At 70.4% G+C, this 57,134-nt stretch carries 52 protein-coding genes (1 of these 52 cut by a window edge); 28 read left to right on the top strand and 24 right to left on the bottom strand.

Translation table 11 applies throughout. The features are described 5' to 3' along the window. Positions 1–1,588 carry the 5' portion of an ABC transporter permease subunit gene (locus AB0I15_RS03000; RefSeq protein WP_358089190.1) on the bottom strand. 326 nt of this gene lie to the left of the window's left edge, so 1,588 of the gene's 1,914 nt are visible here — the first part of the coding sequence; the start codon lies at positions 1,586–1,588; its stop codon lies off the left edge, out of view. Further along, positions 1,585–2,655, bottom strand: a complete 1,071-nt coding sequence (locus AB0I15_RS02995; RefSeq protein ID WP_358089840.1) for a glycine betaine/L-proline ABC transporter ATP-binding protein — start codon at positions 2,653–2,655, stop codon at positions 1,585–1,587. The genes AB0I15_RS03000 and AB0I15_RS02995 overlap by 4 nt, the downstream gene beginning before the upstream one ends. A gap of 323 nt (positions 2,656–2,978) precedes the next feature. Here AB0I15_RS02995 and AB0I15_RS02990 point away from each other — a divergent pair, with 323 nt between their 5' ends. The 4 genes from AB0I15_RS02990 (at position 2,979) to AB0I15_RS02975 (ending at position 6,944) form a co-directional block, all read left to right on the top strand. Continuing rightward, positions 2,979–5,597 carry a nitrate- and nitrite sensing domain-containing protein gene (locus AB0I15_RS02990; protein WP_358089187.1) on the top strand — a complete coding sequence of 873 codons (2,619 nt, stop codon included), beginning with the start codon at positions 2,979–2,981 and terminating at the stop codon, positions 5,595–5,597. Next, positions 5,594–6,016: a roadblock/LC7 domain-containing protein gene (locus AB0I15_RS02985; RefSeq protein ID WP_358089184.1), complete on the top strand. Its 423-nt coding sequence runs from the start codon at positions 5,594–5,596 to the stop codon at positions 6,014–6,016. The genes AB0I15_RS02990 and AB0I15_RS02985 overlap by 4 nt, the downstream gene beginning before the upstream one ends. Before the next feature lie 66 nt (positions 6,017–6,082). Beyond that, positions 6,083–6,397, top strand: a complete 315-nt coding sequence (locus tag AB0I15_RS02980; protein ID WP_358089837.1) for a DUF742 domain-containing protein — start codon at positions 6,083–6,085, stop codon at positions 6,395–6,397. Then, positions 6,378–6,944 (top strand): ATP/GTP-binding protein, encoded by a 567-nt coding sequence (locus tag AB0I15_RS02975; protein ID WP_358089180.1) that lies wholly within the window; start codon positions 6,378–6,380, stop codon positions 6,942–6,944. The genes AB0I15_RS02980 and AB0I15_RS02975 overlap by 20 nt, the downstream gene beginning before the upstream one ends. 3 nt (positions 6,945–6,947) lie before the next feature. Here AB0I15_RS02975 and AB0I15_RS02970 read toward each other — a convergent pair whose 3' ends face one another. Both AB0I15_RS02970 and AB0I15_RS02965 read right to left on the bottom strand, forming a co-directional pair. Further along, positions 6,948–7,907, bottom strand: a complete 960-nt coding sequence (locus tag AB0I15_RS02970) for an SIS domain-containing protein (RefSeq protein WP_358089177.1) — start codon at positions 7,905–7,907, stop codon at positions 6,948–6,950. Further along, the gene (locus tag AB0I15_RS02965; RefSeq protein WP_358089174.1) at positions 7,904–8,995 is read right to left on the bottom strand and encodes a hypothetical protein; all 1,092 of its coding nucleotides are present in this window, start codon (positions 8,993–8,995) and stop codon (positions 7,904–7,906) included. The genes AB0I15_RS02970 and AB0I15_RS02965 overlap by 4 nt, the downstream gene beginning before the upstream one ends. A 232-nt stretch (positions 8,996–9,227) precedes the next feature. On the opposite strand from AB0I15_RS02965, the gene AB0I15_RS02960 reads away from it, so the two are divergent. From AB0I15_RS02960 to AB0I15_RS02945, 4 genes are read left to right on the top strand one after another with little or no spacing between them, the layout of a single operon-like run. After that, a complete protein-coding gene (locus tag AB0I15_RS02960; protein ID WP_358089171.1) occupies positions 9,228–10,346 on the top strand; it encodes a spermidine/putrescine ABC transporter substrate-binding protein in 1,119 nt (372 codons plus the stop codon). A gap of 38 nt (positions 10,347–10,384) precedes the next feature. Beyond that, a complete protein-coding gene (locus tag AB0I15_RS02955) occupies positions 10,385–11,224 on the top strand; it encodes an ABC transporter permease (protein WP_358089168.1) in 840 nt (279 codons plus the stop codon). Further along, the gene (locus AB0I15_RS02950) at positions 11,217–11,996 is read left to right on the top strand and encodes an ABC transporter permease (RefSeq protein WP_358089165.1); all 780 of its coding nucleotides are present in this window, start codon (positions 11,217–11,219) and stop codon (positions 11,994–11,996) included. The genes AB0I15_RS02955 and AB0I15_RS02950 overlap by 8 nt, the downstream gene beginning before the upstream one ends. Further along, entirely contained in the window at positions 11,983–13,032 is a 1,050-nt protein-coding gene (locus AB0I15_RS02945; protein ID WP_358089162.1) for an ABC transporter ATP-binding protein, read from the top strand. Before AB0I15_RS02950 ends, AB0I15_RS02945 begins: the two co-directional genes overlap by 14 nt. A gap of 65 nt (positions 13,033–13,097) precedes the next feature. Here the strand turns inward: AB0I15_RS02945 and AB0I15_RS02940 are convergent, their stop codons facing one another. After that, positions 13,098–13,703, bottom strand: a complete 606-nt coding sequence (locus AB0I15_RS02940; RefSeq protein ID WP_358089159.1) for a TetR family transcriptional regulator — start codon at positions 13,701–13,703, stop codon at positions 13,098–13,100. Between the two features lie 125 nt (positions 13,704–13,828). Between AB0I15_RS02940 and AB0I15_RS02935 the strand changes: the two genes are divergently transcribed. The 8 genes from AB0I15_RS02935 to AB0I15_RS02900 all read left to right on the top strand — a co-directional run bounded on the left by AB0I15_RS02935 (position 13,829) and on the right by AB0I15_RS02900 (position 23,898). Then, positions 13,829–15,094, top strand: coding sequence for a glycosyltransferase (locus AB0I15_RS02935; RefSeq protein WP_358089156.1), 1,266 nt, complete (start codon positions 13,829–13,831; stop codon positions 15,092–15,094). 27 nt (positions 15,095–15,121) lie between these two features. Next, entirely contained in the window at positions 15,122–16,519 is a 1,398-nt protein-coding gene (locus tag AB0I15_RS02930) for an aminobutyraldehyde dehydrogenase (RefSeq protein WP_358089153.1), read from the top strand. A gap of 252 nt (positions 16,520–16,771) precedes the next feature. Next, a complete protein-coding gene (locus tag AB0I15_RS02925; RefSeq protein ID WP_358089150.1) occupies positions 16,772–19,987 on the top strand; it encodes a nitrate- and nitrite sensing domain-containing protein in 3,216 nt (1,071 codons plus the stop codon). A 5-nt stretch (positions 19,988–19,992) separates the two neighbouring features. Beyond that, entirely contained in the window at positions 19,993–20,406 is a 414-nt protein-coding gene (locus AB0I15_RS02920; RefSeq protein WP_205304681.1) for a roadblock/LC7 domain-containing protein, read from the top strand. A 21-nt stretch (positions 20,407–20,427) separates the two neighbouring features. Continuing rightward, a complete protein-coding gene (locus AB0I15_RS02915; RefSeq protein ID WP_235030067.1) occupies positions 20,428–20,835 on the top strand; it encodes a DUF742 domain-containing protein in 408 nt (135 codons plus the stop codon). Beyond that, positions 20,816–21,394, top strand: a complete 579-nt coding sequence (locus AB0I15_RS02910) for an ATP/GTP-binding protein (RefSeq protein ID WP_358089147.1) — start codon at positions 20,816–20,818, stop codon at positions 21,392–21,394. Before AB0I15_RS02915 ends, AB0I15_RS02910 begins: the two co-directional genes overlap by 20 nt. 64 nt (positions 21,395–21,458) lie before the next feature. Next, a complete protein-coding gene (locus tag AB0I15_RS02905) occupies positions 21,459–22,433 on the top strand; it encodes an NAD(P)-dependent alcohol dehydrogenase (protein ID WP_358089144.1) in 975 nt (324 codons plus the stop codon). Between the two features lie 55 nt (positions 22,434–22,488). Continuing rightward, on the top strand, positions 22,489–23,898 hold the full coding sequence (locus AB0I15_RS02900; RefSeq protein ID WP_358089141.1) for a glycoside hydrolase family 6 protein: 1,410 nt from the start codon (positions 22,489–22,491) through the stop codon (positions 23,896–23,898). 40 nt (positions 23,899–23,938) lie between these two features. Here AB0I15_RS02900 and AB0I15_RS02895 read toward each other — a convergent pair whose 3' ends face one another. The 3 genes from AB0I15_RS02895 to AB0I15_RS02885 form a co-directional block, all read right to left on the bottom strand. After that, a complete protein-coding gene (locus tag AB0I15_RS02895) occupies positions 23,939–24,817 on the bottom strand; it encodes a CoA ester lyase (RefSeq protein ID WP_358089137.1) in 879 nt (292 codons plus the stop codon). Then, complete coding sequence (locus AB0I15_RS02890) at positions 24,807–26,024, bottom strand: CoA transferase (RefSeq protein WP_358089134.1); 1,218 nt, start codon at positions 26,022–26,024, stop codon at positions 24,807–24,809. The genes AB0I15_RS02895 and AB0I15_RS02890 overlap by 11 nt, the downstream gene beginning before the upstream one ends. A 97-nt stretch (positions 26,025–26,121) precedes the next feature. Next, complete coding sequence (locus AB0I15_RS02885; protein WP_358089131.1) at positions 26,122–27,051, bottom strand: LysR family transcriptional regulator; 930 nt, start codon at positions 27,049–27,051, stop codon at positions 26,122–26,124. Positions 27,052–27,223: 172 nt separating this feature from the next. Here AB0I15_RS02885 and AB0I15_RS02880 point away from each other — a divergent pair, with 172 nt between their 5' ends. Continuing rightward, positions 27,224–28,549, top strand: coding sequence for a citrate:proton symporter (locus AB0I15_RS02880; protein WP_358089128.1), 1,326 nt, complete (start codon positions 27,224–27,226; stop codon positions 28,547–28,549). A 19-nt stretch (positions 28,550–28,568) separates the two neighbouring features. Then, entirely contained in the window at positions 28,569–30,905 is a 2,337-nt protein-coding gene (locus AB0I15_RS02875) for a DUF6351 family protein (RefSeq protein ID WP_358089125.1), read from the top strand. Here the strand turns inward: AB0I15_RS02875 and AB0I15_RS02870 are convergent. The 5 genes from AB0I15_RS02870 to AB0I15_RS02850 form a co-directional block, all read right to left on the bottom strand. Next, the gene (locus tag AB0I15_RS02870) at positions 30,874–31,695 is read right to left on the bottom strand and encodes a DUF4429 domain-containing protein (RefSeq protein WP_358089122.1); all 822 of its coding nucleotides are present in this window, start codon (positions 31,693–31,695) and stop codon (positions 30,874–30,876) included. The two genes, AB0I15_RS02875 and AB0I15_RS02870, sit on opposite strands and share 32 nt — an antisense overlap. A 78-nt stretch (positions 31,696–31,773) precedes the next feature. Continuing rightward, positions 31,774–32,544, bottom strand: coding sequence for an ABC transporter ATP-binding protein (locus AB0I15_RS02865; RefSeq protein WP_358089119.1), 771 nt, complete (start codon positions 32,542–32,544; stop codon positions 31,774–31,776). Between the two features lie 206 nt (positions 32,545–32,750). Further along, positions 32,751–33,554 carry an ABC transporter permease subunit gene (locus AB0I15_RS02860; RefSeq protein WP_358089116.1) on the bottom strand — a complete coding sequence of 268 codons (804 nt, stop codon included), beginning with the start codon at positions 33,552–33,554 and terminating at the stop codon, positions 32,751–32,753. Between the two features lie 26 nt (positions 33,555–33,580). Further along, positions 33,581–34,396 (bottom strand): ABC transporter permease, encoded by an 816-nt coding sequence (locus AB0I15_RS02855; protein WP_358089113.1) that lies wholly within the window; start codon positions 34,394–34,396, stop codon positions 33,581–33,583. Continuing rightward, on the bottom strand, positions 34,393–35,400 hold the full coding sequence (locus AB0I15_RS02850) for an ABC transporter substrate-binding protein (protein WP_358089110.1): 1,008 nt from the start codon (positions 35,398–35,400) through the stop codon (positions 34,393–34,395). Before AB0I15_RS02850 ends, AB0I15_RS02855 begins: the two co-directional genes overlap by 4 nt. A 624-nt stretch (positions 35,401–36,024) precedes the next feature. Here AB0I15_RS02850 and AB0I15_RS02845 point away from each other — a divergent pair. The 7 genes from AB0I15_RS02845 (at position 36,025) to AB0I15_RS02815 (ending at position 43,198) form a co-directional block, all read left to right on the top strand. Continuing rightward, a complete protein-coding gene (locus tag AB0I15_RS02845; protein WP_358089107.1) occupies positions 36,025–38,871 on the top strand; it encodes a nitrate- and nitrite sensing domain-containing protein in 2,847 nt (948 codons plus the stop codon). After that, positions 38,868–39,290, top strand: a complete 423-nt coding sequence (locus tag AB0I15_RS02840; protein WP_358089104.1) for a roadblock/LC7 domain-containing protein — start codon at positions 38,868–38,870, stop codon at positions 39,288–39,290. Before AB0I15_RS02845 ends, AB0I15_RS02840 begins: the two co-directional genes overlap by 4 nt. Before the next feature lie 65 nt (positions 39,291–39,355). Continuing rightward, positions 39,356–39,703: a DUF742 domain-containing protein gene (locus AB0I15_RS02835; protein WP_103956510.1), complete on the top strand. Its 348-nt coding sequence runs from the start codon at positions 39,356–39,358 to the stop codon at positions 39,701–39,703. Continuing rightward, the gene (locus tag AB0I15_RS02830) at positions 39,684–40,271 is read left to right on the top strand and encodes an ATP/GTP-binding protein (protein WP_358089100.1); all 588 of its coding nucleotides are present in this window, start codon (positions 39,684–39,686) and stop codon (positions 40,269–40,271) included. Before AB0I15_RS02835 ends, AB0I15_RS02830 begins: the two co-directional genes overlap by 20 nt. A 105-nt stretch (positions 40,272–40,376) precedes the next feature. Beyond that, complete coding sequence (locus AB0I15_RS02825) at positions 40,377–41,750, top strand: aldehyde dehydrogenase family protein (protein ID WP_358089098.1); 1,374 nt, start codon at positions 40,377–40,379, stop codon at positions 41,748–41,750. A gap of 6 nt (positions 41,751–41,756) precedes the next feature. Next, entirely contained in the window at positions 41,757–42,194 is a 438-nt protein-coding gene (locus tag AB0I15_RS02820) for a hypothetical protein (RefSeq protein ID WP_358089095.1), read from the top strand. Then, entirely contained in the window at positions 42,191–43,198 is a 1,008-nt protein-coding gene (locus AB0I15_RS02815) for a nitrilase-related carbon-nitrogen hydrolase (RefSeq protein ID WP_358089092.1), read from the top strand. The genes AB0I15_RS02820 and AB0I15_RS02815 overlap by 4 nt, the downstream gene beginning before the upstream one ends. 39 nt (positions 43,199–43,237) lie before the next feature. Here the strand turns inward: AB0I15_RS02815 and AB0I15_RS02810 are convergent, their stop codons facing one another. The 4 genes from AB0I15_RS02810 to AB0I15_RS02795 form a co-directional block, all read right to left on the bottom strand. Beyond that, positions 43,238–44,020: an ABC transporter permease gene (locus AB0I15_RS02810; RefSeq protein ID WP_358089089.1), complete on the bottom strand. Its 783-nt coding sequence runs from the start codon at positions 44,018–44,020 to the stop codon at positions 43,238–43,240. Further along, positions 44,017–44,787, bottom strand: coding sequence for an ABC transporter permease (locus AB0I15_RS02805; RefSeq protein WP_358089086.1), 771 nt, complete (start codon positions 44,785–44,787; stop codon positions 44,017–44,019). Before AB0I15_RS02805 ends, AB0I15_RS02810 begins: the two co-directional genes overlap by 4 nt. Continuing rightward, entirely contained in the window at positions 44,784–45,734 is a 951-nt protein-coding gene (locus AB0I15_RS02800) for an ABC transporter substrate-binding protein (protein WP_358089083.1), read from the bottom strand. Before AB0I15_RS02800 ends, AB0I15_RS02805 begins: the two co-directional genes overlap by 4 nt. Before the next feature lie 76 nt (positions 45,735–45,810). Next, positions 45,811–46,815, bottom strand: coding sequence for a methyltransferase (locus AB0I15_RS02795; protein WP_358089080.1), 1,005 nt, complete (start codon positions 46,813–46,815; stop codon positions 45,811–45,813). 190 nt (positions 46,816–47,005) lie between these two features. On the opposite strand from AB0I15_RS02795, the gene AB0I15_RS02790 reads away from it, so the two are divergent. Genes AB0I15_RS02790 through AB0I15_RS02780 form a run of 3 tightly spaced genes read left to right on the top strand, consistent with a single transcriptional unit; the run spans position 47,006 to position 50,072 of the window. Beyond that, on the top strand, positions 47,006–47,812 hold the full coding sequence (locus AB0I15_RS02790) for a methyltransferase domain-containing protein (RefSeq protein WP_358089077.1): 807 nt from the start codon (positions 47,006–47,008) through the stop codon (positions 47,810–47,812). Positions 47,813–47,827: 15 nt separating this feature from the next. Further along, positions 47,828–48,667, top strand: coding sequence for a cyclase family protein (locus AB0I15_RS02785; protein ID WP_358089074.1), 840 nt, complete (start codon positions 47,828–47,830; stop codon positions 48,665–48,667). Then, the gene (locus tag AB0I15_RS02780; RefSeq protein WP_358089072.1) at positions 48,660–50,072 is read left to right on the top strand and encodes an MmgE/PrpD family protein; all 1,413 of its coding nucleotides are present in this window, start codon (positions 48,660–48,662) and stop codon (positions 50,070–50,072) included. Before AB0I15_RS02785 ends, AB0I15_RS02780 begins: the two co-directional genes overlap by 8 nt. Before the next feature lie 31 nt (positions 50,073–50,103). On the opposite strand, the gene AB0I15_RS02775 is transcribed toward AB0I15_RS02780, so the two are convergent. The 7 genes from AB0I15_RS02775 to AB0I15_RS02745 form a co-directional block, all read right to left on the bottom strand. Next, positions 50,104–50,871, bottom strand: coding sequence for an ABC transporter permease (locus tag AB0I15_RS02775; protein WP_358089069.1), 768 nt, complete (start codon positions 50,869–50,871; stop codon positions 50,104–50,106). Beyond that, positions 50,868–51,641, bottom strand: coding sequence for an ABC transporter permease (locus tag AB0I15_RS02770; protein WP_358089066.1), 774 nt, complete (start codon positions 51,639–51,641; stop codon positions 50,868–50,870). The genes AB0I15_RS02775 and AB0I15_RS02770 overlap by 4 nt, the downstream gene beginning before the upstream one ends. Next, the gene (locus AB0I15_RS02765) at positions 51,641–52,627 is read right to left on the bottom strand and encodes an ABC transporter substrate-binding protein (protein WP_358089063.1); all 987 of its coding nucleotides are present in this window, start codon (positions 52,625–52,627) and stop codon (positions 51,641–51,643) included. The genes AB0I15_RS02770 and AB0I15_RS02765 overlap by 1 nt, the downstream gene beginning before the upstream one ends. 123 nt (positions 52,628–52,750) lie before the next feature. Then, a complete protein-coding gene (locus tag AB0I15_RS02760) occupies positions 52,751–54,199 on the bottom strand; it encodes a dihydroorotase family protein (RefSeq protein ID WP_358089060.1) in 1,449 nt (482 codons plus the stop codon). A 14-nt stretch (positions 54,200–54,213) separates the two neighbouring features. Beyond that, the gene (locus tag AB0I15_RS02755) at positions 54,214–54,990 is read right to left on the bottom strand and encodes an ABC transporter permease (RefSeq protein ID WP_358089057.1); all 777 of its coding nucleotides are present in this window, start codon (positions 54,988–54,990) and stop codon (positions 54,214–54,216) included. Further along, positions 54,987–55,796 (bottom strand): ABC transporter permease, encoded by an 810-nt coding sequence (locus tag AB0I15_RS02750; protein ID WP_358089054.1) that lies wholly within the window; start codon positions 55,794–55,796, stop codon positions 54,987–54,989. The genes AB0I15_RS02755 and AB0I15_RS02750 overlap by 4 nt, the downstream gene beginning before the upstream one ends. Then, positions 55,793–56,668, bottom strand: a complete 876-nt coding sequence (locus AB0I15_RS02745) for an ABC transporter substrate-binding protein (protein WP_358089051.1) — start codon at positions 56,666–56,668, stop codon at positions 55,793–55,795. Before AB0I15_RS02745 ends, AB0I15_RS02750 begins: the two co-directional genes overlap by 4 nt. Positions 56,669–57,134: the final 466 nt, after the last annotated feature.

Raw genomic sequence — 57,134 nt, 5'->3', positions numbered from 1 at the left:
CGGCCTTGATGCCGTCCTCGACCAGGCGCACCACCGGCGGCACGGCGTAGATGACGGAGGCGAAGATCGCGGTGAACCGGGTGGTCTCGAACAGCGCCAGCGCGGGCAGCAGGTACACGAACGCGGGCATCGTCTGCGCGGCGTCCAGCAGCGGCCGCTGGATGGCCGAATAGCGCGGGGAGCGGGCCGCGGCCACCCCCAGCAGTAGGCCGATGGCCAGCGTGACCAGCACCGCGACGGTGACCGTGCTCAGCGTCTGCATGGTGTGCTCCCAGACGCCGAGCAGCGCGATCGCCAGCAGGCAGACCAGCGCGGTCACCGCCGGGCGAACGCCGCTGACCCGCCAGGCCACGGCCAGCACCGCGAGCGCGATCAGCCACCACGGAGCCGAGGTGAGCAGCGACTCCAGCGGGTTGAGCAGGGCGTGGGAGGTCAGGTCCTTGATGAACGTGGTCACCGCGTACCAGTTGGTCTCGGCCCAGCGGACGGCGTCGTTCACCTCGGCGACGAGGTTGATCGTGAGGCTCTCCGGCCAGATCGGGGGCAGCACCGGGATGAGCGCCAGCCCGGCCGCGGCCAGCGCGCCTGCCCCGACGAGATCGGCGCGGCGGAGCTTGGCGTGCGCGTCGCGGCGGGCGACGGCCATCGTCATCCGGTCGAGCAGCACCGCCATGATCACGACGGCGATGCCGGCCGGCAGCATGATGCCGACCTGCGCCCGCGACAGGCCGCGGATGATGTCGCTGCCGAGCCCGGGGGCGGAGATCAGGTTGGCGATGACGACCATGGACAGGGCCATCATGATCGTCTGGTTGATCGCCAGCGCCATCGTGGACCTGGCCAGCGGCAGGTAGACCTTGAACAGCGTCTGCCGCCCGGTGGCGCCCAGCGAGGTGGACGCCTCGACCGCGGTGGGGGAGACCTGCGAGATGGCGAGCGCGGTGATGCGGATGGCGGGCGGGATCGCGTAGATCATCGTCGCGATGGCCCCGGCGGGCGCGCCGATGTGGAAGAACAGCGCGAGCGGAGCCAGGTACGCGAACGTCGGCATGATCTGCATGACGTCGAGGACAGGCGTGATCGTGCGGTTCGCCCGGCCGGAGAGCCCGGCCCAGATGCCCAGCGGGATCCCGATGACCAGCGACAGCAGCACCGCCACCGAGACCAGGGCCAGCGTGTCCACGCTCGACTCCCACAACCCGAGGAAGCCGAACGCGCTCACGCCCGCGACCGCCGGCAGCGCGATCCGCCAGCCGCCCGCCAGCCAGGCCAGCGCGCCCAGGACGCCGGTGATGCCGGGCCAGCCCAGCGCGTAGAGAGTGCCCTGGAACAGGTCGTAGAGCCCGCCCACGAACAGGCGGATGTAGTTGAGGAAGTACAGGAAGAGCGGGTTGTCGTTGCGGTGGTCGTCGATCCACTCGCGCAGGTCGGTGACGGCGAGGAACTGCGGCGCGTCCGTGTTGTGCGGCAGCGTCCCCGTGCCGCGGAAGACCAGGTACGCCCCCGCGAACAGCGCCACCACCCCCGCCGGAGCCACCCACCTTGGCAACCTGAGCCCCGAGGGTGTGCTGACGGCGGTGCTGCTCATGTCCCCGCCCTCACCACGGTGTCCTGGCCGGACAGGAAGCCGAGCAGGTCCACCCGATCCACGACGCCCACCAGCTCGTCGCCGTCCACGACCCTGATCGGGCGGGAGGAGGCGGAGGAGGCGCCGATGGCGTCCTTGATGAGCGTGGTGACCGGCAACTCCGGCCCGTCCAGCGGCTCGCCCTGCTCGGGGGGACGGCAGATCCAGCGCAGGGTCAGCACGTGACTCCTGGGCACGTCGCGGACGAAGTCGGCCACGTAGTCGTCGGCCGGCGCGCCCACCAGCTCCTCGGCGGTGCCGAGCTGCACGATCGAGCCGGCCCGCATGATCGCGATCCGCTCGCCGAGCTTGAGCGCCTCGGACAGGTCGTGCGTGATGAACAGCATCGTCTTGCCGACCTCGCGGTGCAGCCGGATCACCTCGGCCTGCATGTCGCGGCGGATCAGCGGGTCGAGCGCGCTGAACGGCTCGTCGAACAGCATCACCTGCGGCTCCACGGCCAGTGCCCGGGCCAGGCCCACGCGCTGCTGCATGCCGCCGGAGAGCTGGTCGGGGTAGGCGTCGGCGTGGCCGTCGAGGCCGACGAGCGAGAGGATCTCGGCCGCCCGCGCGTGCCTGGCGGCCTTGGGGGTGCCCTGGATCTCCAGCCCGTAGGCCACGTTGTCGATCACCTTGCGGTGCGGGAGCAGGCCGAAATGCTGGAACACCATGCTGACCTGGTGGCGGCGGATCTCGCGGAGCCTGGCGGGGGAGGCCTGGCCGATGTCCTCGCCGCCGATGCTGATCTCGCCCGCGCTGGGTTCGATGAGCCGGGTGAGGCAGCGTACGAGGGTGGACTTGCCGCTGCCGGAAAGGCCCATCACCACGAAGACCTCGCCGGGCCGGACCTCGAAACTCACGTCTCTCACGGCGGCGGTGCAGCCGGTCTTCTCCCTGAGCGCGGCCGGATCGAGATGTCTGTCATCGCTGTCCAGCACTTTTTGTGCCTTGGATCCGAAGATCTTCCAAAGGCCCGCAACGGTGATAGCCGCGCTGTCGGGAGAATCTCCCACACTCGCCTCCTCGATTGACGTGGCTCAACATATGTGGTGAATAGCGGGAATCTCAACGCTGTGACCCTCCGGAGACCTGGGTGCGCCTAGCACGTTACGCGTTTGGAACGCGCTAATCACCCATTAGCGGACACCAACTGCGTTAAAGGTTTATTTCCCGCTCCGCTCCTTCCGGGATGGAGCGCCAGGTTCTATCCTCAGGAGTCACACCACCCAACATTTGTCGCGTTATGTTCGCTTGGCCACCACCCATGGTCTGTGTTCCAATTACCGGCACTTGCTGATTTCCCAGGGGCACAGGCCCCCTCATATACGCCGATTCGGGCGAGGTGCGTTCGGTGAGTACAGAGCTGGGCGTCAGGCCGGCCAACGAGAGCAACTGGCGGCTGCGCAATTGGCGTGTCCGGGCGCGACTCGTCGCCGTCATCCTGATTCCCACGGCCGCCGCCGTGCTGCTCGGCGGCATCCAGGTGCTCGCCTCGACGACCGCGGCCGGGGACTACGCACGGACGAACCAGTTCGCCCGGCTCTCCGCGGAGGTCGGGGGGCTCACCCACTGGGTCTCGGCAGAGCGGGCCACGATGTCCTGGTACATCGCCCGCAACCGGCCCCAGACCGGGCTGGGCGAGGTGCAGACCCAGATGGACGAGGTGGACGAGTCCTCCAGACGCGTACGCGGCATCGCCCGGCCGCTGCTGGAGGAGGCCACCGGCCGTACCGCGGACCAGCTCGAGGCCCTGCTGAACCGCCTGGACGACCTGTCCTCGCTGCGTGAGCAGGCGCTGGACGCCAACCTGCTGCCCGGACCGGCCGTCGAGCTCTACACGACCGTGATCAACGACCTGCTGTCCGTGCACACCGAGCTCATCAAGGGCAGCTCCGACGACGAGCTGTTCCGCCAGACCCGCATGCTCGACGGGCTGGCCCGTGCCAAGGAGAGCGTCTCCTACCAGCAGGCGCTGGTGACCGTCGTCCTCGTCGAGGGGGCGTTCGACCAGGAGCAGCTCAAGCGTCTCCTCGGCGAGCAGTCCCGCGAGGACGGCGAGCGCAAGGGCTTCGCCGCCGAGGCCACCGCCGCCGAGCGGCGCTTCTTCGACGAGACCGTCAACGGCAGGTCCGCCGATCGCATGCTGTTCCTGCGCGAGCTGGTGCTGATCAGGGCGACCAAGGGGCTGCCGCTGCGCGGCCTCGACCAGTCCAAGCCCGACGACGCCAGGGAGTGGTTCGACGCGGCGAACGTGGTCGTCGACTCCATGCGCGAGGTGGAGGAGCGCCAGGCCGAGGGCATCGTGCGGCGCAGCGAGGCGCTCAGCGCGGACGAGCGGCAGAGGGCGTTCCTGACCGCCGGCGCCGTGCTCGCGCTGCTCGTGGCGGTGCTGCTGATCACCACCGGGGTGGCCAGATCGCTCGTACGGCCGCTGCGCCGCCTGCGCGGCGAGGCGCTGGAGATCGCGGGCAAGCGGCTGCCCGAGTTCGTCCAGCACCTGCGGGAGTCGCGCGACGGCGCGGTCAAGGCCGAGGTGCCGCCCATCGGGATCTTCTCCAAGGACGAGATCGGCGAGGTCGCGCGAGCCTTCGACGAGGTGCACCGCGAGGCCGTCCGGCTGGCGGGCGACGAGGCGCGGCTGCGTTCCAACGTCAACGCCATGTTCGTCAACCTGTCCAGGCGCAGCCAGACGCTGGTCGAGCGGCAGCTCACGCTGATCGAGAAGCTGGAGCGCGGCGAGCGCGACGACGCCAGGCTCGGCGACCTGTTCAAGCTCGACCACCTGGCCACCCGCATGCGGCGCAACAGCGAGAACCTCCTCGTGCTGGCCGGGCAGGAGGCGGCGCGCAAGTGGAGCGAGCCGGTCGAGCTGATGGACATCGTGCGGGCGGCGCTGGGCGAGGTCGAGAGCTACGACCGGGTCGGCATCCAGGTCGAGTCGGACGTCGCCATCGCCGGTCAGGCCGTCACCGACGTGGTGCACCTGATGGCCGAACTGGTCGAGAACGCGGCGTCGTTCTCCTCGCGCGACACCAAGGTCATCATCTCCAGCAGCCGCATCGACGGCGGCGGCCTGATGATGTCGGTCGCCGACCACGGCATCGGCATGAGCCAGGACGAGCTGACCGAGGCGAACTGGCGGCTGGCCAACCCGCCGGTGGTGGACGTGTCGGTGTCACGGCGGATGGGGCTGTTCGTGGTCGGCCGGCTGGCGCTGCGGCACAGCATCAGGGTGCAGCTCAGGCGGCAGGACGCCGGCGGGCTGACCGCCATGGTGCTCATCCCGCCCGTGCTGCTCACGGCGGTGCCGTCCGCCGCGCCGCCCCGGATCCAGGTGCCCCGGCAGACCGGCACGGCTCCCTCCTACGGGCCCCCGCCGATGTCCGGCCGGGGGCTGTCGCCTCTGTCGGGTTCGCCCTTGTCGGGCTCACCTTTCTCGGGATCACCGTCGCCGGCGGCGCCCTTCTCCGGGCACCCGTCGTTCGACGTCGCACCCGAGCCGTCGTCCTGGTTCTCCTCTCCGCACACTCATTCGGTCGAGCAGACGCCGCCGCCCGACTCGTCATATCCCAGCTTCGCCACCCCGGCCGCCTCCTACCCGGCGCCGGCGCCGGCCAAGGACGAGTTCCTGCCGATCTTCGCCTCCGTCGAGGAGAGCGGCTGGTTCAGCAAGCCCACGCCGACCGCCGACCGCGCCGGCCTCGCCGAGCCGGCGGAGCCCTCCTGGGCCACCCCGGCCGACCAGGGCTGGCAGGCGGCCGGCGCGGTCGCGGAGCCCGCGCAGAACGGCACCACGAGCTCTGGCTTGCCGAAACGTACGCCAAGAGCGAATCTGGTACCGGGCACCGCAAACCCGCAGCCGCCCCCCGTTCCCGCTCCTCCGCCGTCCCCCGATCGGCTGCGTTCCAGGCTGGCCAGCTACCAGCAGGGTGTGCGCAAGGGCCGTGCCGAGCTCGAGGAGGACTCGTGAAGGAGCTGAGTCAGGCCGCCAGAGACGTCAACTGGCTGGTCAGCCGCTTCGTCGAAGAGGTCCCCGGCGTGGCGCACGCGGTGGTCGTCTCCGCTGACGGCCTGCCCATGGCCTTCTCCCGGGGCTTTCCCCAGGATCGCGCCGACCAGTTGGCGGCCATCGCGGCGGGGCTGGTGAGCCTCACCCAAGGGTCGGCGCGCGTGTTCGAGGGCGGGGTCGTGATCCAGACCCTCGTGGAGATGGAGCGCGGTCTGCTGCTGGTGATGTCGATCAGCGATGGCTCCTGCCTGGCGGTGCTGGCCGCGCCCGACTGCGACATGGGCTTGGTGGCCTACCAGATGACGATCCTCGTCGAGCGCGCGGGGCAGGTGCTCACGCCCGCCGTGCGGGCGGAGCTGTCCGCCGCGCGCCCGTGGTGATGGGAGTGAACGTTGGCATCGTGGCATAACGGGGAGGCGGAGCCCGAGCGCAGTTCGCTCGTTCGGATGTACGCCGTCACCGGCGGGAGGACCACTCCGCGTACACAACTCGCCATGGAGGCACTGGTATCCTCAGCCACCTCGGCGCAACTCGGCGCGACCTACACCCGTGAATACCGCGCGATCAGTGAGCTGTGCCGGCAGGTGCGATCCGTGGCGGAGATCTCCGCGTTGCTCGGCGTCCCCCTCGGGGTGGCGCGGGTGCTGATCGCCGACATGGAGGCGGACGGGCTGGTACGGGTGTACCAGCCGCAGCTTGAAGCGGGCCTTCCCGACAGGAGCCTGCTCGAAAGGGTACTGAGTGGACTTCGCAGGCTCTAGCCGGCTCAGCGCCACGAAGATCGTCGTGGCGGGTGGGTTCGGCGTGGGGAAGACCACGTTCGTGGGCGCCGTGTCCGAGATCATGCCGCTGACCACCGAAGCGGTGATGACGGACGCCTCGGAGGGCATCGACGACCTGGCGCACACGCCGGGCAAGACCACCACGACCGTGGCGATGGACTTCGGGCGGCTCTCGCTCGACGAGGACCTGATCCTCTATCTGTTCGGCACGCCGGGGCAGCACCGGTTCTGGTTCATGTGGGACGACCTCGTCCGCGGAGCCATCGGGGCCGTGGTGCTGGTGGACTCACAGCGGCTGGCCGACAGCTTTCCCGCGGTGGACTACTTCGAGAACTCCGGGCTTCCGTTCGTGATCGGGCTCAACGGCTGGGACGGCGAGTTCCCGCACGTCGAGCACGAGGTGCGGGAGGCGCTCACGCTCTCGCCGCACGTGCCGATCGTCCGTACGGACGCGCGGGCCCGCCAGGCGGTCAAGAACACCTTGATCACGCTCGTCGAGCACGCGCTGGCCGCCCGGGCGCACTGAGCCCTACTGCTCCGACCACCAGTACGCGGCCACCAGCTCCGCCACCAGCGTCTCCGTGAGCAGCGCGACCTCGGGGTCGTCGTCGTGGGCGTAGCGGATCGCGGCCGTGGCGTCCTTCACCTCACCGCCCACGGTGATCACCATGGAGTCGCGCCGGCGCACCCAGTCCATGGCCTGCGCGTCGTAGCGCGAACCCGGGAAGAGCAGGGCGCGGTAGTCGAGGGTCTTGGTGAGATAGACGTCCACGTGCGACCAGTCGCCGCTCTCACAGGCGTCGGCCGGGCGGCGCGGGCCCTCGCGCAGCATCAGCGCCGACTGCTCGGCCGAGGACAGGCGCTCGGGCGGGGCGATCGTGTAGACGCCGTGCGGGCCGTCGAGCAGCTCCATGGTGAGGGGCAGCCACTCGTCCCTGCGGTCCAGCAGGTCGGCGGTGGCCCGCGCGGCCTTCTCGACCAGCGCGGGCAGGTCCCGGTCGCGGCCCGTGAGCCGGGACTCCAGGGCGAGGAGGAGGACGAGGGTGTGCTGGAACGTGCGGCAGGAGACCCCGCCGCGCTCCTCGCCCGCCCGCATGTCGACCACCAGGTCGGCGGCCTCGGTGAGGGGCGATCCGAGCCGGTTCGTCAGCGCCGCCAGGTACGCCGGGCCGCCCGCGTAGCGGGCCGTGGCGTCGAGCGTCTCGCGGCTGGAGCCGGTGGCCGAGATCGGGATCACCAGCGTGCCTGGGGCGGCCGGGTAGCTCGCCGCCGCGCTGGCGTACTCGGCGTGGGCGTTCACCCCCGCGGCGCGCAGGCGCAGGGCGGCGACGCCGGCGGCGTACCGGGAGCTGCCCATGCCCAGGAAGAGGACCTTGTCGATGTCCCGGGGGAGCGGCTCGAACGGGTCCTCCGCCCGCAGCGCCCCGGCCAGGTTCGCCAGGGCCTGCGGCTTGGCCTCCAGGTCGGACAGAAAGAGCTCGGAATTCACGCGTTGTTCTCCTCGTGGTACCAGGTGCGCAGAACGCCCATGGGGGCGTACCGCCAGCGGGGCAGGTGGCGGGCGGCGTAGATCAGCTCACGACACTCCTGCTCCACCTCGAACGGGCGGATCAGGCTCTCGTCCAGCAGCGCCGAACCGTCCTTCTCCGCCAGGCGGGCCTTGTAGACGGCGAGCAGGGTGGCGCGGGCCTCGGCCGCCCAGTGGGCCGCCCGGCCGGGTGCGGTGCCTCTCCTCTTGATCGCCACCTGGGCGACGTGCTCGAGGCTGGTGGTCAACTGGGCCACGTCCCTGGCCGCCGGCTGGTACGGGTCCGCGTCGGCGACCGTGGGGTTGCCGTCGAAGTCGATCACCGCGTAGCCGTCCCGCCAGCGCAGGATCTGGCCCACGTGCAGGTCGCCGTGGATCCTGATGCGCGGGGTGGCGATCGGGGCGTCCAGGGCGCGCAAATCCCGCCGGAGCGTGGCGGCGCGCCCGGCCAGCCACGCACCGTCCGCGCCGCCGGTCAGCTCCAGCGCCTCGGCGAGAGCGGCCTCCGCCCTCCCCGCCGCACTGCCGTCCGTGCTGCCTCCCGTGCTGCCTCCCGTGCTGCCTCCCGTGCCGGTCTCCGCCCGCGTCGGGCCGGGCAGGGTCGAGAGGGCCAGGTGGAGGTCGGCGGCGAGGCGGCCGAGCTCGCGCGCGAAGTCCGTCGTGCCTGCTTGCGCCTCGTCCACACACCACTCCCAGCCGTCCCGTGCCTCAGGAAGATAACCCGTCACCAGGGCCAGAAGATGCGGGCGTCCGTCCAACACGGCTGTCAGAGCCGCGTAAGGAGGGGCTGTGTCGTTGAAGCCCGCCTCAACGAGGTGAGCGAAGACGTCCGGAGTGGGGTGCGGGAGGGGCGCGGGAGGGGTGATCCACTTGACGACGACCCGCTCGGCCACCACCACCGAGTAGTTCGTCTGGTCCACGTGGGAGCCGAAATCGCGCTCACCTGGGGCCCCAGTGTGGAGATCTCCAAGGCCGTACGAGAGGCTGGGCAGTGGGAGGAAGCGGCGTACGGCGAACGGCGGCGGAGGCTCCTCCTCCAAGAGCCCCATGAGCGCGGCCGTGAGTCCATGATCTCGTGGGGTGAGGGGCCTCTCACCGAGAGAGAGCAGCCGACGACTAATTGAATCCCAATTCAACAGTAGGACCAAACTTCCTGGTAGCAATGTCAGCAAAAGTCTTGCCCATGTTGATTTCTGCTGCAACACTCCTGGTCTGGTCCGCTGTGTCCGGTAAGGTCGCGCGACCCCTCTTACACCCCAAACTTCAGAAGGAGTAGCGGCCGTGTCCCGTACCCGGTTCACCCGTCGTCTTCCGGCCACCGTCGCGGCGGCCGGGCTCGCGCTTGCCGTCGCGGCGTGCGGCGGGGGGTCGTCGTCCAGCTCAGATGGCACGACGGTGACGGCCGACCAGCTCAAGCCCAACGCGGACCTGGCGCAGCAGAGCCTGCAGATCACGGTCTGGGACGGCTACACGCCCAAGGAGCTCCCGCAGAAGGTCAAGGACAAGCTCAAGGTCAAGGATCTGAAGGTCGCGCTGCACGCCACCAACGAAGAGGCGATGACCAAGCTCACCGCCCCCGGTGACAGCGGCATCGACGTGGCGTTCGTCTCCGGCCAGTACGCCCAGGCGCTCAACGCCCAGGGCCTGCTGGAGCCGATCCACCCCGAGCTGATCCCCAACCTGGCCAACCTCTACCCGGAGGCCACCCAGCTCTCCTACGACAAGGGCAACAAGTACTCGGTTCCCTACACCTGGGGCACCACCGGCATCTGCTACCGGTCCGACCTCGCGAAGGTCGCGCCGACAAGTTGGAACGATCTCCTCAAGCCTCCGGCGTGGGCCGAGAAGAAGACCACGCTGATGACCACCGAGCGCTGGCTGGCCCTGCCCGCCCTCAAGTCGCTCGGTTTCTCGGTCAACACCGACAAGGACGAGGAGATCGCGAAGGCCAAGGAGCTGCTGGAGACCGCCAAGTCCCACATGCTCACCTTCGACGACACCACGTTCGGCGACCGCCTGAAGAGCGGCGAGGCCGTCATGGTCGAGGCGTGGGACGGCTGGTGCCCGACCACGGACCCGAAGGGCAACATCAAGTTCGTGGTGCCGAAGGAGGGCAGCGACCTCTGGGTGGACACCATGGTGATCATGAAGTCCTCCAAGAACAAGGAGGCCGCGCACGCCCTGATCAACTACATCCTCGACCCCGCGATCCACAGCTGGGCGGCCGCGAACATCAACTACAAGGTCCCCAACAAGGCGGCCATGGAGCAGGTGAAGGTCGCCAAGGGCTCGCTGCTCGACATCAAGCCCGCCGAGCTGCTCGCCGGTGAGTCGCTGATCGACCTGGGCCAGGCGTCCACGAAGTACACGCGTCTGTCGGCCGACATCCAGGCGAAGTAGTTGTCGTTGTAGTGAAGTCAGAGGTCAAGGCCCGGCCGGTGTCCCGCAATCGGGGGCGCCGGCTGGGCGCGTTCGTGTTCCTGTCCCCCGGGCTGACATATCTGCTCGTGCTGCTGCTGGTGCCGCTGGCGCTGGTCATGAGCAACACGGTGTTCCAGCGGGGGCGCTTCGGCGGTGTGGTCTACGAGTTCACGACGGAGAACTTCGCCCGCCTGATCGACCCGCTCTACCTGGGCGTGGTCGTCAACTCGCTGAAGATCGCCGCGCTGACGACGCTGCTGGCGCTGCTGGTCGGCTATCCGACGGCCTATCTGATCGCCCGGCTGCCGCGTAAGTGGAAGACCGTCGCGCTGGTCGCCATCGTGCTGCCGTTCTGGACGAACTTCATCATCCGGGTCTACGCCTGGATCATCCTGCTGAACGGCCCGGGGCTGCTCAACAGCGGGCTCAAGGTGTTCGGCCTCGGGCCGCTCGAACTGCTCTACAACGAGGGCGCGATCGTGGCGGGGCTGCTGTACTCGTACCTGCCGTTGATGGTGCTGCCGTTGTTCGCCACGATCGAGAAGCTCGACCCGCAGCTCAGGGAGGCATCGGCGAACCTGGGGGCCTCGGCGTTCACCACGTTCCGCAAGGTCACGCTGCCGCTCACGGTGCCGGGAGTGCTGACGGGGAGCCTGTTCGTGTTCGTGCCGAGCTTCGGCAACTTCGTCATCCCCGAGATGCTGGGCGGCAGTAAGTCGATCATGGTGGGCAACCTGATCCGGCAGCAGTTCCTGTCGGCCCGCGACTGGCCGTTCGGCTCCACGCTGGCGCTGGCCCTCATCGCGGTGCTGATCGTGCTGCTCATCGCCCAGTCCTGGGTGGCGCGCCGTGCGTAGGTCGAAACTCCTGTACGTCCCCTTCTGGGCCACGTACGTCTTCCTGTACCTGCCGATCGTCGTGCTCGTCGTCATGTCGTTCAACTCCGGCGACTCGGCGTACACCTACGAGGGCTTCAGCCTCAAGTGGTACGGCGAGCTGGCCGCGGACGAGCGGGTCAGGGACGGCGCGGTGAACACGCTGATCGTGGCCGCCGGCTCGACGGTGATCGCCACCGTGCTCGGCACGCTGCTGGCCGTCGGCCTGGCCCGCCACACCCGCTCCAAGGTCCTCGACGCGGTCTCGCTGATGCCCGCCGTGCTGCCCGACCTGGTGCTGGCCATCGGGCTGCTGGTCTTCTTCGGCCTGATCCAGCTCACGCTCGGCCTCTACTCGGTGGTGCTGGCCCATGGCGTGTTCGCGATGGCGTTCGTCGCGGCGGTGGTGCGCACCCGGCTGTCGGGCGCCGACACCTCGCTGGAGGAGGCCTCGCGCGACCTGGGCGCCGGTCCGGTGGCGACGTTCATGCGGATCACGCTGCCGCAGCTCATGCCCGGCATCGTCGCGGGCGCGCTGCTGGCGTTCACGCTGTCGCTGGACGAGTTCGTGATCGCCTTCTTCACCATCGGCAACGCCGAGCCGACGCTGCCGATCGTCATCTACTCAATGATTCGTTTCGGGGTGACCCCGAAGATCAACGCGCTGGCCGCGATCCTGCTCCTCGTGAGCTTCACGGCGGTGATCGCCGGGCAGCGCCTGACCAAGATCGGGGAGTCACGTGCTCAAGATTGACGGGATCTCCCGCAGGTTCGGGGACGTCGTCGCGCTCGACGACGTCTCTCTGGAGATCGGCCAGGGCGAGTTCTTCGCCCTGCTGGGCCCGTCCGGCTGCGGCAAGACCACGCTGCTGCGCATCATCGCCGGCTTCGAGACGCCCGACGCGGGCGCGGTCACGCTCGACGGCGACGACCTGCTGTCCCGGCAGCCGAACCGGCGGCCGATCAGCCTCATGTTCCAGTCGTACGCGCTGTTCCCGCACATGACCGTGGCCAAGAACGTGGCCTACGGGCTGGAGCGCGAGCGGCTGCCCCGCCAGGAGGTCAGGCAGCGCGTCGGCGAGGTGCTGGAGACGGTCGGCCTGTCGGCGCACGCCTCGCGCAGGCCCGCCCAGCTCTCCGGCGGGCAGCGCCAGCGGGTCGCGTTGGCTCGTTCCATCGTCAAGCGGCCCCGGCTGCTGCTGCTGGACGAGCCGCTGTCGGCCCTGGACAAGAAGGTCCGCGCCGACATGCAGCTCGAGCTCAAGCGGCTGCAGCACGACGTGGGCATCACCTTCGTGGTCGTCACGCACGACCAGGAGGAGGCCATGTCGCTGGCCGACCGGATCGCCGTCTTCGACCGCGGCACCGTGCGCCAGGTGGACGCGCCGGTCGCGCTGTACGAGCGGCCGTGCTCCCCGTTCGTGGCCGACTTCGTCGGGGCCAACAACCTGTTCGAGGGCACGGCCGTCGGCCTCGACGGGATCAGGAGCGAGGAGTTCGGCATGCTGCCGGGCACCCCGCTGAGCGAGCTGGCGGCGGGTGCCAAGGCGCTGCTGGCCGTGCGGCCCGAGAAGCTCGCCCTGGCGGACCAGGACGCCGCCAGGGGGCTGGCGGGGAGCGTCCTGGACGTCAGCTTCTACGGGGGTGTGTCGCACATCTCCGTGGACGTCCCAGGCCGCGTCAAGCCGGTCCTCGTGGCGGTGCAGGGGGCCAGCGCGGTCCAGGCGGGCGCCAAGGTCAAGGTGCGCTGGAACGCCCAGGACGCCGTCATCATGGCGGTCGACCAGTGAGCGAGGCCGTCACCCCTGCCGGCGGGCGATCCGTGGGCCAGGTCGCCGCCCGCGCCGGTGGGCGGTCAGTGGGCCAGATCGTTGCCCGTGGCCGCGCGGGCGTAGGAGAGGATCAGGTCGGCCGCCTCGGCCGGGCCGATCAGCGGGTGCCTGGCCGTGATGCGGTAGCCGTACGCGTCCTCCAGCGCCACCAGGTTGCGCGCGATCGTCAGCGAGTCGCCGCTCAGCCTGAACACCCCCAGCGCCGCCCCCGTGTCCAGGATCGCCTGGTACATCGAGACCTGCCGGTCGTAGAGCGAGGTGAGCAGCACGCCATAGACCCGGTTGCGGCCCGCGGCCCCGCCCAGCTCGTTGAGCAGGCGCACGTCCGGATCGAGCGGCCCGGTCGGCAGTCCCGACTTGATCGTGACGACCAGCTTCTCGACGGGGTCGGTGAGCGTGGCGAGCTGGCGCAGCCGCTGCTCGTAGAAGCGCTCCATCCCGGCGTGCTGCGCCTCGACCAGCAGTTCGCTGAGGTCGGGGTAGTGATAGAGCACGGCGCCGGAGGTCAGCCTGGCCTCCTCGGCGACGTGCGAGAGCTGTACACCGTCGATGCCATGGCGGATGATGGCCCTGCGCGCGGCCTCGATCAAGTCGATGCGCCGGTCACTTCGGCTTTTACGCTGAGCCACCCTCACCACCTTCACCCGTTTGGCTACTGTTCAGTTAGCCGTGACCATAGTGCCCTTAAGTTGACCTCCCCGCCAGCGAAGTTTTTGAATTCCTCTTCAAATTGATGAGTTCTCCCGGAGCCTCCATGTCTCTCACCATCCTGTTCATGCCGGAAAGCGCCTACGGCCCCACCAACAACTCGATCGGCATCGGCGACATCCTGCGCCGGCGCGGCCACCGCGTCGTCTTCGCCGCCGAGGCGTCGTGGAAGGGCAGGCTCGAAGCGCTCGGCTTCGAGGAAGACCTGGTCGATCTGGCCCCGCCGGCCGAAGGGGAGCAGGACCCGGGCCAGTTCTGGAAGGACTTCATCCGCGAGACCGCGCCCGAATACCGCAAGAGCACGCTGGAGCAGCTCGAGACCGTCACCAAGCCCATCTGGGCCGAGCTGATCGACGGCGCGAAATACTGCGAGCCGCAGCTCAAGGCCATTATCAAGCGGGTGAACCCGGACATCATCGTCGAGGACAACGTGATCACGTTCCCGGCGCTGCTCACGGCGGGCAAGAAGTTCGTCCGGATCGTCTCCTGCAACCCGCTCGAGGTGCGCGGCGAGGACATCGCGCCGGTCTTCTCCGGCCTGCCCGCCGGCGACCGCTCCGAGTGGGACGCCTTCCGGGCCGAGTACGACCGCACCCACCGCGAGATCTGGACCGCCTTCAACGAGTGGTCCGTCGAGCAGGGCACCGCGCCGCTGCCCGACCTCGACTTCATCCACGAGGGCGACCTGAACCTCTACGTCTTCCCGGAGATCCTCGACTACGCCGGCGCCCGCCCGCTCGGCGACACCTGGCACCGCCTCGACTCCTCGGTGCGCGAGACGGAGGACGACTTCACCCTGCCCTTCGAGCGGACCGAGGGCTCGCTGGTCTACTTCTCGCTCGGCTCGCTCGGCTCCGCCGACGTGGAGCTCATGCAGCGGGTGATCGACGTGCTGGCCACCACGCCGCACCAGTACATCGTCTCCAAGGGCGCGCTGCACGAGGAGATCAAACTGGCCGACAACATGTGGGGCGCGGAGTTCGTCCCGCAGACTAAGATCATCCCACTGTGTGACTTGGTCATCACCCATGGCGGCAACAACACGACCACCGAGGCGCTGCACTTCGGCAAGCCGATGATCCTGCTGCCGCTCTTCTGGGACCAGTACGACAACGCCCAGAGGGTCGATGAGTTGGGCTATGGTGTCAGGCTCTCCACCTACACCTTCACCGACGAGGACCTCACGGGGGCGGTCGCGAAGCTGCTCGGCGACACCGAGCTGCGGGCCCGCCTCGCCGCCGCTGGGGAGGAGATCCGGCGTCGCGATGGCCTGCGCAAGGCGGCAGACCTGATCGAGCGGCTCGGCCAGTAGCACGACCCTGAAAGCTGAAGTGTTCCCATGCGTGAACTGATCAACCCCGCCACCGGCCTCCCGTGTGCCGAAATTCCGGATACACCGGTGCAGGGCGTGGCCACGGCCGTCCAGGCCGCCCGCGCGGCGTTCGAGGAGTGGTCGCAGACCACCCCGGCCGAGCGCGCGCGGCTGCTGCTGCGCCTGGCCGACCTGGTGGAGGCCGACGCCGACGAGCTCACCCGGCTCGAGGTGGAGGAGACGGGCAAGCCGGCCGCGGTGTTCAGGGACGGCGAGCTGCCGTTCGCCGTGGACAACCTGCGCTTCTTCGCCGGGGCCGCCCGCTCGCTCGAAGGGTCGGGCGCCGGGGTGTTCAGCCCCGGCTACACCTCGGTGTTGCTGCGCCGCCCGGTCGGGGTGGTGGGGTCGATCGCGCCGTGGAACTTCCCGTTCGTCATGGCCGTCTGGAAGGTCGGGCCGGCGGTGGCCGCGGGCAACGCCGTGGTGATCAAGCCGGCGCCGCAGACGCCGCGTACGACGCTGCGCCTGGCCGAGCTGTTCGCCAAGGCGGGCGCGCCCGGCAACCTCGTGCAGGCGGTCACCGGTGCCGCCGAGGTCGGCCAGGCGCTGGTCACCGACCCGGGCGTGGACATGGTCAGCGTCACCGGCTCCACCGAGACCGGCCGGGCGGTGATGACCGGCGCGGCGGCCACGCTCAAGCGGGTGCACCTGGAGCTCGGCGGCAAGGCGCCGGCGCTGGTGTTCGAGGACGCGGACCTGGCCGAGATGGCCCGGGGCGTGGCGATGGGGGCGACGTACAACAGCGGGCAGGACTGCACGGCGGCCACCCGCGTGTACGTCGCCCGCGAGGTGTACGCCGACGCCGTCGAGGCGATCCGGGCGACCCTCGCCGGCATCACCGTCGGCGACCCGTGGGACCCGGCCACCGACATCGGCCCGCTGATCTCCTCCGCGCACCGGGATCGGGTGCACGGATTCGTCACGCGCTCCGGCGGGCGTGTCCTGCACGGCGGAGCCCCGATCGGGGGCCCCGGCTTTTTCTACCCCCCGACGCTTGTGACCGAGGTCGCACAGGACAATGAGATCGTGCAGGGCGAGCTCTTCGGGCCCGTCCTGGTCGCCCTGCCGTTCGACGGCGAGGACGAGGCGGTCAGGCTGGCCAACGACACCCGATACGGCCTGGCCTCATCGGTCTGGTCGCGCGACGTGGCGCGGGCGATGCGGGTCTCGCACCGGCTTGACGTGGGTGTGACCTGGGTCAATGATCATCTGCCCATCGCCAGCGAGGCGCCCCACGGCGGGGTGAAGGGCAGCGGGTTCGGCAAGGACATGAGCCAGGAGGCAGTGCAGGAGTATTCGGTGACGCGGCACCTGATGGTCAAGCACGCGGCGCCGGCAGAGCGGGATTCGTTCCGGCCCGCTTAAAACGTGTACGGCGCTATGCTGCCCAAAGTGCCTCTTTGGGCGCATGTGATGGGGTATGTTCGGTTGGCCGATCTGGTACGGGTTGTGTTCCAATTACCCAGCCGGACAGAATCCCATGCGCCACACGCGTGTCTGATTTTCTTCGAGCACGTACCCGGCGAGAGGTTGCGAGACGCAGTGAGGACGAAAGACCCCAGGCACACGAGGTCAGGGGAGTACACAGGCGGACGGTTCCGGCTGGCGAACTGGCGTGTGCGCTCCAGGCTGGTCGCTCTGATCCTCATTCCCACGGTCGTGGGCGTGCTGCTCGCGGGCGTCCAGCTCGCCGACGCCATCGGCACCAGCGCCGAATACCGCCGGCTCACCCAGGTGGCCGAGCTGGTCCAGCGCATCGGCGCGCTCAACCACGAGCTCGGCAAGGAGCGCACGCTCACCGCGTGGTACGTCGCCGACCGCCGCAGAGGCGGCCGCTTCGTCGCGCTCAAGACCCAGCGCCAGGCCACCGACAAGGCCAAGCAGCAGACGGTCGCCGCCGCCGCGGCCATCGACGCCACGCACTCGGCCCGTGTCCAGGACGGCGTGGTCAACATGCGCCGCTGGCTCGACGGCCTCGACAGCCTGCGTGCCTCCATGGTCGGCAACGTGCCGCCGCGCGCCGCCATCGGCACGTACGGCACGATGATCGACGTCTTCTCCACCATCCAGGGCGACCTGGGCGACGGTGTCAGCGACGACGCGCTCCAGGGTGACGTGGCCGCGCTCGGCTCGCTCCAGCGGATGAAGGAGGAGGTCTCGCGGCAGCAGATCATCCTCATCGTCACGCTCGTGCAGCGCAAGCTCGACAGCGCCGACTGGTCGGACTTCCTGGGCTCCTGGAACAAGCAGCAGACCGAGCTGGCCGCCTTCGAGCAGGAGGCGAACCCGGCGGACCTCAAGGCCTTCCAGCAGGCCGTCAAGGGCCAGCAGGTCGACCGCGCCGACGCCATGAGGCAGCGCGCGCTGGCTCAGGTCAGCGAGTACAACAAGATCGGCGACCTCGACGTCACCACCGCCCGCGACCTCGGCAACTGGTACGAGAGCACGACCGCCACCGGCAACACGATGCGCAAGGTCGAGGACACTCTGGCCACCAAGATCGTGGCCACCACCCGCGACCTGAGCGACACCGAGCAGCGCAGCGCCATCATCTCCGGCGCGCTGATCCTCGTCCTGCTGCTCCTCGTCCTGGTCATCACCACCCGCGTGGCCGGTTCGCTGGTCCGCCCGCTGCGCCGGCTGCGCGCCGAGGCCCTCCAGGTCGCCACGACCCGGCTGCCCGACACCGTCCGTGTGCTGCGCGAGTCCGGCGACGGCGCCCAGATCCCCGAAGTGCCGTCGGTCGGCGTCAACACCCGTGACGAGATCGGTGAAGTGGCGCGGGCGTTCGACGAGGTCCACCGCGAGGCGATCCGGCTGGCCGGCGACGAGGCCAAACTGCGGGCCAACGTCAACGCCATGTTCGTCAACCTCTCCCGCCGCAGCCAGACCCTGGTCGAGCGGCAACTCCAGCTCATCGAGGGCCTGGAGCAGGGTGAGGAGGACGAGCAGCGACTGTCGAACCTGTTCCGCCTCGACCACCTGGCCACCCGCATGCGCCGCAACAGCGAGAACCTCCTGGTCCTCGCCGGCCAGGAGGCCGCGCGCAAGTGGAGCGAGCCGGTGCCGCTGGTCGACGTCGCCCGCGCCTCGCTGTCCGAGGTCGAGAACTACGAGCGGGTCCAGATCCAGATCGCGTCCGGCACGCTCATCGTCGGCCCGGCCGTCACCGACGCCGTCCACCTGCTCGCCGAGCTGATCGAGAACGCCATCTCGTTCTCCCCCCGCGAGAGCAAGGTCCAGGTCACCAGCACGCCCGCCGAGGGCGGCGTGATGGTCTCGATCAACGACCTGGGCATCGGCATGAACCAGGAGGAGCTGGCCGAGGCCAACTGGCGTCTGGCCAACCCGCCCGTCGTGGACGTGTCCGTCTCGCGGCGCATGGGCCTGTTCGTGGTCGGCCGCCTGGCCCTGCGCCACGGCATCCGCGTTCAGCTCAGCCAGCGCGAGACCGGCGGCCTGAGCGCGCTGGTCATGCTCCCCGACATGCTCATCAGCAGCGGGGTCGGGGTGCCGCAGCAGGGCGGCCAGTATGAGGCGTTCACGTCGTTCGACCCGAGCATGTTCAGCGAGCCGTCGCACAATGGGGCCGGCAGGCACCCCTCGTTCGACGAGCCCGACCCCGTCGTGGACACGCAGTGGCCGGGCTCGCTGCCCGCGCCCGGCACCGGCAACTGGCCGTCGTTCGGCGACCAGCCGGCCGCCTTCAACGGCCAGCCCGCGTCCTACAACGGTCAGGGCTCGCCCTTCGGCGAGCAGCCGCCCTCCCAGCAGCCTCCGTTCGGCGAGCAGCCCTCGCCCTACGGCCAGCCGCCGCGGCACGCGCAGGACGAGCCCCGCTGGCCGTCCTTCGCCGAGGAGGCGCCCGCCGCGCCGCCGCCCTCCCAGCCGTTCGGCGAGCAGCGCTGGCCGTCGTTCGCGGAGGAGTCCCCGGCGGCCCCGGAGCCGCAGCCGTTCGCGGAGAACCGGTGGCCCTCCTTCGCCGAGCAGCCGCCGCCCCTTCAGGAGGGCGAGGCGCAGTGGCCGTCCTTCGCGACCGAGCCGCCGCCGCCCCAGCAGCAGGAGGAGCCGCGCTGGACGTCGTTCGCCGACCCGGCGCCGCGCAGGTCGCTGTTCGACGCGGAGGAGCGGCCCCGGCCGCAGTTCTCCGACGACTACCGTTCGCCGTTCGCGGAGGATCCCAAGCCGGTCGAGCAGTTCGACCAGAACGGGCACGGCAACTACGGCCCGTTCGGCAAGGGCGACTACTCCTCCCTGGACATGACGGGCCCGCTGCCGGTGGTGCGCAACTCGCCGATCGAGGAGCAGAGCGAGGAGTTCCTGCCGATCTTCTCGTCGGTGGGCTCCGACTGGTTCCGCCGTCCGGACCCCGAGGTGCTGCAGCCGTACTCCGAGCCGGAGCCCGAGGCCGAGCCGGAGATCACCGCCGTGCACCCGGCCGTGCCCGCCGACCTGCCGCCCATGGCGCCTCCGGCCGCCCCGGCGGCCAACCCGGTGAGCGCGTCGGGGCTGCCGCAGCGCAGGCCCGGTCAGTCGGGCGCGGGCGTGGGCGCGAGTGTGTCGTCGTGGTCCTCGCCGGCGGACTCCGGCTTCCAGGCCGCGCAGGCCGCAGCGCAGCCCCAGCAGGCCGGCACCACCGCGTCGGGCCTGCCCCGTCGCGTCCCCAAGGCCAACCTGGTGCCCGGCACGGCCAGTCTCGCCGAGCCCCAGGCCACGTCACCCGCGCCGCAGATCTCACCTGAGCGGTTGCGCAGCCGGCTCTCCAGCTTCCAGCAGGGGGTCCGGCAAGGCCGGGCGTTCACCCGCGGAGATGAGAATGAGGAGGACAAATGAGAGAAATGAGCCAGGGAGCGCGCGGCATAAGCTGGTTGATCACGGATTTCGTGAACAACGTGCCAGGCGTCGCCCACACGGTCGTGGTGTCGTCTGACGGGTTGCCGCTGGCTTTCTCCGAGGGTTTTCCCAAGGACCGGGCCGATCAGCTGGCCGCGGTGGCCTCGGGCGTGATCAGCTTGACCCAGGGCGCCGCGCGGGTCTTCGAAGGCGGGATGGTTTCCCAGACCGTTATCGAGATGCAGCGTGGTCTCTTGATGATCATGTCGATCAGTGACGGCTCCTGTTTGGCCGTCCTGGCGGCGCCCGACTGTGACATGGGTCTGGTCGCGTACCAGATGACCCTGCTGGTGGAGCGGGCGGGCCAGGTGCTCACTCCGGCCGTACGCGCTGAGCTGCAAGCTGCCCGACCCCGCTAGCGGGGCGGGTGACAGGAGATCATGGTGTCAGGTCAGCAGGGTTGGGCTGGTGATAGCACTCCGCCGCATCCGGCGGCTCCCCGTCCGCAGAAGCAGAGCTCCTTGGTGCGGCCCTATGCCGTGACCGGGGGGCGTACTGCGCCGCGGATGAAGTTCGCCATGGAGGCACTGGTGTCCTCCGTGACGTCGGAATACCAAGACATTTCCCTACTAAGTCCGGAGTATCAGGCGATCATTCAGCTGACCCGGAACGTCCGGTCGGTTGCCGAGATCTCCGCCCTTTTACGCCAGCCCCTTGGCGTGGTCCGGGTGCTGATCGCCGACATGGCGTCGGAGGGCCTGATCCGCGTGCACCAGCCTGCGCTGGACGCGGGAAAGCCGGACCTCAACTTGCTCGAAAGGGTGCTCAGTGGACTTCGCAGGCTCTAGCCCCGGCCTAACCTCGACGAAGATCGTCGTGGCCGGGGGCTTCGGCGTGGGAAAGACGACGTTCGTGGGAGCGGTCTCGGAGATCCTGCCGCTCACCACGGAAGCGGTCATGACGGACGCCTCGGCGCACGTCGACGACGTCTCGCTCACGCCGAACAAGACGACCACGACCGTTGCCATGGACTTCGGCCGTGTCTCGCTCGACCGTGACCTGATCCTGTACCTGTTCGGCACGCCCGGACAGCACCGCTTCTGGTTCATGTGGGACGACCTCGTACGAGGGGCCATCGGCGCGGTCGTCCTGGTGGACACCCGCCGCCTGGCCGACAGCTTCCCGGCGATCGACTACTTCGAAGAGGCGAAACTGCCGTTCGTCATCGGCATCAACGGCTGGGACGGTCACTTCGCCCACGCCGAGGAGGAGCTCAGGGAGGCGCTGTCGATAGGCGGTCACATCCCGATCGTGCGGCTCGACGCGCGGCAGCGGGAGTCGGTCAAGTCCACCTTGATCACTCTCGTGGAGCACGCGCTGACCCGCCACATGCACAGCCCCGTCTAGACACGGGTGCACCGGGCCCACCACTTGGCCGTCCAAGTGGTGGGCCGCTGGCTAGCATCTGGTCATGAGAGCTGCGATTCGCACCAGATACGGCCCTCCCGAGGTGGTCTCCATCGCAGAGGTGGACGAGCCGGCGGTCACGGACGGCGAACTGCTCATCAAGGTCCACGCGACCACGGTCAATCGCACGGACTGCGCGTTACGCGCGGCCAAACCCTTCTTCTGGCGGCTGGCCGTCGGCCTCTTCCGGCCGAAGGTCCGCGTCCTCGGCAACGAGTTCGCCGGGGAGGTGGCGGCCGTCGGCGGCGGGGTCACGGCGTTCAGGACCGGCGACAGGGTGTTCGGGTACAACGATCGAACCTGGGGAGCGCACGCCGACTACATGACGATCCGCCACGACGGCATGCTGGCGACGATGCCGGAGGGGCTGACGTACGAGCAGGCCGCTCCCGGCACCGAGGGCGCGCACTACGCGCTCTCCGTGATCCATGGGGCGAGGATCCGCGGCGGGCAGGACGTGCTCGTCTACGGCGCGACCGGGGCCATCGGCTCGGCCGCCGTCCAGTTGCTCAAGCAGCTCGGCGTCACCGTGACCGCGGTCTGCGCCACCAAGGACGTCGAGCTGGTCAGGGGCCTGGGCGCCGACAAGGTCGTCGACTACACGGCCGGGGACTTCACCCGGGACGACCGGCGCTACGACGCCGTGATCGACGCGGTCGGCAAGAGCTCGTTCGGCCGGTGCAAGGGGCTGCTGAAGCCGCGCGGCGTCTTCATCGCGACGGACCTGGGCCCGTACGCGCAGAATCCGTTCCTGGCGCTCCTCACCCCGCTGTTCGGCGGCAGGCATGTGCGTTTCCCCCTTCCCAGGCAGAGCCAGGCCATCGCCGTCCGGCTCAAGGAGCTGATGGAGTCGGGCGCGTTCCGGCCGGTCATCGACCGCAGCTACCCGCTTGACGACATCCTGGAGGCCTACCGGTATGTGGAGACCGGCCACAAGACGGGCAGCGTTGTGATCACTTTTGCTCACCGGGAGTCTTGACCTTGTTCACGAGGGTCGGTCATGATCAACGGCGACCCCGCCGAAAGGTGAAAACGTGCGACTCCTCGTAGGCCGCGCCGCGGCGTTATCCGCCGCCCTGGCCGCTGTCCTGCTCGTTCCGCAACCCGCATCGGCCGCCGCCCAGCTCATCGGCAACGGCAAGTTCGACAGCTCCACCGCCCCGTGGGCCGCGATCGGCCAGTCGGGCGTCACGCTCGAGTCCGGCAAGATGCGGGTGGAGGTCAAGAACGTCGTCTCCAACCCCTGGGACGCCATGGTGGCCTCGCCCATCACCACCGCCCTGACCCCGGGCGCGAAGTACACGCTCTCCTTCGACGCCTCCTCCACCGTGGCCTACACGGCTCGCACCACCGTCCAGTACACCGCCACCCCCAGCAGCAACCAGTCGCTGGCCGCGGACGTTCCCCTCACGACGGCGGGCAAGCGCTACAGCATCCCCTTCGTGGCCACGTCCGCCACCAACACCGCGGCCGAGGTGACCTTCCAGCTCGGCGGGTCCACCGGCAAGCCCGTGATCCGCTTCGACAACGTGTCGCTGATGCAGACGCAGGCGACCCGGCCGACGGACCTCTACGTCAGCAACCTGTCGAACCCCGCGCGGTGGGCCGCCAGCAACTCGGGAGACCCCAGGTCGGGGCTCATCCAGGCGAGCATCGGCAGCAAGCCGATCTTCGAGTGGTTCGGCAACTGGTTCCCTGACCTCACCCAGGCCGTGGACACGTACGTGGGCTCGGCGCAGGCCGCCGACAAGCTGCCGATGCTGGTGGCCTACAACATCCCGAACCGGGACGCCTGCGCGACGGAGTCCGCGGGCGGGGCCGGCACCCCCGAGGCGTACGCCGCCTGGATCACCGAGTTCGCCAAGGCGATCGGCACCCGGCACGCGATCGTCGTGCTGGAGCCGGACGCGGTGGCCGCCGCCGAGTGCCTGCTGGCCGACGGCAAGGATCCGGAGGTCCAGTACGCGATGCTGGCCAACGCGATCCAGGTGCTGCGCGCCGAGGCCCCCAACACCTGGGTCTACCTCGACGCGGGCAACGCCACCTGGCACACGCCGGCGAAGACGGCGCCCCTGCTGGTGAAGTCCGGCATCAACAACGCGCGCGGCTTCTCCGTGAACGTGTCCAACTACATCAAGACCGCCGACAGCGAGACGTGGGCCGCCCAGCTCAGCGCGCTCCTGCCGACGCCCAAGCCGTACGTGATCGACACCAGCCGCAACGCCAACGGCCCCTACAGCGACAGCACGCCTGGCGACAACTGGTGCAACCCGCCCGGGCGCAAGCTCGGCACGCCGCCGGTCAAGCAGACCAGCGGCGCCGAGTACCTGTTCTGGGTCAAGGTGCCGGGCGACTCCGACGGCCAGTGCGGCATCGCGCCGGCCAACACCCCGGCGGGGACGTTCAGCCCGTTCCTGGCGACGTCTCTGATCAACGGCGCCTGAGCCGGACGATCCCGTCCCGTGGCCGCCGGCCCGGCGCCCTTCAGCGGTCCCTGTGCCGCTGGAGAAGGCGCCGGGCCGTGGCGGCCATGGCCTCGTCGACCATCTCGCCCTCGAAGGTCACAGCCCCCGCTCCCGCCGCCTGAGCGGCCTCCACGGCCGCCACCAGGCGGGCGCAGCGGGCCAGCTCCTCCGGACCCGGTGAGAAGACCTCGTTGATCACCGGGACGTGGGAAGGGTGGATCGCCAGCATGCCCTCGTAGCCGAGGGCGCGGTTCTGCGCGGCGAAGGCCCGCAGCCCGTCGAGGTCGGCCACGCGCGTCCACAGGCCCGCGACCGGGTTCGGGGCTCCGGCGGCGCGTACGTCGAGCAGCACCCGCGAGCGCAGCCCCAAAGTCTCGGTGCCCTCCGGGCTCCAGCGGTAGCCGACCGCGCGCTCGACGTCGCCGCCGGGCGCGGTGACCGCCCCCAGGTACGCCACCCGCCCGGCCGCCCGGCCCACCTCGTACGCCTCCCGCAACCCCGAGGCCGTCTCCAGCAGCGGCACCAGGGCGAGATGGCCCGGCGGCAGGCCCCGCTCGCGCTCGCACCAGCCCAGCAGCCGGTCGGCGAACCGCACGTCCGCGGGGCCGGTGACCTTGGGCAGCACGACGCCCGCGAGCCGTTCGTGGGCGATCGCGCGCAACTCCTCGGCCGCCGCCCAGCCGTCCAGCGGGTTGACCCGCACGAACAGCGCCATCGGCCCCCCGTGGCCGGCCACCGCCTCGGCGACCGCGCGCAGGGCCTCGGCCTTGCCCGCGGACGGGACCGCGTCCTCCAGGTCCAGGATCGCCGCGTCGGCGCCCGCCGCCCGCGCCTTGGCCAGCCAGTCGGTCCTGGTACCGGGGACGAAGAGCAGGGAGCGCAGGGGATCAGATGACACCGCGCTTCTCCAACTCCGCCAGCTCGTCCTCGCCGACGCCCAGCCAGTCGCGGTAGACGAGGCGGTTGTCCTGCCCGAGGGCCGGGCCGGTGCGCCAGACCTGGCCGGGGGCCTGGTGGAAGCGGGGGATCACGGCCTGCATGCGCACGGGCCCGAGGTCGGCGTCGTCGACGGTGATGATGTCCTCGCGTTCGGCGTAGACGGGGTCGGCCGCGATGTCGGCCGCGGTGAACACCCGCGAGGCCACCACCTCGGCCCGGCCGAACGCCTCCAGGCACTCGGCGGTCCCGCGCGCGGCCACCCATTCCCGCAGCCCCGTGTCCAGGCGCTCCCGGCCGTCGTGCTGCTGCCGCGAGGTGGCGAACTCCTCCTCGGGCAGGCCGAGCAGGCGGGCGACGTTGCGTACGGAGCGGAGGGTCGCCGAGGTCACCGTGATCCAGTCGCCGTCGCGCGAGCGGTAGGTGTTGATCACCGCGGCCGGGGCCACGGCGAGCTGGTTCCCGGCCCGCTCGGGCACGGTGCCGAGCTGGTCGTACGTGATCACCTGCCACTCGATCAGCCGGTAGAGCGGCTCGAACAGCGCCAGGTCGATCCACTCGCCGTCGAAGGCGGGATCGGTGGCCTTGCGGTGCAGGGCGGCGAGCACCGCGTACGCGCCCATCAGCCCCGTGACCGCGTCCCCGTGGGAGAACCCGGTGTGCACGGGAGGCCCGCCGGGAAAGCCCGTCAGGTGCACCACCCCGCTCCTGGCCTCGCCCATCTTGCCGAAGCCCGGGTCGTTCGCGCGGGAGGAGGTCGCGCCGAAGCCGGAGATCTGCAGCAGGACGGCCTTCGGGTTGATCCGGTGCACGGCCTCCCAGTCCAGCTCCCACGCGCGCAGCCGCCCGGCCCGCAGGGTGACGATCACGACGTCGGCCCAGGCCACGAGCCGGTGCGCGAGCTCCCGCCCGGCCTCGTCGTGCAGATCCAGCGTGACCGACCGCTTGTTGCGGCCGGCGACCTTGAACCACAGCGGCACGCCGTCCTTGGCGGGCCCCATCGCGCGGGCGGCGTCGCCGGCGCCGGGCGCCTCGACGTGCACCACGTCCGCGCCCTGGTCGGCCAGCATGGACCCGGCCATCGGCCCGGCCACCACGTGCGCGAACTCCACCACCTTCAGCCCGGGCAACTGCCCTCGGCCGCCGCCCGTGTCCTGACCTGCTGTCACCCGCGCGCTCCTTCGCCTCCCGATTCCGTTTCATCCTGCCGAGGCGGTGAAATGCGTGTCCAGCACAGGACCACGATGAATCCATGCGCTTTCCGCATTAATCGCGACTCCAGGTGACGCCCTCCGGCAGGTCGCGGTGGTCGCGGCGGAAGCCGTCGAGCAGGTCGAGGAAGGCGCTCGTGGCCAGCGGGAGCGTGCGCTTGGCACGTACGACGACGTCCAGGCGGCGGTCCACGACCGGCTCGGTGAGCGGCCGGTAGACCAGTGGGCCCGCCCCCATCAGCGGCAGCACGAGGGCGGGCATCGCCGAGACGCCGAGCCCGGCCGTCACCAGCCCGCCCACGGTCGCCACGCTGCCCGCCTCCGCCGCGAGCGTGACGCTCGCCCCCGCCTGCGCGAAGGCCGCGTCGGTGAGCCTGCGCACGCTCGACTGGGGACCCACGGCGAGGAACGGCTCGCGGGCCAGCTCCTCCCAGGTGACCTCCGCCTGCTCGGCGAGCCGATGCCCCTCGGGGAGCACGGCGTGGAAGCGGTCCCTGATCAGCGGGCGGTGCTCGAGCGGCTCGGGCGCCGCGCCCACCGTGGAGATCGCGAAGTCCGCGTCGCCCGACAGCACGCGGCCGAGCACGACCTGCTCCAGCCCGTCCATGATGCGCAGCGCCACCGACGGCCTGCGCCGGCGGAAGTCGGAGATCACCTGGGGGAGCAGCACCGCGGCCACCGACGGCAGCGTGGCCACGGCGACCACGCCGGACTCGCCGAGCAGGTAGCGCTCCAGCTCCTTCAGCCCCGACCGGTGGGCGGTCACGATCTGCTCGGCCACCCGCAGGGTCTCCACGCCGGCCGCGGTGAGCTGCACGTTGCGGGTGTCGCGCTCCAGCAACTGGGCGCCGAGCAGCCGCTCCAGCTCGGCCACCGCCCGGCTCAGCGACGACTGCGACACGTGCATCTCGGCCGCCGCCGCGGTGAAGCTCGACGCCCTGGCCACTGCGGCGTACGCGGCCAGGAGCCGCAGGTTGGCCTCCATGGGGTGTGAGCATAGGATCCGGCACGGCTGAAGGGAACTATTGCGCAGAACGCATGGATAAATGTTGCTTTGATGCTGGACCTGGGATTTCGCCGCTCGGAAACTCTTCCGTAACACTCCGGCGCACAAACCCCCCACGAGCCGGGCGAGGACGAGAAGGCGAGCGACCATCATGCTGGCGGCCCTGGGATTCACCACGATCGTACTTTTCCTGCTGCTGACCATGAGCAAGCGCGTGTCCGTCCTGATCGCCCTGGTGCTGATCCCGGTCCTGGCCGCCCTGGCCGGCGGGTTCGGCGGCGAGCTGGGCAAGATGATCCTCGACGGGCTGACCAAGGTCGCGCCCACCGGGATCATGATCGCGTTCGCGGTCCTCTACTTCAGCCTGATGATCGACGCGGGCTTCTTCGATCCACTGATCCGCGGCATCCTGCGGGTGGCCAAGGGCGATCCATTGCGCATCGCGGTGGGCACCGCCGTGCTCACCATGTGCGTGGCGCTCGACGGCGACGGGGCCTCGACGTTCCTCATCACGATCTCCGCCCTGCTGCCGGTCTACCGGCGGCTCGGGATGAGCCCGCTCGTGCTGTCCGGCGTCGTCTGCCTGGGGGCGGGCGTGATGAACCTCATCCCCTGGGGCGGGCCCACCGCCCGCGCGATGGCGTCGCTGAAGCTGGACAGCTCCCAGGTGTTCACGCCGGTCCTGCCCGCGATGGCGGCGGGGATCGCGTGGGTGCTGGTGGCGTCGTACCTGATCGGGGCCAGGGAGCGGCGCAGGCTCGGCAAGCTCACCCCCGAAGCGCCTGGGGCGCCCGAGGAGCGCGAGGAGCGGCTGGTCGGTGACGGGCCCGGCGCCCTGCGCGCGCCGGAGCGCACCGGCACCGCGCTGAACGTCTTCAACCTCGTCCTCACCCTCGCCCTGCTGGTCGCCCTGGTGCTGCAGGTGATGCCGCTGCCGGTGCTGTTCGTCGTCGGGTTCGCGATCGCGCTGCTGGTCAACCACCCGAGCTGGGAACGCCAGCAGGAGCTCCTGGAGAAGCACGCCAAGAGCGTCGTCCTGGTCACCACGATGATCTTCGCGGCGGGCGTCTTCACCGGCGTCCTCACCGGCACCAAGATGATCACCGAGATGGCCGCCGCGTTCGTTCAGATCATCCCCGACAGCCTCGGCGGGCACCTGCCGGTGCTGGTGGCGATCACCGGCATGCCGCTCAGCCTGGTCTTCACCCCCGACGCCTACTACTTCGGCATCCTGCCGGTGCTCGCCGAGACCACCGCCGGGTTCGGCGGGGCGCCCGCCGAGGTCGCCAGGGCCGCCATCCTCGGCCAGATGACCACCGGCTTCCCGCTCAGCCCGCTCACCGCCTCCACGTTCATCCTGGTCGGGATGAGCGGCGTGCAACTGGGGGAGCACCAGCGCTTCATCTTCGGCTGGGCCTTCGCCACCACGCTCGTGATGACCGTGGTCGCGCTGCTGACCGGCGCCTTCTCCCTCTGACCGTCAGGAGGACACCGACATGCGATGGCGTGAGCTTGCGCTCGTCCCGATCCTGGCCCGGCCGCTCCCGTCGCCCGCCCTGGCCGACTCGGGCGGGGTGCCGCGCATCGAGGTCCTGTCCAACAGGGCCGACCTGATCTCCGGCGGCGACGCGCTGGTCCGGATCGTGGCCCGGGGGCCGGTCCGGGTGGACCTCGGCGGCGCCGACGTGACCGCGTCCTTCGCCGCCCGGCCCGACGGCACGCTGACCGGGCTGGTCACCGGGCTGTCGCCGGGCGCGAACGTGCTGACCGCCAGGCAGGGCGGCCGGGCCGGGCGGCTCACCGTCACCGACCACCCGCGTGGCGGGCCGGTGTTCTCGGGCCCGCAGGTGCGGCCGTGGCGCTGCCAGACCGAGGAGGACCGGCTCGACCGGGCCAACGGGCACCACCGCAACCAGGTGCTGTGGACGAACGGCGGCGACGGCTCGGCGCTGGAGGTCATGGACCGTTGGCTGGCCGCCGTGGAGGCCGACGGTCGGGCGATCCCGCTGCCGGACAAGGTCGTACGCCATCGGCCGCCGCAGGCCGTGGACGCCTGCTGGATCGACGGGGCCAAGGTCACCGATCAGGCGGCGTGTGACCGGGCTTATCCGTACAAGGCCGACACCCGGGTGGCGTCGGGCGAGGGGCCGGCCAGCGACCTGCTGAAGTGCCGGCTCAAGCCGCTGCGGCGCGCCGACTACGGCGTCCGGTTCACCGGTGAGCAGTGGTCGCGTCTGCGCGCGGCGTTCCTGTCCGGCGTGTGCGACATAGCAGGACGAAAGGCAACCCCCATGAGAAGACCACTCACGCTCGCCCTCGCCCTGACCTGCGCCCTGGCCTCCACCGGAGTGGCCTCCGCCGACGTCGACGCCGCGGCCCCGGCCGCCCTCCCCGCCGACCCGTTCTTCGCCTACGACCGCCCCGCCCAGTACGGCGTGCACCGGGAACGCGTCACCGTGCCGCTCCGCGACGGTGGTCACCTGGCCTGCGACCTGCACCGCCCCGCCGCCCCCGACGGCACGCCCGCCCCCGGCCGCTTCCCCGGCATCGTCTACGACTACAACGCCTACAACCAGCTCGACGCGCTGGGCCGGGCCGCCGCGTACTTCGTCGAGAGGGGCTACGCCGCCGCCGTCTGCAACGCCCGCGGCTCGGGCGGCTCGCCCGGCCACCTGGACCCGTTCAGCGCCCAGGAGCAGCGCGACAACTACGACCTCATCGAATGGCTGGCGGCCCGGCCCTGGTCCACGGGCCGCATCGGCCAGACCGGCGTCAGCTACGGCGGCCACTCGGCGCTCCTGGTGGCCGTGAACAAGCCGCCCCACCTGGCCGCCATCATCCCCGTGGACGGCATCAGCGACTGGTACGAGAACACCATCTACCGGGGCGGCATCTATTCGGCCAGGATCCGCGACTGGCAGCGCTCGGTGGCCCCCGACACCCTGCGGACCTACGCCGAGCACCCCCTCTACGACGACTTCTGGCGCGAGCGCAGCGTCAAGTCCCGCTGGAAGGACCTCGACGTCCCCGTCCTGGAGATCGCCGGCTGGTACGACCGCTACCGCCAGGGCATGGTCGACAACTTCCGGGCCAGGAGGCACAACGTCTGGCTGGTGGCGGGCCCATGGGTGCACGGCTGGCCGGCCGGGCAGCCCGCCGACATCGGCAACGGCGCCTACCTGGCCTGGTGGGACCGGTGGCTGGCCCGGCGGCCCGGCGCCCCCCTGCCCGCCGCGAAGGTCACCTCGTACGAGACGCCCGGCACCGGCTGGGGGCAGTACGCGAGCTGGCCACCGCCGGGAGCCCGGCGGCTGCGCCTCGGCCTCGGCGCGGACGGCGCCCTCGCGCCGGACCCCGGCGCCGCCGCGACCCGCTCCTTCGAGGTCAACACCGAGCCGGGCGCGGGCGGTCCCGGGCAGCGGCTGTCGTTCACGACCGGGCCGCTCGAACGGGACGTGGTGCTGGCGGGCGAGGTCGAGGCGAAGGTACGGGCCTCGTTCACCGCGTCCGACGGCAACATCGCCGTCGTGGTGGAGGACGTCGCCCCGGACGGCACGGCGACCCGCGTCACGCAGGGCTGGCTCAAGGCGAGCCACCGCCGGGGCCACGAACGGCCGGCGACGGTACGCTCCGGCCGGGTCTACGACCTGGACCTGCGCACCTGGCCCGCGCACCACCGCGTCGCGGCTGGGCACACCCTGCGCGTCACGGTGTCCAGCGACGACTATCCGGAGATCGACTCCGACGCCCCCGCGGGGCAGGTCGGCCTGCGGCTCGGCCACGGAGGCTCGGCCGTCACCCTCACATACGCGCCAGCAGCTCGGCCTTCTTGACCTGGAACTCCTCCTCCGACAGCAGCCCGGCGTCCCGCAGCTCCCCCAGCTTGGTGATCAGCTCCACCACCTCGGCCCCCTGGGCGACGGGCAACGGGGGCGGGGGTATGACGGCCAGCACGGCGGCGGCGAACGGCAGCGACCTGTGCGTGGCGCCCCAATGGCCCATCCCGAAGATCACGGAGGCGGGGTCGTCGGCGGGATTGAGGGGCATCCGCCGCCCCCGCACCTTCAGCCGCAGACATCCGTTGTCGCCCTTGGGGGCGTGCCAATCGACCCCTTCCAGTTCGTCGGCCGAAAAGCGCTGGTCGCCCGTGGCGAATTTGGCGGACGTGGCTCCGGACCAGAACCAGGTGAAGGTGACGTCCTTGCCGTCGAAGGTCGCCGCGCCGTCCCAGGCCTTGAAACTCCGCGGCACCGGAGGGGCCGCCACCATGAATCGCGAGACCGGACCGGTCGCGCTCATGGCCGTGCGAAGTTCCTCGGCGTAGTAATCGGCGAGCGTCTCCTTGTCGGCGGGCAGCACCAGCCGATAGGGATCGGCCGACTCCTTGAGCTGCCCGGCGGCGGCGCTCATCACCGGGTCGGCCCCTCGCCGCGGCAGCACCCGCAGCACCACGGTGCCGCGCTTTCCGCGCGTCAGGGTCACGTCGGCGATGGCCTCATAAGGAATGACCCGCTCGCCCAGTTCGAAGAGCAGCTTGGCGCTCTGGGATTTGCGCGGTTTGATCCGGAGCCGGTCGGACTCGAAAACCCAGTCGCATCCGCGCCCGGCTAAAACGTCCTCCATACGAACAGCCTAAACGCCTGTGGACGACGAACGGCGGGTGGCGCCAAAGCGCCGGCCCGCCGTCGATAAAGAATGGCCTCAAACAGTGGCGTGCCCGCGAACGAGCCGGCCGACCTCGGCGCGCAAATGGACGAAGTCCGGGTGCTCGCGCGTGGTGATCTGGTCGCGCGGGCCGGGCAGGTCCACCTTCAGGTCGCCGACCACGTGAGCCGGCGCCTTCGACAGCACCACCACGCGGTCGCCCACGTAGACGCTCTCGTCGATGTCGTGCGTGATCAGCACGATCGTCATCTGGTGGTGGCCGCGCACCTTCAGCACCAGGTCCTCAAGGTCCTCCCTGGTCTGCGCGTCCACCGAGCCGAACGGCTCGTCCATCAGCATCAGCGCCGGCCGGTACGCCAGCGCCCGCGCGATCGCCACCCGCTGCTGCATGCCGCCCGAGAGCTGGAACGGGTATTTGCGCGCCGCCCCTGAGAGCCCGACCGACTCGAGCGCCTCCTGGGCGGCCTCCTTGCGCCGGCTCTTGTCCATGTTCTTGCGGCGCAGCGGCAGTGCGACGTTGTCGGCCACCGACATCCACGGGAACAGCGAGCGGCTGTAGTCCTGGAAGACCACGGCGAGGTTGTCGGGCGTCTGGCGGACCAGGTTGCCCTCGACCTTGATCTCCCCGCCGGTGGGGGTGATCAGGCCGGCGATGGAGCGCAGCAGCGTCGACTTGCCACAGCCCGAGGGGCCGACGATGCAGAGCAGTTCGCCCTCGGCGACGCTCAGGCTGAGTCCTTCGATGGCGTGGTGCGCGTTGGGAGTACCGCCGCCGTACACGTGGGAAAGGTTGTCTATCTCGAGCAATGGATTTCCTAGGGGGCGAGACCGCGGCGACTCTTTTGTGAGTCACAAATGACTCTAGCGGAGCGGAAAATGCTGGACATGTCAGTCAGGCAAACCCAATCTGGGCGCGATCTTACTCTCGCATGATCCGGGCTGCCATGGGAGCCACAAGCCTCATACGCTCCACGACTCTCTTTCGTTCGGCGCCCGGACGCAGGCGTCACGATCTAGCCGACGAGTTGCTGGGCGGCGTGGTGCCAGCCGAGCACGCGGCGCTCCACGACCAGGAACAGCTCGTTGAGCAGATAGCCGAGCACACCGAGCAGCACGATCCCGGCCCACATGGCGGGCAGGTCGAAGGTCGCGTACGCGTCGGTGAGCTGGAAGCCGATGCCGTTCGTGGTGCCGGGCAGCAGCTCGGAGAAGACCATGACGATCAGCGACAGCGACAGCGCCAGCCGTAGCCCCGCGAACATCTTGGGCAGTGCCGAGGGCAGGATCACCCGGAAGATCCGCTCACCCCGCGACAGCCGGAACACCTGGCTGGTCTGCAGGTGCAGCGGCTCGACCGAGCGGGCGCCGTCGGCGGCGTTGAGCAGCACCGGCCACACGATGCTGAACATGATGAACGCCAGTTGCATCCGCAGCCCGAACCCGAACAACACCAGGAAGACCGTCACCAGCGCGGGCGGCGGGATCGCCCGCAGGAACTGCAGCACCCCGTCGAGATAGTCGTAGACCCGCGCCGACAGCCCCAGCGCCAGCCCGAGCACCGCCCCGGCCAGCGCGCCCCCCGCGAACCCGAGCGCCATCCGGCCCAGGCTCGGCAGGATGTTGCCGATGGCCGCGTCGGTCAGGAACAACGTGCCGGGCGGCCCCGAGAACCACAGGGCGTGCATGCGGAGCACGATCGTGCTGGGCGGCGGGAAGAACGCGCTGCCCGCCACCCGGGTGGCCGCCTCCCAGACGAGCACGAGGACGACCAGCACCACCACACGGAACACCGCTGTCCGCATCCCCCTGCCCCTCATGCCCGCGCTCCTCACTCCCGCGCCCCTCATGCTCCGGCCCCCAGCCGGGCGTGGTGCCACCGGAACGCCCGCCGCTCGGCCGCCACCAGCAGCGCGTTCACCACGACGCCGAACAGGCCCACCCAGAACACCCCGGCCAGAATGTCGGCCATGCGGGCGGGCACGGCGATGCCGGCGAAGAAGATGAACACGCCGATGCCCTCGCCCCGCCCGGCCACGATCTCGGTGCTGACGGTCAGGATGAGCGCCACCCCGGCGGCCAGCCGGAAGCCGGTGGCGATGAAGGGCGCCGCCGACGGCAGGCTGACGCGCAGCAGCACGGACAGGGGCCCGAAGCCGTACGCGCGCAGCGACTCCTTGGCCAGGGGATCGACGCCGCGCAGGCCGTACATCGTGTTGTAGAGGATCGGCCACAGCGAGGCGTAGACCACCAGCGTGACGCGGAGCTGCAGGCCCGTGCCGATCACCAGGGCGACCAGCGGGATCAGCGCCACGGACGGGATCGGACGCAGGAACTCCACGACGGAGCGGGTGGCGGCGTCGATGATCGGCACGCTGCCGAGCAGCAGGCCGAGCGGCACCGCGACGAGCGCCGCGATCCCGAGCCCGATCGCCCAGGCGAGCAGGCTCGTCAGGGCGTGCGCGCGGAAGGCGGGATCGGACACCAGCGTGCCGGCCCGCGCCACGATCTCCGAGGCGGGCGGCAGGAACTCGGGATCGGCCAGCCCGGTCCTGCTGACCAGCTCGAGGAGCGCGGCGAAGGCGAGGGCCCCGGCCGCCCGGCGTGACCAGCGCGTGGCGCGGGACGCCGGGCGGACGGGGGCCAGAGCCGGAGCGCTCACCCGGAGGTCGTAGGCGACATGAGCGTCTTGACGTCGATCGCCTTGGTGAGCCACTTGGCCTCCAGCATCCAGTCGGCCACCCGCTGGAGGCGGACCGGATTGTCGTTGCTGGAGAAGTACGGGAAGGTCACGGTGGCCGCCGTGGCCGCGTCGATCTGCGTGAAGTTCGGCAGCACCTTGGCCACCGCCTCACGGTTGTTCTCCATGAGTTTGGCCGCGTTGTGGATGGCCCGCTGGAACGCCGCGGACACCTTCGGGTTCTTGTCGTACCAGTCCTGTGTGCTGACGTAGCCGGAGATCGGGAACTCGGCCGCCGGCCCGGACGCCGGGTCGAGGATCTTGCGGGCGCCCATCGAGGCCGTGGCCGCCGTCACCATGGGTTCGCCCAGGTAGGCGGCGTCGATCTGACCGCCCCGCCACGAGGGCATGATGTTCTGGAACGTCACCTGGACGTACTTGATCGTGGCCGGGTCCACGTTGTTGGCCTTGAGCACCTGGGTGAGCGCGAGCTCCTGGAAGTTGTGCAGGACGTTCACGTTGATCGTCTTGCCTTCGAGGTCCTTGGCCGTCTTGATGGGCGAGTTGGGCAGCGCCATGATGCTGAGCGAGTCGGGGGCGGCACGCGAGCCCTCGGCGAGGATGCGCAGTTTGAGCGAGCCCTTGTCGTGAGCCGCGAACATCGACACGTAGTTGCCGAACATCGCGTCGATCTCGCCGTTCAGCAACATGGGGATGGCCTCGGGCGCGTTCTGGACGACCTGTGGAGTGACCTCCAGGCCCTCCTGCTCGAAGAGTTTCTGGTCGATCGCCACGTAGATGGCGGCACTGTCGATGGCCGGCAGGGTGGCGATCTTGATCTTCGTCTTCTCCAGACCGCCGCCGGCGGCGGCGGACGCGGAGGGCGGGGCGCTGGCGGTGGGGTCGCCGCCGGTGCTGCACGCCACGGCGCCGAGTGTCAAAGCGAACCCGATGATGGCGGCCCTGGCGGAACGGCCAAGCCTCATGTCAGGGACTCCCTTCAGATGGAGCCAGGGGGGAACCGGGTGGCTTCTGCTCCCGGGGGGATGTGTGCCTGACGCACAACAGGGATCGACCGTAGCACCAAATTGGTGTTCTTTATGGCGAATACGGCACTTACGGTTGCAAACCCGGTTAGTCGCTCTATCGTGAAATTTTAACGACCCGCAAGAATCCTTATGTTTGTCCGTTTTGGGAAGGTGGTGACGAGGGGGACTTCGGGTGTTGGTGTGGCGAGGCATTCGATCATTTCCGCGAGTCGGGAGCGGGCTCGTGGAGCGGTCCCCTATTGCCGCGTTTCCGCTGGTGAGAGGTGCTCTACCGATTCCGTCGTATTTTTCGGACATCTAGGGATAAACCCCCCATGTGGGCACAAGTAGTGGTTGGCCCTTACCGGCGCTTGTGCTCAAATGACGCTTATCTCGATGTGCATATTGCCCCACATGCATTCAGCTGCATGTCCACCGAGAATTCCCCTCAGGGGCGAGAGGTTGCGAAGGCAAGTGAGAACGCAGAGCGCTGAAGCTTCCGCTGACCGCGAGTCGCACGGCCATCAGAAGCGACGGCTGCCCAAACCCTCCTCAAATAGGTTCGGTTTGGGCAACTGGCATGTGCGATCGCGTCTTATCGCGCTGATCGTCGTTCCCACGGCCGTGGCCGTGGGTCTGGGCGGACTGAGCGTCATCACCTCGCTCAACGACGCCAACACCTACCAGACTCTCCGAGAGGTCGCCGAGCTCAGCGAGCAACTCGGCGCCGTCACGCACGAGCTGTCCTTCGAACGCGACGAAACCGCCCTCTACATCGCCCAGGGCCGGCCCAAGGAGCGCGAGGCTCAGCTCCGCACCACCTACAGCGGCGTGAACGGCCTCATCGACGAGGCCAAACGGCGGGCGCTCGCGTTGACCGACACGCACGCCGAGCCCATCCGGCCGGTGCTGCGGCGTCTGGAGGAGATCCCGACGCTGCGCGACACGGCCGTCAAGGGCAAGATCCAGCCCCTGCCGATGATCCGCAAGTACTCGGAGATCATCGCCACCCTCCTGCAGTTCCACGACCAGGTCGGCCAGGTCGCGGTGGACGACGAGGTCTCCCACAGCGCCGGCTCGGCGGCGGCGATCTCGCGGGCCAAGGAGCAGGCGTCCAAGCAGCGCGGCATCCTGGCCAGCGCGCTCGACAAGAAGGGCTTCGACAGCGGGGAACTCGCCGCGCTCACCGACGCCAAGTCGCGTGAGGAGAGCGAGGAGACGCTGTTCGCCACCCTCGCCAACCTCGACCAGCTCGAGCTCTACCGCAACACGGTCGTGGGCAGGGACGTCGACCAGACCGACCTGTTCAGGCTGCGGGCCATGGCGCAGTCCGCCGAGGGCAAGGAGCTGAGCATCGGCGTACGGCCCGACCGGGACGTGGCCACCTGGTTCGACGTCAGCACCGGCAAGATCGACGCGCTGCGGAGCGTGGAGAAGGACCTGTCCTCCTCCGTCATCCTGCGCGCGCGTGGCCTGGCGGAGGGCGCCAACCGCTCGGCGCTGATCTCCGGCGGCCTCATCCTGCTGCTGCTGATCGTGGTCATCTCGATCGTCCTGCTCATCGCCCGCTCGCTCATCAGGCCGCTGCGCAAGCTGCGCGGCGAGGCCCTCGACATCGCCGAGGGCCGCCTGCCGGAGACCGTGCGGCAACTGCGCGAGAGCGGTGACGGCACCGTCGGCCCCGTGCTGCCGATCGGCGTGGACACCCACGACGAGATCGGCGAGGTCGCGCGGGCGTTCGACGAGGTGCACCGCGAGGCGGTCCGGCTGGCGGGCGAGGAGGCCCGTCTGCGCAGCAACGTCAACGCGATGTTCGTGAACCTGTCACGGCGCAGCCAGACGCTGGTCGAGCGGCAGATCACCCTGATCGACGGCCTGGAGCAGGGCGAGCAGGACGAGATGCGGCTCGGCAACCTGTTCAAGCTGGACCACCTGGCCACCCGCATGCGGCGCAACAGCGAGAACCTGCTGGTCCTGGCGGGCCAGGACCCGCCGCGCCGCTGGAGCCAGCCGGTCAAGCTGGTCGACGTCGCCCGCGCCTCGCTCTCGGAGGTCGAGAGCTATGAGCGCGTCGTGCTCCAGGTGCCCGACGGCGTCTCGGTGGCCGGGCAGGCCGTCAACGACGTCATCCACCTGCTGGCCGAGCTCGTGGAGAACGCCCTGTCGTTCTCACCCCGCGAGACCAGGGTGAGCGTGTCGGGCAGCCGGATCGACGGCGGCGGCGTGATGCTGTCGATCACCGACTCCGGCATCGGCATGACGCTGGAGGAACTGGCCCAGGCGAACGAGCGGCTCATAGACGCGCCCAGCGTGGACGTGTCGGTGTCGCGCCGCATGGGCCTGTTCGTGGTCGCCCGTCTGGCGCACCGCCACGGCATCCGGGTGCAACTGCGCCCGCACGCCTCCGGCGGGCTGACCGCGATGGTGCTGATCCCGGAGAACATGCTGGGCTCCCAGCCCTCGGCGTACACCGGTACGCCGTCCTTCTCCGGCAACCAGCCGCCCGCCTTCGCCGGCGCGGCGAGCGGCGGCCTCGGGAGCGAGCCGTACGCCGGCCCCCACCCCGCCCCGCATGCGGCCCCGCCCGCCACCGACTGGCCCCAGCCCACCTTCCAGATGGGCCCCGGCCACCCGTCGTTCCCGTCGAACCCGGAGCTGGGCGGCAACTGGTCGGCGCAGCAGCCCTCGTGGCAGCCCGACCCCTCCGCCTGGCCGCCGGAAACGCGCGGCGGCTCCGGCAACCCAGCCTGGCCCGCCGACGCCCCGCGCGGTGGCTCCGGCAATCCCTCCTGGCCGGCCGACCCGCCGCCCGGCGTGGCCGGCAACTCCGGCTGGCCCGCGGAGCCACGCGGCCTGGACAACTCCGACGTCTGGCGGCCGCCCCGCGGCCCGGCCTGGAACGGCGACCGCGGCCTGCCCAAGCGGCCCGTTCCCGAGCCGCCGCCCGGCGGCTGGAGCCACGACACGATGCCGCCGCAGCGGCCCGGCTTCGAGTTCAACGACTCCGAGTCCGGCGCCACCGGCCCCATCCCCACCGTGCCGCCCGCGTCCGCAGGGGACGACTACCTGCCGATCTTCGCCGCGGTGGAGTCCGCCTGGTTCGGCCGCGACGGAGCCGGCGCCGACTGGAGCTCCACCAAGGCGGACGCGGGCTGGAGCGCCGCGGAGGCCGTGGTGGAGCCGGTGCGTGACGGTTCGACGGCGGCCGGGCTGCCCAAGCGGGTGCCCAAGGCCAACCTGGTGCCCGGATCCGCGGACGTCTCGGCCCCCCCGAAGGGCGTGACCCCGATGCCGTCGGTGTCGCCCGACCGGGTGCGCAACCGCCTGTCGAGCTTCCAGCAGGGCTTCCGGGCTGCGCGCGACGACATCACCGAGGGCAGGGCGTTCCCCTCTGGCCCGAAGAACAGTGAAAGGGAGGAGGGCGCATGAACGACCTGAGCCATGCGGCACGCGGAGTCGACTGGCTGATCACCGACTTCGTCAGCACGGTCCCAGGCGTCGCGCACGCGGTCGTGGTCTCGTCCGACGGGCTGCCGCTGGCGGCTTCGTCGGGCTTCCCCGCGGACCGGGCCGATCAGCTCGCCGCGATCGCGTCGGGTCTGGTGAGCCTGACGCAGGGTGCGGCCAGGGTGTTCGAGGGAGGGTCGGTCAACCAGACGATCGTGGAGATGCAGCGCGGGCTGATGCTGATCATGTCGATCAGTGACGGCTCGTGCCTCGCGGTGCTGGCGGCCCCCGACTGCGACATGGGTCTGGTGGCCTACCAGATGACCTTGATGGTCGATCGCGCCGGTCAGGTGCTGACTCCGGCTGTGCGCGCGGAACTACGCGCCAGCCAGATCAGGTGATGTAGGTGACAGAACCGAGATGGAACAGCGGCGGTTGGGCTCCTCCGCCTCAGCCCCAGCCGCAGCTGAATCCCGACCCCGCCTCGCCCGTCCGCCCGTACGCGGTGACAGGTGGACGGACGGCGCCCCGGGTCAAGCTGGCGATGGAGGCCCTGGTGTCCTCGGCGACGGCCGAGCACCGGGAGTTCTCGCATATCACGCCGGAGTACCAGGCGATCAGTCAACTGTGCCGGCAGGTGCGGTCCGTGGCCGAGGTGTCGGCCCTGCTGCGGATCCCGCTCGGCGTGGTGCGCGTGCTGATCGCTGACATGGCCGCCGAAGGTCTGGTTCGCGTGCATCAGCCACAGCTGGACGCCGGTAGGCCGGACGTAAATCTGCTCGAAAGGGTGCTCAGTGGACTTCGCAGGCTCTAGCCCAGGTCTCACCTCGACGAAGATCGTGGTGGCCGGCGGCTTTGGAGTGGGCAAGACGACGTTCGTCGGCGCGGTGTCGGAGATCATGCCGTTGACCACGGAGGCCGTCATGACCGACGCCTCCGCCGGCATCGACGATCTGGGCATGACGCCGCTGAAGTCGACCACGACCGTCGCCATGGACTTCGGCCGGGTCTCCCTCGACCGCGACCTGATCCTCTACCTGTTCGGCACCCCCGGGCAGCACCGGTTCTGGTTCATGTGGGACGACCTGGTGAGGGGGGCCATCGGCGCGGTCGTGCTGGTCGATACGCGCCGTCTTGCCGACAGCTTTCCGGCGATCGACTATTTCGAGGAGGCGCAGCTTCCGTTCGTGGTGGGCGTCAACGGATGGGACGGTCAGTATCCGCACAGTGACTCCGAAGTACGCGACGCGCTGACCCTGGCGCCGCACATCCCCTTGGTACGCCTGGACGCCCGCTCCAAGGACTCCGTCAAAAGCGCGCTGATCCACCTGGTCGAGCACGCGCTCACCGTCCGGATGGCCGTGCCGGGCTGGGGCGGCTGACCCCCCGGCAAGCCGGGTGCGTTGACGTGCGGGCCTTCACATGATCACAATGGCTCCCGCCGAACATCGCAGGAGCACCATGTCCCGTGGCCGCACCCCATGAACGTGAGGAACCCGATCACCGGGCAGGCCGACCGGGCACTCGCCCCCATCCCGCCCGACCGGCTGGCCGCCGTCGCGGCCGAGCTGCGCGAGATGGCCCCCACCTGGCGGCACGCCGACCGCGGCGCGGTCCTGTCCAGGTTCGGCGCCGCGCTGGCCGACGACGAAGACCTGCTCGCCGCCCTGGTGGCCGACACCGGCCGGGTGGGGGAGTCGGTGCTCGAACGACGGCTCACGGCGAACCTGGTCACCCGCTGGGTACGCCAGGCGCCCGCCCTCCTCGCCCCGCCCCCCGAACGGCCCGCCTCCCTGCCCGGCGTCTTCGTGGGCGGCGACGCGGTGCCGTACGAGCTGGCCGGGATGATCAGCCCCTGGAACTTCCCGCTCCTGCTCGGCCTCATCGACGCCGTCCCCGCGCTGGCCGCCGGCTGCGCGGTGCTGGTCAAGCCGAGCGAGGTGACGCCGCGCTTCATCGAGCCGCTGATGAGGCTGGTCCCCGGCGAGCTGCCGCTGCGCGTGGTCGAGGGCGACGGCGAGACGGGCGCGGCGCTGGTGGACCTGGTGGACGCGGTGGTGTTCACCGGCAGCGTCGAGACCGGGCGGCTGGTGGCCAGGGCGGCGGCGCGGGCGTTCGTGCCGGCGTACCTGGAGCTCGGCGGCAAGGACCCGGCGATCGTGCTGGCCGGGGCCGACCTCGACCGGGCCACGTCGGCCGTCCTGTGGGGCGGCACCGCCAACGCCGGGCAGTCCTGCCAGTCGATCGAGCGGGTCTACGTGGCCCGCGAGGTGCACGACGAGTTCCTGGCGCTGCTCGTGGACAAGGCCGGCGCGGTCGGGCTGACCTGCGAGGGCGGCCCCATCGGGCCCATCATCGCCCCAGGTCAGGAGGACGTGATCGCCGCCCACCTCGCCGACGCCGTGGCCAGGGGCGCGACCGTGCACACGGGCGGCACGATAGAGCGGCACGGCGGCGGGCACTGGTGCCGCCCGACCGTGCTGTCCGGCGTCGGCCACGAGATGCTGATCATGACGGAGGAGACGTTCGGGCCGGTGCTGCCGGTCATGGCCGTGGCGGGGCCCGACGAGGCGGTCGCCCTGGCCAACGACTCGGCGTACGGGCTGTCGGCCGCGGTCTTCGCCGCCACGGAGGAGCAGGCCCTGGCCGTGGCGGCCCGGCTCCAGGTCGGCGCGGTGAGCGTCAACGACGCCGCGCTCACCGCCCTCGTGAACGAGGGGGAGAAGCACTCCTTCCGCCTGTCCGGGCTCGGCGGTTCACGCATGGGCACGGCCTCCATCGGCCGGTTCCTGCGCCGCCGGGCCTTCCTGGTCAACCGATCCGCCACCGCCGACCCCTGGTGGCACACGACGAAGGAGTAGCCCCGGATGGGACTTCGCGCGGACATGCCGCTGCTGGCCCGGCACGAGGGGGAGTGGGAGGGCGAATACCTCCACCTCGGCCGCGACGGCACCCTGCTCGACCGGCATCGGGTCCACATGACCTGCGCGATCCTCGGCGACGCCGCCTACCACCAGACCAACCGCTACACCTGGGACGACGGGCGTACGGAGGTGCACGAGTTCCCCGGCACCTATCTCGGCGACGGGCGGTGCGCGTTCGACACCGAGCGGCTCAAGGGCGAGTTCCGGGAGCTGGACGCCAGCACGATCTACCTGACCTGGCGGTACAAGGGCGAGGACCTGCGGCTGTTCGAGCTGATCGTGCTGAGCGAGGACGGCACGTCGCGCAGCAGGGTCTGGCAGTGGCTGAAGGACGGGGTGTGCGTGCGGCGCACACTGATCGACGAGCGGCGGGTCGCGTGACGGCCTTCACCGCCCTGGCCCTGCAGATGGAGACCAGGGCCGTCAACGGGGCCGCCGATCCCCGGGCCGAGATCCGGGCCGCGATCGGCCGGATCGGCGAGCAGGTCCGCGGGTCGAAGGCGTGGCTCGGCCCCGGCCTGCGCCTGGTGGTGCTGCCCGAGTACGTGCTGACCGGCTTCCCGCTGGGGGAGAGCCTGGCCGAATGGCGGGACAAGGCCGCCCTCGACCCCGGCGGCCCCGAGTACGCCGAGCTGGCCGAGATCGCCTCCCGGCACGAGGTGTTCCTCTGCGTGAACGCCTACGAGCGTGACGAGCACTTCCCCGAGCTGTACTTCCAGGCGACGGTGATCCTCGCGCCGGACGGCGCGGCGGTGCTGCGTTACCGCAGGCTGCACTCGATGTTCTCGCCCAGCCCCTATGACGTGTGGGAACGCTATCTCGACGTCTACGGCATCGACGGTGTGCTCCCCGTCGCCCGCACCGAGCTGGGGAACCTCGCGGCGATCGCCTCCGAGGAGATCCTCATGCCCGAGCTGGCCCGCGCGCTCGCCCTGCGCGGCGCGGAGATCTTCTGTCATCCCACGTCGGAGGCGTCCTCGCCGATGCTGACGCCCAAGGCCGTGGCCCGCCGCGCCCGCGCCGCGGAGAACCTGGCCTACGTGGTCTCGGCCAACAGCGGCGGCCTGTCCGGCATCGCGATCCCCGGCGACTCCACCAACGGCGGCTCTGAGCTGGTCGATCCCCAGGGACGCGTGCTCGCCCAGGCGGGAGCGGGCGAGTCGCTCGTGGCCGCCGCCGAGCTGGACCTCGCCGCGCTGCGCCGCCTGCGGCTCCGGCCCGGCATGGGCAACCTGCTCAGCCGGGTGAAGACCGGGCTGTGGGCGGAGGAGTACGCCCGCCACGACGTCGAACGGCCCGGCGGGCTGTCCGGCGGCGCACGCGACCGGTCCTGGTTCCGCACCCGCCAGGCCGAGGCGATCGAGCGGCTCCACGGCACGGAGTGATCGACCGGCCGCCCGGCACGCGGTGATCGACGGGACCGGTCAGGCGTCGGTCGTCCTGGCGCTCGTGTGCCAGCCGAGCAGGGCCCGCTCCCAGGCCAGGAAGGCTCCGTTGAGCGCGATGCCGAGCAGCCCGAGCAGCACGATCACCGCCCACATGGCCGGGATGTCGAACTGGCTCTGCGCCTCCAGCAGACGGTGCCCGATGCCCTCGCTGCTGCCGACCAGCTCCGAGATGACCATCATGATGAGGGCCAGCGACACGCTCAGCCGCAGTCCGGCGAAGATCTTCGGGGCGGCGGCGGGCAGGATGACCCGGGTGAGCCGCCGGCGGCGGTCGAGGCGGTAGACGGCGGCGGTCTCGATGTACTGGCGGTCCACGTGGCGGGCGCCGTCCAGGGAGTTGATCATCACGGGCCAGATGACGCCGTACACGATGGAGGCCAGCTCCATGGGGGTGCCGATCTTGAACAGCACCAGGAACACCGGCAGCAGCGTCACGGGCGGCACCGAGCGGCCGAAGTGCAGCAGCGGCTCCACCAGGCCCGACAGCCAGGCCGAGCGCCCGAGTGCCACCCCGGCCAGCACCCCGGCCGCGCACGCCATCGCCCACCCGGCGGCCAGCCGGCCCAGGCTGGGCAGCAGGTCGGCGACCGCCTCGTCGGTCAGGAGGTAGGGCCCGGAGAACCACATCTCGTGCATCCGCGCCACGATCCGCGACGGCGGCGGGAAGTACGCGGCCTGCGCCGAGCGCGAGGCCAGCTCCCAGGCGAGCGCCGCCACGGGCAGCAGCCAGTACCAGGCCAGCCGGCGCAGGACGCTCACGCGGCGGCCCCCGTACGGGCGTGGTGCCAGCGGAACAGGCGCCGCTCGCCGGCCGTGAACAGCAGGTTCGCCGCGAGCCCGATGAACCCGGCCCACAGGGTGGCCGCCAGCATGCGGTCCAGCCGGTTGGCGCTGCCGGCCAGCGACAGGAACGCCCCGATCCCGCCCCCGCCGGGTGCCAGCAGTTCCACGCTCACGGCCACGATCAGGGTGACGGACACGGCGATGCGCACGCCGGTGGCGATGAACGGGGCCGCGCTCGGCAGGCTCACCCGCAGCACCACCGCCAGCGGGCCGAACCCGAAGCTGCGCAGCGTGTCCTTGGCGAGGGGATCGACGTCGCCGAGGCCGTACATGGTGTTGATCAGCAGCGGCCACGAGCACGTGTAGACGACCAGCGCGACCTTGGCGTCCTGGCCGTCGGGGAGCAGGAAGACCGCCAGCGGGATCAGCGACACCGACGGGATCGGCCGCAGGAACTCCACCAGCGGCCGGGTCGAGCGCTCCACGAAGGAGACCGTGCCGAACAGCAGCCCGGCGGGCACGGCGATCGCGATCGCGATCGCCAGCCCGGTCAGGCACGCCAGCAGTGTGGCCAGCACGTCGGCCCGGAACCCCGCGTCCAGCGGCAGCTCCGCCGCCGTGGCCAGCACGTGCGACATGTGCGGCAGGACGTCGGGGACGAGCCCGGCCCGGCCGCCCAGCTCGGCGAGGGCGAGGAAGCCCGCCACCCCGAGTGCCCCGAGCAGCGCCCGCCGGCCGATCATCCGCTCATCGGCGCGAACAGTTGTGCCACGTCCACCTTGGCCTTGAGGTAGCCGTAGCCGTGCAGCAGGTCGGCCAGCTTCTGCACGCCCGCCTGGTCGGCCCGCATCGAGAACTTCCCGAGCGTCATCGCCGCCGCCGCCTCCGCCGGGATCTGCGTGTAGGTCGGCACCACCTCGTCGATGGCCTTACGGTCCTCGCCCGCGATCTGCTGCGCCTTGGCCAGCGCGCGGTGGAAGGCGGCGGCCGTCTTCGGGTTCTGGGTCAGCCACTGCTCGCTGACACCCCACCCGTCGATCGGCACCCCGGCCGTCACGCCGTCGGTGGTGTCGATGATCTGCGTCGCGCCGCCCTTCTTGGCCGCGGTCAGGAACGGCTCGACCAGCCAGGCCGCGTCGACCGTGCCCGAGGAGAGCGCGCTGATCTGGTCGGCGAACGGCACTGCCACGTATTTGGCGTCGTCGGGCTTGAGCCCGGCCTCCTGCAGATGGGCGTTGGTGAGCGTCTGCCCGAGCGCCTTCAGCACGTTGACCGCGATCGTCTTTCCCTTGAGGTCGGCGGCCGTCCTGATCGGCGATCCCTTGGCCACGACGACGCCCGCGACGTTCGGGGCCGCCTCCTGGCTGTGCTGGAACAGCTTGAGCCTGGCCGCGCCCGTGTCGTTGATGGCCATCAGCGACACGTAGCTCGTCAGGAACGCGTCCATGCTGCCGTTGAGGATCTTCGGCATGACCGCCTGCGGAGCCTGGATGATCTCCGTCTTGACGGTCAGGCCCTCCGCCTTGAACAGGCCGCGCTTCTCCGCGATGAACAGCGGCGCCGACGACGGCACCGGCACGACACCGACCAGGAGCTGCGTCTTCTCCAGCCCTCCCGGTGACGTGGCGCCGCCCGGCTGCGCCCCTCCTCCTCCGCCGCCGCACGCGCTCAGCGTCAGCGCGATCGTCATACCCGCGACTACGATCCTGGCCAGCCTCATCGCCAATGCCTCTCTGGGTCCTGTCACTAGGTGGGCAAACCTGGGGTCAGCGGCGCTCCGCCTCGACGAGGCTCGCGCCCGAGCCGAGCGCGGCGACGGCGGTGAGCGCCAGCCCCGCCCGGTCGAGGAGGGCCGCGTACTCGGCCCGGCCGCGCTCGGTGCCGCCGTCGAAGAACGCCAGCATCCGCATGTCGATGTCCTTACCCAGGTGCGGCTCGTCGCCGTCGGGGAGCACCACCTCGATCACCAGGACGCGCCCGCCGGGATCCATGGCCGCGCGGACGTTGCGCAGGATCGTGACGGCGTCCTCGTCGTCCCAGTTGTGCAGGACGCTGGCCAGCAGGTAGACGTCCGCGCCCGCCGGGACGCCGGAGAAGAAGTCACCGGCGACGACCTCGGACCGGTCGGCCAGGCCCGCGGCGGCCAGCGTGCGCCTGGCACCGTCGACCACGTGCTCCAGGTCGAACAGCACACCGCGCATGTGCGGGTTGGCCCCCAGGACCGTGGCCAGGATGTGGCCCTGGCCACCGGCCACGTCGACCAGGGTGCGGGCGGCGGAGAAATCGTACGCGGCGGGCAGGCCCTCGGTGATCGGGACGGCCCTGCCGCTCATGTAGTCGTTGAACATGCCGCTCAGCGCCGGGTTCGCGGCCAGGTGGTCGTACAGATGGCCGTAGCGCTTGACGAACGCCGAGCCGCCGTCGCGGACCGTGGCGGGGAGCATGCCCATGGCGTACCAGAAGCCCTCCTCGCCGAGCATGCGGATCGACGAGCGCACGGAGCCGGGCGTGCCGGAGCGCAGGGCCGCGCCCTTCTCGGTCAGCTCGTACGCGTCCGCCCCGGCCCGCCCGACCAGGCCCATGGCGGCCAGTTCGCGCAGGACCCGGCGCAGCGAGGGGGCGTGCGCCCCGCACCGCCCGGCCAGCTCGCCCGCGCCGAGCGGCCCGTCCGCGAGGTGGTCGGCCAGGCCCAGTTCGGCCATGGTGAGCAGGGCCGCGAAGCGGGAGATGTCACCAACGGCTCCCCAGAGGAGCTCAGCGGAATCCGGCATATGTCCTTCCAGGGGGATCACCTGCGGACGAGCGGTACGCAGCGTGATCGTAGCCCAGACGCGGGCGCCGTCGAAGGGGGTGTTGATCAATATGCCCTTTGCCGGTTGTGCGTCATTCGTGGCAGGCTCAGCTCCGAACTCATCTGATCATCGGACCCACCGCGCCTCTAGCCCCCTGCGAGGAAAGCTGATGAATGCCAAGGAGTACATGGCCGGCCTGTTCGACCGCGCGTCCGGCACCTACGAGCGGGTCGGCGTGCCGTTCTTCGCGCCCGTCGCCGCCGAGCTGGTCCGGCGTGCCGCGCCCCGGCCCGGTGACCAGGTGCTGGACGCCGGGTGCGGGACCGGCGCCTCGCTCGTGCCCGCCGCCCACGCCGTCGGCCCGACCGGCCGGGTCGTCGGGCTTGACCTGGCTCCGGGCATGGTGGCCGCCGCCGCGGCGGAGATCGGCCGCCAAGGGCTGAGCCAGGCGACCGTGCTGGTGGGCGACGCGGAGCGGGCCGAGGAGTTGCTGCCCGGCGAGCGGTTCGACGTGGTGCTGGCGGGAATGATGCTGTACTTCCTGCCCGATCCGTCGGCCGCCGTCAGGTCGATGGCCGGGTTGCTGCGGCCCGGTGGCAGGCTGGCGGCCAGCCTGCTCGTCAGGTCCAGCCCCAGCGAGGCCGAATTGCTGGGGCTGGTGGAGAGGGCGCTGGAGCCGTACACGACGGGGGCGGGCAGCGCTCCCTTCCAGCACCAGTTGGGCGGGCCCGAGGAGCTGACCGGATTGTTCGAAGAGGGCGGCCTGCGCGAGGCGGCCTGCGCCGACGTGGTGTTCGAGGTGACGATCCAGGCGGAGCAGGTGTGGGACTGGCTCTGGTCCGCCGCCCGCAGGGCCTCGCTGGAGACCATCCCCGAATCCCTGCGGCCCGAGGCCAGGGCGGCTCTTGAGGCGTCATTGCCTCAGGAGCCCTTCGTCCTGGAGCGCACCGTGCGCTATGCCACGGGCCGGTTGTGAGAGAGACAAGAGGACATGAGCACCACCACGAACGACCCCTTGCTCGACGCCGTACGCGGCGGCGTGACGATCTACGACCTGGGCAGGCCGCTCTTCGCCGGCATGCCGCAGTCGCCCAACCACCCCGCCTACACCCACACCCTCCCGCGCCGGCACGGTGACAAGGTGCGTCCCGACGGGGGATCGGCGGCCAACGACCTGATCTTCATGGGCACCCACGTCGGCACGCACATCGACGCGCTGGCCCACGTCTCCCACGACGGGAAGCTGCACGGCGGGGCCGACGCCGCCGCCGCGTGCGTGGGCGGCCGCTACCCCGAGCTCGGCGTGCACACGATCGCCCCGATGGTGCGCCGCGGCGTGCTGCTCGACGTGCCCGCCACGCTCGGCGCGGACTGCGCGCCCGGCTACGAGATCACCCCGGCCGACCTGGACGCGACCGTCCGCCGCCAGGGCGTCGAGCCCGCCCCCGGCGACGTCATCCTGGTACGCAGCGGCTGGGGCCGCCACTTCGCCGACCCCGACCGCGAGGTCTACATCGGCGGCGAGTCGGGCGTCCCCGGCGTCGGCGAGGCCGGCGCCCGCTGGCTGGCCGGCCGCGGCGCGCACGCGGTGGGCGCCGACACCATCGCCTTCGAGCGCCTGGCCCCCGGGCAGGGGCACAGCGTGCTGCCCGGGCACCGGGTGCTGCTGGTGGAGTCGGGAATCTACCTCATCGAGGCGATGGACCTGGAGGTCCTGGCTCGAGACGGGGTGCACGAGTTCACGTTCGTGCTGTCCCCGCTGGCGTTCGTCGGCGCGACCGGCTCGCCGGTACGCCCGCTGGCGCTGGTCGGCGGAGGCTCCCGTGGCTGAGCCGACCCTCGGCCGGCTGCTGGCCGACTTCGCGGTGGACGCCTCCTACGACACGCTGCCGGAGGCGGTCACCGACAGCGTACGCAAGCGGGTGCTCGACGTGATCGGCCTCTGCGTGGCCGCGCACCGGCTGCCGACCAGCAGGAGCATCCTCGACTACGTCCTCGACCAGGGCGGACGCCCCCAGGCGCACATCGTGGGCGGTGGCCCGCCGGTGCCCGCCGCCCTGGCGGCCCTGGCCAACGGGGTGCTCGCCCACTCCCTCGACTACGACGACACCCACCTGCCGTCGGTGCTGCACCCCAGCGCCCCGGTGATCCCGGCCGCGCTCGCCGCCGCCGAGCTGGCCGGCGCCTCCGGCCGCGACACGATCCGCGCGATCGCCGTCGGCCTGGAGGTCTGCGTACGGCTGGGCATGGCCGGCTACGACCCCGAGGCCGGCAACTCGATCTTCTTCGAGCACGGCCAGCACGCCACCTCGATCTGCGGCACCATGGGCGGCGCCGTCGCGGCGGCCCTGCTGCTCGGCCGGTCCCGTGACGGCGTGCTCGACGTCCTCGGCGTGGCCGCCTCCACCGCCGCGGGCATCATCGAGGGCAACCGGACGGGCGGCACGGTCAAACGGCTGCACTGCGGATGGGCGGCACACGCGGCGGTGACGGCGGCCGACCTGGTCAGGCGCGGTTTCACCGGTCCGCCGACGGTGCTCGAAGGGCGGTTCGGCTTCTTCGAGGCGTTCCTGCACGGCCGCTACGCCGCCGAGGAGATCACCAAGGGTCTCGGCACGGACTGGGCGGTGCCCGGGATCTTCTTCAAGCCCTACCCCGCCAACCACTTCACCCACGCGGCCATCGACGCCGCGATCGGGCTGCGCGAGCAGGGCCTGGACCCCGCCCGTGTGGAGCGCCTGACCCTGGGCGTGCCCGCGCCCGTCATCCGTACCATCGGCCAGCCGATCGAGGCCAAGCGTGCTCCGGACACGGGGTACCAGGCCCAGTTCAGCGGCCCGTACGCGGTGGTGGCCGGGCTGCTCGGTGGCGGCGGGCTCGGCGTGGGACTGGCCGACTTCACCGACGAGCTGGCCCGCGACCCGCTGCGGCGGGAGCTCATGGCCAAGGTGGACGTGGTGCCCGACGACCGCGCGACGGAGATCTTCCCGCACCAGTTCCCCGCCGTGCTGCGCGCCCGCGACCTCGACGGCCGCGAGTGGACCCAGGAGGTGCTCGCCAACCGCGGCGGCCCCGCCCGGCCGCTGTCGTCGGCGGAGCTCGCGCTGAAGTTCCGCGACAACACGGCCGGCCGGCTCTCCGGAGCCACCGCCGGCGCCGTGACCGACCGGGTGGCCCGGCTGGACGAGGCGGACGACGTCGGCGACCTGATGCGCCTGGTGGCGGAGTTCGCCTGACACCGCCACCGGCGGACCGCCGGTGGCGGGCTCAGCCGCGCGTGGCCTGCCGGTGCCAGACCAGGACGCGCCGCTCGGCCAGCACGAACAGCGAGTTCACCACGTAGCCGAGGATGCCGAGCAGGGCGATCGCGGCCCACACCCCGGCGCCGTCGAAGCTGCGCTGGGCCTGAAGAAGCTGGTAGCCGATGCCGTCGGTGCCGCCGATGAGCTCGGTGATCACCATGAGGATCAGCGCCAGCGACAGGCTCAGCCGCAGCCCGGCGAAGATCTTGGGCGAGGCCGCGGGCAGGACGACCACGCGCAGGCGCTGCGCCCGCGACAGGTTGAACACCGTGGCCGTCTCCACGTACGTGCTGTCCACCGACCTGGCCCCATCGATCGAGTTGAGCAGCACCGGCCAGATCACCCCGAACACGATCGTGGCGAGCTGCGTGGCCAGCCCCGTCTGGAACAGGATGAGGAACACCGGCAGCAGCAGCGGCGGCGGGATCGACCGGCCGAACTCGATCAGCGGGTCCACGTAGTCGGTCGCCGTCCGCGAGCGTCCGAGCAGCACGCCCGCGGTGACTCCGATGACGGCGGCCAGGACCCAGCCGCCGAACATGCGGCCGAGGCTGGGCAGGAGATTGTCGATGGCATCGTCGGTGAAGACCTGGGGGCCGGAGAACCACAGCTCGTACATGCGGGCGACGATCGTCGTGGGCGGCGGGAAGTCGGTGTCCGCCAGCCCGCGGGCGACGAGCTCCCAGACGGCGAGCACGAGCGGGATCACCCAGAGCCTGGCGACGGCCTTCATGTCGTGACCCCTGTCCGCATCCGGTGCCAGTGGAACAGCCGCCGCTCGCCGGCGAGCAGGGCCAGGTTCGCGGCCACGCCCAGGACGCTGGCCCAGCAGGTGGCGGCCATCATGAGGTCCGTCCTGTTGCCGCTGCCGGCCACGCCGACGTAGACGCCGATGCCCGCCGAGCCGCCGGCGACCAATTCGGCGCTGACGGCCAGGACGAGCGCGACCCCGGCGGCGATCCTGACGCCGGTGGCCACGAACGGGGCGGAGCTGGGCAGGCTCACCTTGGCGAGCACGGCCAGAGGGCCGAACCCGAAGGCGCGCAGGGTCTCCTTGGCCAGCGGGTCCACGTCGTGCATGCCGTACAGGGTGTTGATGAGGATCGGCCAGATGGAGGCGTACACGATGACCGAGACCTTCATCAGCTCGTCCACCGGGATCAGCAGGATCGCGAGCGGGATGATCGCCACGGACGGGATCGGGCGCATGAACTCCAGCACCGGCCGGACGGCCCGCTCCACCGGCGGCAGCGCGCCGAGCAGCACGCCCAGGGGCACGGCCACCACGGTCGCGATCAGCAGGCCGAGCGCCCAGTTCGACAGCGTGACGGCGACCCCTTCCAGGAACTGCGGGTCGGCGGGCAGCCGCCCGGCCTCGTTCAGGACGGTCGACGGTGCGGGGAAGACGAACTTCTCGCTCAGGCCGAAGCGGACGAGCAGCTCCGCGGCCACGAGGAACCCCGCGACGCCGGCGGCGCCGCGGAGCATTCGCGCACCGGTCATCAGCCGGAGGTGGTCGCGACGACCGACTTCACGTCGATCGGCTGCGGGATGTACTTGTACTCGAGCATGAGGTCGGCCACCTTCTGCAGCCGGGCCGGGTCCAGCGTGCTCGGGTAGGCGCCCAGCGTGATCGCCGCCGCGGTCTTGGCGTCGATCTTCGTGTACGTCGGCAGGATGGCCTCGATCTCCTTCCTGTCACCGGACGCGAGCTGCTGTGCCTTGGAGATCGCGCGCTGGAAGGCGGCCAGCGTCTTCGGGTTCTTCTTGGCCCATTCGTCCGTGGCCATCCACCCCGCGATGGACAGGTCCGCCGTCGGCCCCGTCATCGTGTCGGCGACCGTACGGAAGCCGAGCGCGTTCTGGTTGGCGGTGATGAACGGCTCGGTGATCCAGCCGGCGTCCGCCTGCCCGGAGTTGATCGCGTTGCCCATCTCGGGGAACGGCTTCTCGGCGAACTTGACGTCGGTCTCGGTGAGCCCGGCGGCCTTGAGCTGCGCCGTCACCGCCAGCGTGGCGATGTTGCGCAGATTGTTGACCAGGACGGTCTTCCCCTTCAGGTCCGCCACCTTGGTGATGGGGGAGTCCTTCGGGACCATGATGTTGAAGGTGTTGGGCGCCGCCTGGTACATGTCGGCGACGATCTTGACCTGCTTGCCCTGGCTCAGGGCCAGGAACGCCGAGACGTAGTTGGTCTGCGAGATGTCGAGCGCACCGCTCTGGATCTGCGGTAACGCGGCGGCGCCACCGGTGATGGTCACCGGTTCCACCGTGAGGCCCTCTTCCTTGAAGAAGCCCTTGGCGTTGGCGATGTAGAGGGCGGCCGGGTCCGGAATGGGCAGGGCCCCGACCTTGATGGTGGTCTTCTCGAGCCCGGTGCCTCCGGCGGCCGGGGACGAGGGGGTCGGGCTCGCTTCGCCGCAACCGGCGAGGCCGAGAGCTGCGGCGAGACCGAGAGCGAGTGCGCGACGGGACAGTTTGCGGGTCATGCGGATCTCCTACCAGGGGGGTGGAAGGCGTTGGAGCGCGACCGACGTCACTGGCGGAGCGTACCCGAACAATGATCCACTTCGCAGCGCGACGCCGCCGGTAGGCGGCGTCGCGTTCGCGGGTCAGGCGGGACGGTGCTGGAACCGGCCCACGGGAAGGCCGACGATCTTGCCGGCGTCGAGCACGTGGTGGCCGCGGACGAACGTGTCCGTCACCTTGGCGGTCAGCTCGAACCCCTCGAAGGGCGTGTACTCCTGCGTCGACTCCGAGTCCTGGGCCCGCACGGTCCAGGTGTGCGCCGGGTCGATCAGGGCGATGTCGGCGTCGAAACCGGGGGCGATCGTGCCCTTGGTGCGCAGGCCGAACCGCTTGGCCGGGTTCCACGAGGTCAGCGCGGCGATCCGCCCGTACGGCAGGCCCCGGCGGCGGCCCTCGGTGACCAGGCCGGGCAGCAGGTACTCGGCCCCGCCGAAACCGGACTTCGCCAGGAAGACGTTGTCGCGCGGCTCACCGAACTTGACCTCGTCGCGGCAGCAGGCGTGGTCGCTGACGACCCAGTCCACGGTGCCGTCGAGCACGTACTCCCACAGCGCCTCGACGTCCTCACGCGGCCTGATCGGCGGATTCACCTTGGCGCCGAGCCCGCTGGCGGTCTCCACGTCGGCCAGCAGGTGACCGACCGTGACCTCGCGGCGGAAGTCGATGTGCGGGAACGTCGCCGCCATGCGGACGGCGGCGTCCATCGCCTTGCGGGAGGACAGGTGGAGCAGGTTGACGTTGGCCAGCCCCGTCTCGTGGGCCAGGTAGGAGGCGATGAAGACGGCCAGGCCCTCGGAGTGCGGAGGACGGGAGGCGCTGTAGGCGGCCAGCCCGCTCAGGTCACCGGCCTCCTCCACCAGCCTGGTGTAGGCGGTCATGATCTCGGCCGTCTCGCAGTGCAGCGACAGCGAGATCTCCTCCGCCAGCTCGGGGAGGCGCTCCCTGGCCGCCTGCACGCCGCGCATCACGAACTCGAAGTGGGCGTAATCGTAACGCTCGCCCTCGGGCAGCATGAGGAACGAGCTCTGGTCGTCGGAGCGGCCGTGCAGCCCGTGCCCTCCGTAGAACATGAAGATCTTGAACGACGGGACGCCGAACCGCTCGACCAGGTCGGGCAACTCGTCGATGTGCCCGCTCGACATGGGCGCCAGGTGGAACCCGTAGTCGATGTAGGCCCGGCCCTCGGCCTGGCGGAGCACCTCGGGGAAGAACTCCGCGTAGGGGCCGCCCTTGTTCAGGTAGTACTGCCCGGTCCGCATGTACGTGAGCGCGGTCGTGACCCCGCCCTGGGCGCTCGCCCTGCTCTCCGACTCGGTGTCCTCGGGCAGGGCGTTGTAGATCCCCCAGTGCTGGTGGGCGTCCACGACTCCGGGGAAGGCGAGCTTGCCACCCCCGTCGATCACCTCGCCTGCTGTGGACAATCCCGGCTCGACCCGGACGATACGGCCGTCCTCGATGGCGATGTCGGCGTCGACGGGCTCGTCCCGGTCGTGGGTCACGACCTTCACGTTCTTCAGCAACAGCTCGGTCACAGGGGTGAACTCTCCTAAGCGAGGCGGTGGGCGTCGCGGTGCCAGGCGAGCACACGCCGCTCCACCATGAGGAACAAGGTGTTGAGTACGTAGCCGAGCACGCCGAGCACGAGCACACCGGCCCAGATGGCCGGCATGTCGGCGTTGTTGCTGGCCAGGTTGAGGAGGTAGCCGATCCCCTCGGTGCTCCCCTTGAGCTCCGAGATGACCATCAGGATCAGCGCCAGCGAGACGCTGAGCCGCAGCCCGGCGAAGATCTTCGGCGCGGCCGCGGGCAGGATGATCCGGGTGAACCGCAGGTGCGCGGGCACTCCGAAGACGGTGGCGGTCTCGATCTTCAAATGATCGAGGTTGCGCGCGCCGTCGATGGAGTTGAGCAGGATCGGCCAGACAATGCCGAAGACGATGGTCGCGACCTGGACCTGCGTGCCCATCGTGAAGAGCACGAGGAAGACCGGAAGCATGGCGGGCGGCGGCACCGCGCGGCCGAACTCGATCAGCGGCGAGATGTAGTCGGCCAGCCAGGCCGTCCTGCCGAGCGCGACGCCCAGCGAGACGCCCACGATCACGGCCAGGCACCAGGCCCCGGTCACGCGGACCAGGCTGGGGACGAAGTTCTCGATGGCCTCGTCGGTGAGGATGTAGGGGCCGGAGAACCACATTTCATACATCCGGGACACGATCCGGACCGGCCCCGGAAGGTACGGGCTCTGGGCGGACAACGCCGTCAGTTCCCAGGCGCCCAGGACGACGGGGACCAGCCACAGGCGCTTGATGAGGGTACGGATCATGTCGATCGCCACTTGAAGAGTCGCCGTTCGGCGCGTACGAGAAGGGAGTTGACGACGAGACCGATCAGCCCGGCCCACAGGAGGGCCGCGATGACGTCGATCATGGCGTCGGCGCCGATGCCCGTGCTGGCCTCGATGAGGAAACTGCCGATGCCGCTCGAACCGCCCACGATGTACTCGAAGCTGACGGCCAGGATGAGCGTGATGCTGGCGGCGAGCCGCACCCCTGTCGCGATGAACGGGGCCGCGCTCGGCAGGGAGACCCGCCAGATGATCGCGCCCTTGCCGAAGCCGAACGAGCGCAGCGTCTCCTTGCCCAGCGGGTCCACGTCGCGCACGCCGTACACGGTGTTGATGAGGATCGGCCACGAGGCGGCGAAGACGATGAGGGCGACCTTGGCGTTGATCTCCGGCTGGAAGAAGAACAGCGCCAGCGGGATCAGCGCCACCGAGGGGATGGGCCGCAGGAACTCCACGAACACCCGGGTCATCTCCTCGACTGCCGGGACCGTTCCCAGCAGCAGGCCGATCGGCACGGCGACCAGGACGGCCAGCGGCAACCCGATGAGCGCGGCGCTCAGCGTGCCCCACAGGTCCTCGAGGAAGACTGGGTCCACGGTGAGTGAGACGGCCCTCGCCAGCGTGTCCGCGGCCGACGGAAGCCATTTGACCAGGCCCGACGCTCCGAGGAACTGCCAGGCGAGCAGAAAACCCGCCACGCCGACGGCGTGGCGGGTCATCTTCATCAGCTTGGCGCGGGCGAGCGGAGCCCGCTCGCGCCGCGCTGCGGTGATTGTTGCCATCATCCCTGGGGAGCTGTGTAAATCATCGAGTTGACGTCGATCTTCTGCTTGAGCATGCCGGCGTCGAGCATGAGGTCGGCGACCCGCTGGATGCGCTGGGCGCTCAGCGTGGTCGGGTAGGCGCCGAGGTTGATCGTGGCGGCGGTCTCAGCCGGGATCTTGGTGAAGGTCGGCAGCACCTTGGTCACCGCGCTGCGGTCCGTGGCGGCGATGTTCTGCGCCTTGGCCATCGCCCGCTGGAAGGCGGCCAGCGTCTTGGGGTTCTCCGCCACCCACTTCTCCGTGGCGGCCCAGCCGGTGATCGGCAGACCGTCGGTCGGGCCGGACATGGTGTCCAGGAGCATGGTGGCGCCGAGGTCCTTCTTGGCCTGGCTGACGTACGGGTCGGTCATCCAGACGGCGTCGACGTCGCCCTTCTCCAGGGAGGAGAGCCAGTTGGTCGTCGGGACCTCGGTGTACTCGATGTCCGCCTTCGGGTCGAGGCCCGCGATCTTCATGTGCGGGTTCATCGTGAGGACGCCCAGACCGGCCAGAGCGTTGACGCCGATCTTCTTGCCCTTGAGGCCGGCGACGTCCTTGATCGGGGAGTCCTTGCGCACCATGATGCCGAACGCACCGGCGGCACCCTGGTAGGAGTCGGCGATGTACTTGAACTTCTCGGTGCCGGCCTCCTGAATCGTCAGGATGGTGGCGTAGCTGCCGAGGACGACGTCCATGGCGCCGTTGGAGAGCTTGCCGAGGACCGCCTGCGGAGCCTGGATGGGCTCCTGCTTGACGTTGAGGCCCTCTTCCTTGAAGAAACCGCGCTCCATGGCGATGAACAGCGGGGCGGAGTCCGCGCCGGGATACTGGCCGATCAGCAGGTCGGTCTTCATGCCGGAAGACGCACCGGTGCTTGATGACGGGTCGCCCGAACTCGAACACCCCGTGACGACGAGAGTGGCGACAAGCCCAACCAGGGCCGTGCGCCCTAATGCACCGAACCGCATTGCGGGTCTCCTTTGAACCGGGGGGGTGGAGTGCGAACGGGAAGTGTTCAGCGACGGTGGCACCCTAGCGCAGGCGGCACTGCCCGCCGCAGCAAGTACATAGGAAATTAACTAGATATATACACATATATGGCGATTCGTCATGTTTGTCCGAATATCTTGGGTCACAACCTCTTGACTTCCTGGCTCTGCAACAGGTGTTGTGATTTGGGCAAATTGCCGGGTTGTGCGTCGACTGTGATCTTTGCGCTATTGGCCGATCTCCTGTTGATGTGCTCCAATTAGCACTCGCCCCAAGGGTGCGTCGGCGTCACTCGGCAACCACCGGTATGACGTGATCTTCGTGCACCAG

Origin of the sequence: Nonomuraea sp. NPDC050643 (assembly GCF_040654715.1) — a bacterium.
Lineage (GTDB): Bacteria > Actinomycetota > Actinomycetes > Streptosporangiales > Streptosporangiaceae > Nonomuraea.
Note: the sequence above shows the minus strand (reverse complement) of the source record. Positions and strands in the feature narration are given on the sequence as shown.

Excerpts from the sequence above, each read along its gene's own strand:
- AB0I15_RS02750 (WP_358089054.1), bottom strand. The coding sequence starts at position 55,796 with ATGATGGCAACAATCACCGCAGCGCGGCGCGAGCGGGCTCCGCTCGCC.
- AB0I15_RS02785 (WP_358089074.1), top strand. The coding sequence starts at position 47,828 with ATGAGCACCACCACGAACGACCCCTTGCTCGACGCCGTACGCGGCGGC.
- AB0I15_RS02795 (WP_358089080.1), bottom strand. The coding sequence starts at position 46,815 with ATGCCGGATTCCGCTGAGCTCCTCTGGGGAGCCGTTGGTGACATCTCC.
- AB0I15_RS02880 (WP_358089128.1), top strand. The coding sequence starts at position 27,224 with ATGCTGGCGGCCCTGGGATTCACCACGATCGTACTTTTCCTGCTGCTG.
- AB0I15_RS02860 (WP_358089116.1), bottom strand. The coding sequence starts at position 33,554 with ATGAGGGGCAGGGGGATGCGGACAGCGGTGTTCCGTGTGGTGGTGCTG.
- AB0I15_RS02920 (WP_205304681.1), top strand. The coding sequence starts at position 19,993 with ATGAGCCAGGGAGCGCGCGGCATAAGCTGGTTGATCACGGATTTCGTG.
- AB0I15_RS02965 (WP_358089174.1), bottom strand. The coding sequence starts at position 8,995 with ATGGGGCTCTTGGAGGAGGAGCCTCCGCCGCCGTTCGCCGTACGCCGC.
- AB0I15_RS02775 (WP_358089069.1), bottom strand. The coding sequence starts at position 50,871 with ATGAAGGCCGTCGCCAGGCTCTGGGTGATCCCGCTCGTGCTCGCCGTC.
- AB0I15_RS02980 (WP_358089837.1), top strand. The coding sequence starts at position 6,083 with ATGTACGCCGTCACCGGCGGGAGGACCACTCCGCGTACACAACTCGCC.
- AB0I15_RS02935 (WP_358089156.1), top strand. The coding sequence starts at position 13,829 with ATGTCTCTCACCATCCTGTTCATGCCGGAAAGCGCCTACGGCCCCACC.
- AB0I15_RS02930 (WP_358089153.1), top strand. The coding sequence starts at position 15,122 with ATGCGTGAACTGATCAACCCCGCCACCGGCCTCCCGTGTGCCGAAATT.
- AB0I15_RS02745 (WP_358089051.1), bottom strand. The coding sequence starts at position 56,668 with ATGAAGACCGACCTGCTGATCGGCCAGTATCCCGGCGCGGACTCCGCC.
- AB0I15_RS02870 (WP_358089122.1), bottom strand. The coding sequence starts at position 31,695 with ATGGAGGACGTTTTAGCCGGGCGCGGATGCGACTGGGTTTTCGAGTCC.
- AB0I15_RS02800 (WP_358089083.1), bottom strand. The coding sequence starts at position 45,734 with ATGACGATCGCGCTGACGCTGAGCGCGTGCGGCGGCGGAGGAGGAGGG.
- AB0I15_RS02765 (WP_358089063.1), bottom strand. The coding sequence starts at position 52,627 with ATGACCCGCAAACTGTCCCGTCGCGCACTCGCTCTCGGTCTCGCCGCA.
- AB0I15_RS02790 (WP_358089077.1), top strand. The coding sequence starts at position 47,006 with ATGAATGCCAAGGAGTACATGGCCGGCCTGTTCGACCGCGCGTCCGGC.
- AB0I15_RS02915 (WP_235030067.1), top strand. The coding sequence starts at position 20,428 with ATGGTGTCAGGTCAGCAGGGTTGGGCTGGTGATAGCACTCCGCCGCAT.
- AB0I15_RS02770 (WP_358089066.1), bottom strand. The coding sequence starts at position 51,641 with ATGACCGGTGCGCGAATGCTCCGCGGCGCCGCCGGCGTCGCGGGGTTC.
- AB0I15_RS02885 (WP_358089131.1), bottom strand. The coding sequence starts at position 27,051 with ATGGAGGCCAACCTGCGGCTCCTGGCCGCGTACGCCGCAGTGGCCAGG.
- AB0I15_RS02905 (WP_358089144.1), top strand. The coding sequence starts at position 21,459 with ATGAGAGCTGCGATTCGCACCAGATACGGCCCTCCCGAGGTGGTCTCC.
- AB0I15_RS02805 (WP_358089086.1), bottom strand. The coding sequence starts at position 44,787 with ATGATCGGCCGGCGGGCGCTGCTCGGGGCACTCGGGGTGGCGGGCTTC.
- AB0I15_RS02875 (WP_358089125.1), top strand. The coding sequence starts at position 28,569 with ATGCGATGGCGTGAGCTTGCGCTCGTCCCGATCCTGGCCCGGCCGCTC.
- AB0I15_RS02755 (WP_358089057.1), bottom strand. The coding sequence starts at position 54,990 with ATGATCCGTACCCTCATCAAGCGCCTGTGGCTGGTCCCCGTCGTCCTG.
- AB0I15_RS02840 (WP_358089104.1), top strand. The coding sequence starts at position 38,868 with ATGAACGACCTGAGCCATGCGGCACGCGGAGTCGACTGGCTGATCACC.
- AB0I15_RS02850 (WP_358089110.1), bottom strand. The coding sequence starts at position 35,400 with ATGAGGCTTGGCCGTTCCGCCAGGGCCGCCATCATCGGGTTCGCTTTG.
- AB0I15_RS02820 (WP_358089095.1), top strand. The coding sequence starts at position 41,757 with ATGGGACTTCGCGCGGACATGCCGCTGCTGGCCCGGCACGAGGGGGAG.